Here is a 53421-nt window from a genome sequence, read left to right on the forward strand (position 1 = left end):
GCCGGGAGCACGCCGCTGGAGCGCACGCTGCACGTCAACTGGCCCGGCGACGCCGCGCAGGTGCGGGAACGCGCCGCCGTGAGCGCCCTGTCCCTGCTGCGCGCCGCCCTGGCTGGCCCGCCCGCCCCCGCCGCCACTCCAGCCGCCACTCCGGCCGACTCACGGACCAGTTCTCAGACCGATTCACAGACCAGCACCCCGGATTCCGCGCAGCGGCCCGAAGAAAGGACCGCATGAAGATCAAGAAGACCACCCGCACACCCCAACCCGCTGCCCCGCAGGACGGCCGCAGCGCCCTCCAACGCGCTCTGGCCGAAGCGCGGCAGGACAGTGCGGCGCCCAGCACCGCGCAGCGCAGCACCGAACGGGGCAGCACCGAACAGGGCAGCACCGAATCACGCAGCGCTGCACCAACGACGGCCGGGCCACGCCCCGCATCCCCCCGGGGTGCCCCGTCCGGGCAGGCGCGCGGCCCGAAACCCGACCGCGAGCCGCCCAGGGGTGACCAGCCGGACCGCCAGAAGCCGGAGCGTGCCAGACCCGCCGGGGCGAAACCCGGTGGTGAGCGGCCCCCCCGCCCTGCACAACCGGGCGCCGCGAAGCCGGGGGCCGCGAAACCGGCCAGAGCGGGCGGCACTCCTGGCCGCGAGCTGGGCGACGAGCACCAGCCTCCGGGGACGCAGCGGCTGTTCTTCGCGCTGAAGGTTCCCGCGAATCTCGCCGGGCCGATCCGGGAGGCGCAGCGTAAACTGCGCGGCAACTGGCGCAACGTGAACGCCGATCAGATGCACGTCACGCTGGCGTACCTGCCGGCCGTGCCGAACGAACGCGTGGATGAACTCAAACGCCTGGGCGTGCAGCTCATGCAGGACCTCGCGCCCATGCAGGTGCACCTGCGCGGCACCGGCTACCACCCCAACGAGGGCAGCCCGCGCGTGTGGTTCGTGAAGGTCGAGGCCGAGGGCCTGCCCGAACTGGCGCAGGCGCTACGCGACGGCATTCATGAACTGGGCCTGCGTACCGATGACCAGCCGTTCAAGGGCCACATCACGCTGGCGCGCAAGAAGGGCCCGGCGCCGCGCGTGCCGCCGCTGATCTTCACGCAGAACTGGCAGGCGGGGGGCGCGGTCCTGTACCGCAGCATTCTGCGCAAGACCGGTCCCCTCTACGAGACCGCCAGCACCTTCCGCTTCCGCGCGCCGCCCACAGAACCGACCACCCAATCCATTTCCACTGAGCCCATTCCTACTGGGCCCAGCACCCCCGGAGCCAGTACGCCCGGAGCCAGTACCGCGCCCACCACGACCTCCCCGGCCCCACAGGCCGCCCCGGACAATCAGTAAGGAGACACCATGAGCAAGGAAAAAGAAATCACTGCCGCCCCCACCGACGCCAAGGAACGCGCCAAGGCCATCGACACCGCCATGAGCCAGATCGAAAAGGCGTTCGGGAAGGGCAGCATCATGAAGCTCGGCGCGGAAAGCAAACTGGACGTGCAGACCATCAGCACCGGCAGCCTGAGCCTTGACCTGGCGCTCGGCGTGGGCGGCATCCCCAAGGGCCGCGTGACCGAGATCTACGGCCCGGAATCCGGCGGGAAGACCACCCTGGCCCTGAGCATCATCGCGCAGGCCCAGAAGGCCGGGGGAACCGCCGCGTTCATCGACGCCGAACACGCCCTGGACCCCGTGTACGCCCGCGCGCTCGGCGTGAACACCGACGAACTGCTCGTGTCGCAACCCGACAACGGTGAGCAGGCGCTGGAAATCATGGAACTGCTGGTCCGCAGCGGCGCCGTCGATATCGTCGTCGTGGACTCGGTCGCCGCCCTGACCCCCCGCGCCGAGATCGAGGGCGAGATGGGCGACAGCCTCCCGGGCTTGCAGGCGAGGTTGATGAGTCAGGCGCTGCGGAAACTGACCGGGATTCTCAGCAAGACGAACACCGCCGCCATCTTCATCAACCAGGTCCGCGAGAAGATCGGCGTGATGTACGGCAACCCGGAAACCACCACCGGCGGCCGCGCCCTGAAGTTCTACGCCTCCGTGCGCCTGGACGTCCGCAAGATCGGGCAGCCCATCAAGGTCGGCAACGACGCCGTGGCGAACACCGTGAAGGTCAAGACCGTGAAGAACAAGGTCGCCGCGCCCTTCAAGGAAGTCGAACTGGCGCTGGTGTTCGGCAAGGGCTTCGATCAACTCAGTGACCTCGTCACGCTTGCCAGCGACATGGACATCATCAAGAAGGCCGGGAGCTTCTACTCGTACGGCGATGAACGCATCGGCCAGGGCAAGGAGAAAGCCATCGCGTACATTGCCGAGCGTCCCGACCTGGAAAACGAGATCCGCGAGCGCGTCCTGAGCGCCATCCGCTCCGGCAATGCCCCGGAACTGCCCGCCAAGCCCCCTGTCATCGCTGAATGAGGTTGATGGTTGACAGGTGACGGGTGATGGTTGACGGGTGATACGGATTCCGTTTGTTTCGTTGACAACCCGGGAGGGCACCGGGTTGCCAACTCCACGTCCGGAACCCGCTTTTCTCCTACTCGCTCCGCTCGGATTGAATGGTCTTTGCAGCCCATTCAATCGGAGTCCGTATGAGGGGGAGGGGCCGGTGAGCCTCTCCCCCGTTTCATGGCCCCTGTTCGTGCCGGGCGCCTGCCATCTGGCTTACTCTGCCGTCCCTCTTTCGGCGGATGCCGCGTGCGTGCGGCGCGGCGCAGACTGGGCGCAGGCCTAGGGGTGGGGTTTCCGCGTGGGAGACATCGACAACCCACACCCAGGGTCAGAGCCCCCCACCCGGGTGAAGGTGGGGGGCTTTTTCACTGCCTGTAGCAGCTGAGCGGCAGTCGAGCTTAGCGGCGGGTGAGCTTAGCGGCAGTCAAGCTTAGCGGCGGGCGAGCTTCCAGGCGGTGGGCAGCAGCAGCGCGGCCAGCAGCAGCTTGAGGGTGTCGCCGATGATGAAGGGGGTCAGGCCGGCGGCCATGAGGGCCGAGCCTTTCAGGCCGGTGATGGCGCCCAGGACGGGCAGGCCGATGGCGTAGATGACGACGCTGCCGGCCAGCATGGCCAGGCAGGTGCCCAGGAACCGGCGGTCCAGGCCGAAGCGTTCGACCAGGAAACCGACCAGCGCGGCGGCCAGCGGGTAGCTGATGATGTACCCGATGCTGGCGCGCAGGCCGGTCCCGGCAGTGTTCATGTAGCCGCTGGCACCGCCGGCGTACACGGGCAGCCCGGCCGCGCCGGCCAGGGCGTACAGCAGCACAGCCGCAAAGGCGCGTTTCCAGCCGAGGGCCGCGCCGACCAGCAGCACGCCCAGCGTCTGAAGGGTCATGGGGACCGGCTGCAGGGGCACCTGGGCCTGGGCGAGCAGGGCGATGAAGGCCGCGCCGCCGCCGACGAGCAGCAGGTCGCGCACGAGGCTGGGGGTGGGGGCCAGCTCGCGGGCCAGGGTGGGGTGGGTCATGGTCATGGTGGTCTCTCCTTGCAGGTGGGGGCGGGGGGGGACGGACTGTCAGCGGTCTGGCCGGGACGGGGGTGCCCCGTTCAGGGAGCCGGGCCGCTGCGGCCTTCGGGCGCGTCGGGGGACGGGAGGGGGTCGTCCGGGTTGGCATCCGTGTTGGCGTCCGGGCCGAGGCTGCCGATCAGTTGCACGTCCCCGGCGCTGACGGTGCGGGGACCGGCGGGCGTGGTGACGATCAGGCTGCCCTGCGCGTCGAGGTCGGTGGCGGTGCCCTCCAGCAGGCCCGCGTGCGTCTGAATGCGTACCGGGCGGCCCAGCGTGACGTTCGCGGCCCGCCACGCGGCCAGCGTCTGGTCGGGCGTGGCGGCCAGCGCGGCTTCCAGTTCGCGCAGCAGGGTGCCGAGCAGGGCGGCGCGGGTGGGTTCCGGGGTGCCCGGGGGGTGCAGGGCGCTCAGGTGCGCGGCGTCCTGCGGGGCGGCCGTGACGTTCACGCCGATACCGATCACGACCCGGCGGGCTTCCTCGCCGCGCAGGTCGGCTTCGAGCAGGATGCCGGCCAGTTTGCGGCCTCCGGGGGCGAGCAGGTCGTTGGGCCACTTCAGGCCTCCCACCCCGGCGGCGCGGTGCAGGGCGACCCCGGCGGCCAGGGGCATCAGGGGCAGGTCGGCCAGGGTCAGGGGCGCGCCGTTCGGGCCGCTGGTCAGCAGCACACTGAACACCAGGGTGCCGTTGGTGGTGTCCCAGGTGCGGCCCCGGCGTCCGCGCCCGGCGGTCTGGCGTTCGGCGACCATGACGGCGCCGTGCGGAGCGGGATGGTCAGGGTGGTCGGCCCAGGCGCGCAGGGCGTCCTGGGTGCTGGTGACGGTGCCGTGGTAGCGCATGGCCTGCCCCAGCGTGCCGCTGCGCGCGGTGAGTTGCGGGGCGGGCGTGCCGGGTGCCAGGGCGTACCCGGCGCGGGTGACCTGCACGGGAACGCCGCTGTCGATCAGGCGGCGGGCCAGGGTGTTCACGGTGACGCGGTTCACGCCAAGGGCCTGACCGAGCGCGTCGCCGGTCTGGGCGCGTTCGGTCAGGAGGGGAAGGAGGCGTTCGGACATTCGTTCAGTGTTCTACGCGTTTTTCTGAACGAAGGCAACTGAACCCGCTTCGTCAAGTACCTTGAAGCTCACATGGCGCCATGCCGGGAAAGCACCGGAACCTCTCCATTCCCGCTCCAACGTACTTTCTTCTGCTCCGCGCTCCGCGCGGTTTATCTACAGGATAAACGCAGTGTACTTAACCAGGGCTGGCCGGGCCGGACCGGGGGTGCGGCGGGCTTTCTTGTACGCGTCATGGGCGGGTCAGGACGCATTTGCTAGACTGCCCGCATGACGATGGTGCGGCACACCAAGCAGCGGGCGGCGGTGATCGAGGTGCTTCAGGGCGCGCGGTCCCACCCGGACGCCGCCTGGATTCACGCGCAGGTGCGCGGACAACTGCCCAGCGTGAGCCTGGGCACCGTGTACCGCACCCTGGACGCCCTGGTCCGCGACGGCGTGGTCGTCACGCTGGAACGCGCCGGGCAGGCCACCCGCTACGACTACAAGCACGAGGGAGACACCCACCACCACGCGGTGTGCCGCGGCTGCGGCGCGATCTTCGACGTGGACGCCGCCGTGATTCCCACGCTGCCCGCCTCGGCCTTGCCCGCCGGGTTCCAGGTGACCGACGTGCGCCTGGAATTCCTGGGCGTGTGCCCCGCCTGCCACGCGCAGGCCGACGCCACCAGTAGCGCTGCCAGTAGCGCCGGCGGCTAAGGACGCCCGGACAGGCCGGGGGGCGGTTCGTCCCGGTGGGCGGGGGGTACTCTGCCGCGTATGACCCCCGCGCCCCCTGCTCCACCCACCCCGGAACCTCAGGAGTTCCCGACCTTCCGACTGAACTCGTTCGTTCCGGCGTTCCTGCTGGGCTGGGGGCTGGGAGTGGCGCTGACGTTCATGGTGCGGGGCGTGGGGAGCGCGCTGCTGGGCGGTCCCTGCGAGGGCCGGACCGTCGTGGCACTGCTCGTGCCGCTGCTGCTGGGGCCGGGCGGGCTGGCGTTCACGGCCGCGAACTGGCGCCGTCCGCGCCGCGCGGCGCTCGGGCTGGGGCTGGTGCTGGCCTCGCTGCTGCCGGCGCTGTACGTGGGCGCGCAGGATATCGGCGGGCTGCGCCGCACGGGCTGCGCCGGCGGGTACGTGGTCGTGTCGCGCCTGGACAGCGCCGGGCAGGCGGGCGGCAGTGTCAGCCGGGTGTCACTGGTGGCCGGCACGTCACAGGAACTCACGGCGCGGGTGGGCGGGTACACCCCGCAGACGCACCCAGGCGTGTTCACGGTGCTGGCGCAGGGCAGCGCGCCGGGCATCCACGCGACCGTCACGCCGGACCGGGTGCGCGCGGGGCAGCCCTTCCGCCTGACCGTGTCGGCGGACCCCGGCGCGCCCGTGAACACCTACACCGTGGGCGTCAGCGCCCGCACGCCGCAGGGCGAGAAGACGGCCGAAGCGGCCGGAACCATCGAGATCGACGTGCGGCCCGCGCCCCAGGCCACGCCGCCCACTCCCTGAACCCGCGTCCGGGAGGGTAGGCGGTCCGCACGCGGATGGTACGCTCGGCCGGTGAATGTGACGGAACTTTCCAGCATTGCCCTTCAGACGTTCCTGACGATGAACGTCTAGCAGGTGGTAGCCGCCCGGGCGTCGTTCACTCCGCCCTGGCCACCGTCACCTGCACCCCGTCAATGCCGTCCTGGCCGACGATGAAGCGGATTCCCCACCGCTGCAGCGCGGCCTTTCTCGTTTCCAGGGTGGTGTAGGCCTCCAGGTGCCGGCTGAACGCTGCGGCCATGGCGTTCGCGTCGGTGCCCAGCGGCGGCTGCTTGGGCGGCACGTCCTGCATGAGGCGTTCCCGTTCGGCTTTGAGTGGTTCGAGGCGTCGCAGGGCCGCCGCTTCGGGCAGGCCGAACCGGACGGCCATGTCGAGCACGTCCGCCATTTCCGCTTCGATCTGCTGGATGCGGGCGTGGTGGTCGGGCATGGGCATCTCGGGGTCGCTGGCCAGGGCTGCGGCGAGCGTCTCGGGGCTGGTGAGGATTTGCACGGCGGTCTGCCAGCCGATGGCGTCGAGTTCGGGTTGCCGGTGGCTGCGGGTGTTGGGGCACAGGGGTTGGCCGCGGGCGGCGCGGATGCTGCGCATCTGGTGGTGCCGGCAGACGTACACGGCCCAGCGGGGTTTGCCTGCGCGGTCGCGGCTGACGTGCAGGGTGAGGCTGCTGCCGCAGGCGCTGCATTCGAGGTGGCCGCCCAGAAGCGCGGGGTAAGGGCTGCGGGCGCGGCCGCGTTTGCGCCTGGAGTCGATGGCGGCCTGCACGTCGGCCCACTGGCCAGCCGTGATGAGCGCTGGGTACGTGAGGGTGGTGGTGGTGCCGTCCGGTCCGGCGTACTCGATGCGGCCGAGGTATCGGTCGTTGCGCAGGATGCGGCGGATGTGGACGCCGTTCCAGCCGGGCTCGCGCCTGGTGCTGCCGCTGCGGGGCGGGGTTATCTCCTGGCGGTTGAGTTCGGCTGCGATTGCCTCGGTGCCGTGGCCGTTCAGGCACATGTCGACCATCTGCTGGTAGATGGGGGCGTGTTCGGGGTGGGGTTGGAGCGTGGTGCTGCGGCCTCGGTCGTCGCGCAGCAGCTGGTAGCCCCAGGGCTGGCGTCCCTCGGGCCACTGGTTCTGCTGGGCCTTGGCGAACTTGCCGTTGCTGAGGTTGTAGATGATGGTGGTGTAGTCGTTCTCGGCGTCCACGGCGTCACGGAGGAATTCTTTCCAGTTGCGGCGGTCGCGGAGGTTGCCGACGCCGGCGATGTGGACGGTGGCGCCGAGGCGGTGGAGGCGGCGGGCGATGCCGACGGTGACTTCGACGTGGCGGCCGACTCGGTTGGGGTGACTCCAGACGACGTGCAGGCCTGGGTGCTGCCGGGCGAGTTGGTAGTACTGGTTTTCGAGGCCGCGTTCGTCGTCTGCGCCGCTGACGGCTTCTTCGATCCAGCTGGTGATGTTGAGGCCTGCGCGCGTAGCTTCGCGCATGATGTCGTTTCGTTGTCGTTCGGGGCCGTAGCGGTCAGCCTGGGCGACGGTGCTGACCCGGATGCCGCCGACGGCTCGAAGGTTGCTGGGCATAAGGGATGTCATGTCGCTCCGGGTTATCCCCAGCACACGCCGATCAGCTGGTGCCGACTGGGCAGTGTATGGAATGAGACGTTGGCTTCCTTGGGGAACATGCGGGCAGGTTCAGGAACTCGGTCAAGCCAGCCGAAGGGCAGGCCCCAGTTGCACTGCGCGACATGCTGGATGAAGTGGCCGTTCATGATGAAGGCGGCCCGGGCTGCCTGTGGGTCGTCGTAGATCAAGCGGCACATCGCCATGTCAGGCGGTGTGCCGCTGAGTTTCTGTAGTTCCCTGACGGCCCGCGCGGTCACTCCGTGCCGGGCTGTGACGTGGTCCACGAGGGGCTGCGGGATGCGAAGGAAAGGAATGGCATGGTTGCAGAGGTTCTCGATGACGTTCCAGCCGACCTCGTCCCCGAATTCCGCGACGATCTCAGCTTCCAGGCCACTCCACCAGAGCATGACGTGCGCCATTTCGTGCCTGAGGACGTCGCTGTTGCCGTAGTACCAGGGCTGGACGACGATGCGGGCTCCGCCAGCGGCTTCCGGGTAGGTGCGGTTGAGCAGGCCCATGCGGACGCGCATTTCCAGGACTCTGGCGAGCTTCAGGGCGTGCTGTTCGTGGCCTGCGTAGTCGAGGAGGGCGCGGACGTAACGGATGTAGTCGGATACGAGATAGGTCGTGTCGTACGTCATCAGCGCAGGTACCGCCGGGTCAGGAGGAAGTACTCGTACCAGTCCTCGACTGTTTGCGGGCCGTTGTCTGGGCCGCCGAAGTTACGGGGCGCAGCAATGATTTTCTGAACGATCGGGTCGCGGAGTTCCGGGTAGCGGTCGCCGTGTTCGTCGATCACCTGCTGCAACTCTTTGGGGATGATGACAGGGGTGTCGCGGAACGCTACGACAGGCGCGATTGGTGGGGCGCCAGGCGCCGTTTGCAACCCTTGTTCGGCTGGGTCGTGAGAGACGACGGGTACTGCCGAAGGGCTGTAAAGCCCAGTCAGTTCCTGCCACCGCTCCGGGTTGTAGCCGAGGACGGCGCGGAGGGCTTCTCTCACTTCCAGGGAGGCACGGGAAAGAGGCGCCGATCCACGTTCGAGTTTATTCAGATAGTCGGGAGTGATCTCTTGACCATACTTTTGCATCTGGGCGACGAAAGCTGGGCGGTTCAGCCCCAGATCAAGCCGGCGCTCTTTGATCAACGTGCCGTGAACCTGGGCGCGTGGATCAGATTCAGGGGCCTTAGCAGGTGGCATGAACCAGACCTGCCGTGAAGGTTCGATTCCCATTCCAGTCATACCGCCGCATACGGCGACTGTACCTAAATGGTTCCAGATTGGGCCGAAATGGGAACCAACATGGGACCATTACCAAGTTAGTATTGACACCAAATGGGCCTAGTCGTATTCTGTTCCCATGCCCGACACGCACGCCTCCGATCCCACTGCGGCAGCCGCGCGCGCTGCTATTGAGCAGCGGGGCATTTCCGCACGAAAGCTAGCCAAACGTTTGGGGATGAAGCCGCGCACTGTTCTCGACTTTCTTAATGAGCGGCGTGTAACCCGCGATAGCACGCGTATTTCCATTTGTCGCGAGTTGGGAATAGATCACGAACAAGGTGTGATGTGAACCCCTCTCTGCCCTCTCCCATGCTCGTCCAGCTCACCGTGGCCGAACTGGAGCAGCTGATCGAGCGCGAGCTCGCTGGCCACGCGGATCGCCCACTCACCAGCAGCGAGGCCGCCGAGTTCCAACAGGCGGCGCTGCTATGACACTCACGATCTCACGCCTCGGTAACAGCGAGAAGCGCCCACAAAACGTAACGGTCACCATCCGCAGCATCGTGAATTCAGAACTGGCACGCGCACAGCAGGCCGAGTTGCACCAGGTCGCCGCCACCATCCCCACTGACACCGCCCAGCAGGGCGTGCAGCAGACCCGCCGCCGCGCGGGCTGAAACACCAAACCCCTCCGGTCAAGGCTGTTACAGCAGCTCACGGAGGGGTCAGGAGACACATGAATCGTACGACACCCCCCACCCCCCTGACCACCCCCCCACTGAAGGTCACGCTGTCCACCACGGTAGACGCCTTCACCCCCCAGGCGCAGGACCTGCCCCTCACCAGCCCTCTCGGCAAGCGCCGCCTGTTCCGGCACCGCGCGTGGTACGAACGCACCACCCCGGACGGCTGGCTGCGCGTCAAGTTCACGCCCGGCTGGCTCACCACCCTCCCCAGCGGGCGCGTCACCGTCCTGCGCGAGACCGTCATCCGGGACGAACCCGGCGCCCTCACGACCGAACTCACGCGCCTGCAGGACACGTACGGCGTTCATCTGTGGCTCGCGCCGATCAACATGCCGCACAGCTGGCCGTGGGGAAACACCCTCTGGTGGGGCGAGAACGACCATGCCCGGCAACTCCGCATCGGCCGCAAGGCCGCGCTGAAGACGGCGGTGGCCGCGTAATGCGCCGCCTTCCCGACGACATTCAGGACGTGTTCCACAAGGCGGCGACCGAGTTCCTGTGCCGCAGCCACACCGTACCAGTCGTGCTGGTCCTGCTGGCCCTGCCGGGCCTGCTGTTGGCGGTGTTCGGATGAACCGCCACGACCGCGCCAACCTCGAACAGATCGCAGTGCTGACCGATGAACTGGCCGCGCAGGGCGTGACGGTCGGCAGCGGGTACCGCCCGAGCGTGTGGTGCCTGAACCCCGGCTGCCACGCGCCGCACGCGGCGGACGCCCTGCGCTGCCCCGAGTGCGGGACGCCGCACCCCCGCCTGTGTCAGTGCGGCGAGGCCCTGCGACCCGACGGGTCCGTGTTCTGCGAGTCCTGCGACTCGCGCCGCTAAAGGAGGTTCCTACCGTGCTGATCTTCGCCCTGACCGTTATCACCATCACGCTGCTGGCCGCCGCCTTCATCGACCGCACGCGCGAGGTGGCCGCATGAAACGCTTCCTCGCCCTGCTGCTCCTGACCGTCAGCGCGTACGGCCTGCTGCTGGTCCTGGCCCCCGATTTCGGGCCGGACATGCCGGGCGCGCTGCGGTTGCTGTGCGTGCTGCTGTTCCTGATCGCCTTCGTCGGGTTGTTCGCCACCTGCGCCGCCCTCTCTCACCGGGAGCGCCCATGAACCTCAGCGACATGCAGAAGCGCCTGCAAGCCCCGTTCCCCGCGCACATGGTCAGCTGGAAGCCCGCCGCCCTGACCAAGGACCGCAGCCGCGCCCTGCTGCTGGCCTACATTGACGCGCGGGCCGTGCAGGACCGCCTGGACGCCATCTGCCCGGACGGCTGGACCTTCAGCGTCGAGGTTATCCCCGGCACCCGCCAGCCCACCGTCAAGGGTGCCCTGACCGTCCTGGGCGTCACCCGCGAGGACATCGGTGAGGCCCCCGAGGGCGACCTGGGCACCCTGAAAGCCGCTGCGAGTGACGCCCTGAAGCGCTGCGGGGTTCACTTCGGGATCGGGCGGTACCTGTACGACCTGCCACGCTTCTGGGCGGACTGGGACGACGCGAAACGCCAGCCCGTCAGCACCCCGGAACTGCCGGACTGGGCACGTCCGGAGCAGGAACGCACGCCCGGCGGCGCGTACCTCGTCCAGGTCATGAATCAGTTGCGCCAAGAACTCCCTGAGGATCTCGACGTGCAGCGCGAGGTGTGGCGGCACCTGAAAGCCGCGCTGAAGTGCCTGGAGCAACCGGAAGCGGCGGCCCCAGCGCAGGACACCACCCTGACCCGCCAGGGCGCCGCGAACCTGCACCGCCAGCTCGGGCCGCTGCTGCCCGGCCTGCGGGACGCCGAAGTCAAAGCCTGGGTGGGCGAAGTGCTGGGCCGTGAGATCACCAGCTTCGAGCAGATCCGCATCGGTGAGATCCACGCGCTGAAACTCGCGGCGCGCAACCGACCGCAGGGCGACACGCCGGGACAGGTGGCGTGATGGGCCAGATCGCCCTCGTCGGGAAGCTCGGGCAGGGTCGCGTCGCCCTGGTCGATGACGCGGACCTGCCGCTGCTGTCCACGTACCGCTGGCACCTGAGCCGGCGCGGGTACCCGCGGGCGTACCTGCGCGGCACGAAGGGCCGCACCGTGAACCTGCACCAGCTGCTGCGCGCCCCAGACGGCAGCGGGTACCGGGATCACATCAGCGGCGACCCGCTCGACAACCGCCGCGTGAACCTGCGGCCCTGCACGGTCGAGGAGAACAACCGCAACCGCCGCGCGCACCGCAACAACAAGACGGGCTTCAAGGGCGTCAGCGCGTTCGGAACTGGCTTCCGGGCCGTGATTCACCAGGGCCGCCGGCAGATCTACCTGGGGACGTTCCCGCACGTCCTGCTGGCCGCCCTGGCGTACAACGCCGCCGCCACGGCGCTGCACGGCCCGTTCGCGCGGCTGAACGACGTGGACCTCGCGCCACTGCTGGGGGCGATGAATGCGGCCGACTGACACCCTGCGTCCCCTCCTCGATGAGATGTTCACCACGAGCGCGGACGCCTCGGCGGGCGTGCACCGCAAGCTGCCCGGCGGCCTGCACGTCAAGGCGGCCGTGAAGGGCGAGCGCCGCATGCTGATCGTGTGGCGCACGGCGGACCGGCTGCCCAGCGCGCGGGAGTGCGAGGTGGTCGGCGCGGCCGCCGGGATGATCACCCCGACGTTCCGCTCCTGGCAGTGCCGGGAGAGTCAGGACGCCTTCCTGATCACGGAAGGCTTCACCGGGCAGGCCTGCACGCACGACTGGAGCATGACCGCTCCGGTGGACGGTGGTCACGCCAGCACCTGCGGCCGCTGCGGCGCCACCTGGCAGCGGACACAAGCGGGCCGAGCCAAGACCGAGCGCCTGACCTACAACGGCGAGAAGGTCTCCCCCGCCCGCTTCGCGCAGTTCCTGGAACGCGGCCCGGCCGGTGAGCAGCCCACTGAGCAGGCCGCTGCGGTCGTCCACGCGGCCCAGGAACCCCTGTGGGCCGCGCCAGAGGTTCAGACCCCCGCCGCGCCGCCGCCACCCCGTCAGCAGGCTTCCAGGAAGGCGGCGCGGCCGTCCGGTCCGGAAACCCCGGCTGAACAGGCCGAGCGGGCCCGCCTGACCGGACTGCTGACCTGCATCACCTTCTGGTCCGCCTGCTGGAGTCCGTGGTTCCGGCGGTCCGTGAGCATCGACATGCGCCGCGCCACCCTGCGGGGCTCCACGCTCGACGAACTCCGGGACGAGGTCCGCAGCGCCTACGTGCGCCGCACCGTGCCGTACGTCGTGCCGTACGTCGTGCCGTACGTGCTGCTGGCCTGCCGCTGGCGGCACCTGACCCGCGCCCTGCCAGAGCACGCCACGCCCAGGCCGAAGACCCGTCAGAAGTCGGCCCGCGCGGCCCGCACGAGAAAGGCCGCCGCATGAGCTTCAGTGCACCGAGCTACACGCAGACACCCAACGAGCTGTTCGCCCTCCAGGCGGACATGAAAGAAGCCGAGTTACGCGTCACGCTCGCCATCGTCCGCGCCACCTTCGGGTGGAACGCAGGTGGCCAGCTCGCGCACCTGACGCTGGACATGCTGATGTTTGACACCGGCCTGTCGAAGCAGGGCGTCATGAACGGCGTGAACGCCGGGAAGACGCGCGGCACCCTTGTGTTTCTCAAGCAGGGCAAGGAGGTCTACTACGGCCTGTCCATCTCCCAGGACGGCGCGGCGGCGGCGGGCGCGAAAGGTCAACCTAGTAGACCCAAGTTGATCGCCCCGGATGGTCAACCTAGTAGACCCAACGAGGCCAGCAAAGGTCAACGTAGTAGACCGACCGGGGACGGCGAAAGTCAACGTAGTAGACCGAGTGAGTCAACGTACTTGACCCAAACGGTCAACCTAGTTGACTCAGATGGTCAACCTAGTGGACCTTTGACCCCTGTTTTTCCTGCGCCCAGCCGGGAAAAAACAGGTGCCCAAAGACAGCTTACAAACAGGAAAGACACTGAAAGACAAACAGCAGCGGAGGGCCTTGACCTACGGACGGCCCCGGCGGCGGCGGTCAGCGACGGTCACCTGAACGACCAGGACCAGCCCTCCGGTGCTGATCGCACCGGCACCCCTGGCGGGGCGCGGGCGGCGAACGCCACGACCGGTCACGGGATCACTCAGGCCACTGCGAACGCCGGACAGACCACCGCCACGGGCACTGAACAGGTTCCGGGCGCGCCGGGCGCGGCGCTCGCCGCCCTGGTCGCCGCGCTCGCCCCCATGGACGCCAGCACGCTGATCGCCGAGACGCCCCTGCGGTCGCACTGGACGGCCATCCCCGCCGACCAGATCCGCGAGCTGCACGGCACGCTCCGCGCCGAACGCGGCGGCCGCGCCTACCGGGGCGCGCTGATCGAAGCCCTCGACCGCGCCGCGCTCACCATCCACCGCGCCGCCAGTCCCGCCCCCACCACGACGAACGTGGGCGACCTCGTGCGCGCCCGCCTGAAAGGAACCCGATGACCCACCACGACGCCACGCCCGCCCAGGATGTGACCGACCCGGTCACCGCCGCCGAGGTCACCCCGGAAGTCCTGAGCCTCGCCCGGCTGATCAGCGCCCACCCGAACGCCGCCCGCGCCCTGCAGGCCAGCATCGCCCGGCAGCAGGCTGCCCGCGCCGCCGCGCAACGCTCCACCCCGACGGTGAGCTGCCCGCACTGCGATGCGCCCGGCATCGTGTACCTGACCCTGCCCGGCCGGGACGGCCCCCAGGAGTTCCGCCGCAAGCCCAGCGACTGCTGCCAGGAGGCCCTGCGTGATGCCGCCGAGCTCGCCCTGCACTACGCCCTGAACCCCAACAACGACCCCACCGAGCGCGTCGAGAACGCCGACCTGTACGCCGCGCTGAAGGCCAGCATCACCGACCCCGCGCTGCTGCGCGAACTGGACACGCACGAGGTCCTGCTGGCCGACATCGAGCGGCGCGTCTTCGGGCTGAACCGCCCGCAAGGCGGGGTGGACAAGTGAGCCGCCTCTCCCCCGACGTGCAGGCCGCGCTGCGCGCCGCGACGATCAGCGAGGACGGCCTGACCCTCACCCTGGCCGGGCAGCTGGACCGCAAGGTCTATCAGGCGACCGCCAAGGCCATCGAGACGCTGGGCGGCAAGTGGAACCGCAAGGCCGGGGCGCACCTGTTCCAGACGAACGCACGGGATGTACTGGCCCGCGTGCTGGACGGCGAGGCACTGCCCAAGAAGAACCCCCTGGCGTACTTCGCGACACCCGAGGAACTCGCCCGGCAGGTCGTGAACGCCGTCGTGGAACTGGACGGCGTGCGGGTCCTGGAGCCCAGCGCCGGCACTGGCGCGCTGGCCGACGTGCTGCGCGAGTACGGCGCGCACGTGGACGTGATCGAACTCGACGACACACGCCGCGCCCACCTGCAGGCCGCCGGCTACCGCGTGGTCGCGCAGGACTTCCTGACCTTTACGCCGAGCGAGCCGTACCCGGCCATCGTCATGAACCCCCCGTTCCGCAGCGAGGACGACGCCCAGGCATACATCGCCCACATCGAGCACGCCTGGACCCACTGCCTCGCGCCCGGCGGCACGCTCGTCGCCATCGCCCCATCCGGCTTCACGTTCCGCCAGGACCGCCGCGCCGCCGCGTTCCGCGAGTTCGTCGAGCAGCACGGCGAGTACGGACTGAACGACGAGCGCGCGTTCGTCGAGTCCGGTACCGGCGTCCAGACCGCCACCGTCTACGTCCGCAAGCCCGCCGAGGAGGCCGTCATGCCCGTGAAGAAAGCCACCAGCAAGAACACCGACCAGCCCGGCCACACCGCCTTCCAGCAGATGGTCAAGGAAACCCGCGAGAAGATGAACGCCCAGCCCAAGGGCGGCAAGAAAGCGAAAGTCGCACCCGCCGCCGCGCAGGAGATCAGCGCCAGCAGCGACGCGGATCTCCCCTTCCCCGTGAGCGAGGCGCAGCTGGAAGCCGCTATGGCTGAGCCGGCCCCCGCGCCCGGCCCGATCCTCAACACCGACCAGCTCAACTGGCTGCCCGTCACGGCGCTGGTGGCCAGCCCGCTCAACCCCCGCAAGAAGTTCCCGCAGGAGGCCCTGGACTCCCTGGCGAACAGCATCGCCGCGAAAGGCCTCATGCAGAACCTGGTCGGGCGCATCATGCCCGGCGCGGACACCGTGGAGGTCATCGCCGGTGGCCGACGCCTGCGCGCCCTGACGCTCCTGCACGACACCGGACGCCTGCCTGACGGGTACCTCGTGCCGGTCCGCGTGCAGGACATGACCGACCTCGACGCGCTCATGCTGGCCGTCGCGGAGAACAGCGAGCGCGCCGATGTGGAGCCGTTGGAGGAGGCCGACGCCTTCGTGGAAATGATCCGGCTGGGCGCGAGCGTCGAGGACATCGCTCTGCGGTTCAAGTGCAGCGCCCGCACCGTCGAGAAGCGCCTCGTGCTGGCCGAGGGCCTGGGCGAGGACGCCCGCACCCTTCTGGCGGACGGCAAGATCGTGATCTCCCAGGCGCAGGTGATCGCCCAGACCAGCGGGCCGCTGCGCGAGCATGTGATCACGGCCGCGAAACGTGGCGACAGCGCCCAGCGCCTGCGCGACATGATCGCCAGCTGCACGTTCCTCGTCGAGCGCGCCAAGTTCGACGTGGCCACCAGCGGACTGGAGATCATCGAGGACCTGTTCGGGGACCAGCCCGCCCGCTTCGCAGATCCGCAGGCGGCGCTCGCGCTCCAGCTCGCGTGGGTCGAGGAGCGCCGGAAGACCCTCAGCAAGAAGAAAGAGCAGCACTTCGTGGACGTGGTGAAGCTGGCCAAGCAGTACCTGCATCTCCCCCACGACGCCTACACCGCCTATGGCGCGCCCGACAACATCAAGGGCACCGTGATCATGGTCAGTACCCAGACCGGCGAGGTGAAGCAGGAACGCTGCGCCCGGGAAGCCGACATCAAGAGCGCCCGCGCGAAGGAACAGGCCGCCGATCGCGCCAAGACCGCCAGTGAGGCGACTGGCAGCGAAGGCGGGGCCATCCGCAAGAGCGGCTGGGTGGACGCCCATCAGGCCCGCGCGACGGCCCTGCGCGCCGCGCTGGTCGGGGACCACAAGCGCACCGTGGCGCTGACCATCCTCAGCCTCCTCCAGGCCACGCCTGTCAGCCTGCGCGCCAGCCTCGAGTACTCAATGCCCACCCCGATCCCCACCGGCCTCGCCCGCCTGAAAGAGATCGACGCGAAGGTCGGCGGGCAGCTCGGCGTGAACGGCCACCACCTGCCCAAGCGGCCTATCACGCACGAATTCAAGGGCTACAACCCAGAAGGCGCGGACGTCCTGCCGTACCTGGATCTGCTCATGACCCTGAGCCTGGAAGACCTGCTGGACGTGCAGAGCGTCCTGATCGCGCAGGCCGTGGGCGGCTGGAGTGAATTCAACCCCATGCACGCGCCCTACGCATTCGTCACGCGCCTCGCGGCCGACACGGGTGCCACCGTCCAGATGAAGCTCACGGACGCTCACCTGAAGGCGTACCCGCGTGACCGGCTGATCGAACTGGCCGAGGACGCCGGGATTGCCGAGGGGCACGGCGTGAAGAACGGCCACATCAGCACCCTGACCACCAACACGGAGATCCGCGCCGCGATCCTCCAGCACGCCGACGCCCTGGCCGAGCGCGGGTACGTGCCGCCCCTGGCCCGCTTCCCCGAGGTGGCCGACACCGCCCAGGCCCGCAAGTACCGCCAGGACGCGAAAGACCTCGTGGCGCGACTGGACGGTCAGCAGATCAGCAGCCTGCTTGAAGACCTCGGCATCGACCCCACCGCCGATACCGCAGCGGACGGCCTGAACGTGCTCCAGCAGGAAATCGACGACATGAGCGACGCCGAGCTGCAGGACTGGCAGGGCCTGCGCGACATGGCCCAGCCAGTGCCAGCCACCGCGACCGCTGCCGACTGACCGCCCCCAGGAGGCCGCCGAAGCGGGTGGCCTCCCCCTTCCTCCCAGGAGCCCCCCATGAAGCAAACCCTGAAAGTCCAGCTAGACGCCATCAAGCACGAACGCGACAAGGACGGGGAACTGTTCACCACCCTGCACCTGGAACTGCCCGGCGAGGGCCTGAACCTCCAGCACCTGCGCCGCGCGCACCGCATCAGCACCAAGAAGGACTCCCGCGCCATCGCCACGTTCACCCTCCGCATCTACGGCGGCGGCGACCGCCGCGCCTGGACCTGCAAGAGCAAGGGCAGCAAGACCACCGACTTCAAAGTCGTGGCCGTTGTGGAACTCCCCTTCAACGCTGCCGCCCGCTTCGAGCATTACCTGAACGCCCTGCCCGGAAAGTACGACACCGAATTCACCGTGGAGATCGAGGACGCCAGCAACACCCCCATGTTCCCGAAGGACGACGACGACCGGGACGAAGGAATCAACGCATGACCCAGCTCACCGCCGCCGACGTAATTGAACGCTTCCTCGACTGGGCGACCGACCCGAGCCTCGTCATCCTCGACACGGAAACCACCGGCTTCGACGGCGAAGTGATCGAACTGGGCCTCGTGGACGCGGATGGCCGCACACTGTTCGACGAACGCTTCCGGCCCACCTGCCCTATCGACCCGCGCGCGCAGGCCGTGCACGGCATCACGGACGCCGACCTCGCAGGCTGCCCGAGCTTCGGGGAACGCTGGCCGGACATCCGGGACTTGCTGACCGGCCGCCGCGTCGTCATCTACAACAAGCGCTTCGACCTGCCCCGGATCTGCGCGACGCTGGACACCACCCTGCCAGGCTGGTTCGAAGCGCCGGGCGGCGCGGCGGGCGGCAGCGCGGACCTCAAAACTTTCAACGCTATCAGCCGAAGTGCGGAGTGCGTGATGGACGCGTACTCGCCGCTCGCCGGTTCCTGGAACGACTACTACGGCACCTACCGCTGGGCGAAACTCGCCGACGCCTCCGCGCAGCGCGGCGTGGACGTCAGCGACCTCGCCAAGCACGCGGCCGTGAGCGACTGCGTGCAGGTCCTACGGCTCATCCGCGCCTGCGCAGCCCTGGACCCCGCCGACTTCCCCTGGATCGGGCACGAGGACCGCCTGTGAGCCCACTGCCCCCCATGCCCGAGGACCTGCACGGCATGCGCATGACGGCCACGACCGTGCAGCGCCTCCTGACGCCCGAGCAGCGCGCCCGCCTCGCGGAACTGGAGGACGCCGTTCGCGTGGGCGGGGCAGCCGCCGTCCTCGCCGGTCGGGCCCTGGCGGAGATCCGGGACTGCGGCCTGTACCTGGGCGCGTTCGCGACGTTCGAGGCGTACGCCATGGACACCTTCGGGTTCAGCCGCGCCCGCGCGTACCAGCTGATCGATTACGCAGCGGCCGCCACGGAGTTCGAAGCGCGTGGCCTGAGCCTCCCGCCGGAGCGCGTCACCCGCGCCCTGGGCGGCATCGTCCCTGACGACTACCAGCTGGTGATCGACGTGGCGCGCAGCGTGACCGGCAAGGACCGGCCCAGCAGCGCGGACGTGCAGGCCGTCGCGGACACCGTGCGGGACCTCGCGGCCGGGGCGCACGTCGAGCACCCCGACACCGGGCAGAGCGTCCCCCTGACGCAGGTGCCGCCCGAGCGACGCGTGGAGGCCGTCGCCAGGGCCGCGCAGCGGGGCGCGCAGGACCGCACCCGCTACCAGGGCGCCACGCCGCAAGGCCAGGCGGACGACGTGCGGCCCCTGGACTGGGCGGACGGCCTGCGCGCCGTCGCGGACGTCGAGCTGCGCGGCACGGGCGGCGGATGGCAACTGATCGTCACCGACCGCAGCAGCGGCGAGCGCCGCGAAGGCCCCGAGCGGCCCACCGTCTGGGACGCCATCCGCCACGCCAGAAGCGCGTGGGAAGGAGAATGACCGTGACGAACACCGACCGAGTGCTCAGCATCCTACGCGCAGATCCGGCAGCCCTTTGGACGCCCGCCGCCATGAGTCTCCAGATGCGTGTACCGCCCGCCACCGCTGGCGCTGTACTCCGCCGCCTGTACGGCAAGGGATGGATACACCGGAACGACGACGGCCTGTACTCACTTCAGGGGCCGCCCGAGCCGCCCATCGTCCAGGCCCTGCCCGCCAGGCGCCCTCAGTCGCCAGTCACCAACCTGGAATGCGAGTTGCTGACCGGCACGCTCCGCCGCCATGGCCGCCCCATGAGCGGCGCCATGCTCGCCGGACGCCTCCGCTCCAGCGGGTTCGGCCTGGAACGAACGGACCACGTGATCGAGGCCTGCCTCACCAGCGGCACGATCACGCGCCTGGACGACGGCCGAGTGAGCGCATGACCGGCCGCGAAAGAAGCGCCCTTCACGCATCCTGCACGGGCGGCGTGACCGACTGGCACGCGCCAGACAAAGCCGAGCAGCTCAGCGTTCTCCAGACGCGCACGTTCCCGTACGATCCGCGTACTCAGCGCGTGCTGGCCGGACCGCACAAGGGACAACCCGTCTGGGACGCCATTCAAGCCGAGGTTCCACGCCTGTTGAGGTCCTTCGCTCACGTCACCGTCACGCACGTCACCGTCCGCCCCTGGCAGCGCTGGTGGCAACGAACACCCGCCAAGCGCCTGATCCCTAGCTGCCCACTCTCAGGGACGACAGGCGGGCCCGGCTGAAGTTCACGGACGCCACGCTGCGCGAGTACATGCAGCGCCACCCGCGCCTGTTCCAGCAGCCGCCGCCCGCCCCCGGCCCCGCCGGGGCGGGTTTCCCGTGCGCCCCCGCCGCGCCGACCACCGTGGCGACCCTTCAGACCGGCCAGAGCCTGCGCTTCGTGCTGCCGTACCCGCCCAGCCTCAACCGGATCTGGCGGGCCATCATCACCCGCCGGGGCGGCAAGATCGTCGCCCGGATCCTGCTCAGCCTGGACGGCCGCGCGTACCGCCAGAAGGTCATCGCGCACGTCGCGGACCTCGACCTCCCCGCCCTGCCCAGCGGCGCACGCCTCGCCCTTCACCTGCACGCCTGCGCGCCCGACCGGCGCAAGCGGGACCTGTCCAACATCCCCAAGGCCCTCGAAGACGCCCTCACGCACGCCCAGCTCTGGGCAGACGACTCCCTGATCGACGACCTTCGCGTCACGCGCGGCCCCATCACCCGCCCCGGCCACGTCATCGTGACCATCACCCCCATCCCCGGAGCCCACCATGACCAGTAAAGCCGACCGCCAGGACGCCGTGCCCATGCTCACCCCCGACCAGCAACCCGACCTGTACCGCCTGCTGGCCGTCTTCAGCGGCATCGCCCGTCCCACCCTGTCCGCACTGGTGGCCGCTGGGTTCCACTCCGGTCGACGCGCCGAGCCGATCAGCGAGCAGCACCGGGCGCTGCTGCGCCTGCTCACGCAGCAGGCCCGCATCCGCTGGACCACCGAAGGCCCCGACGGTCCCGGGTACGTCCTGACCGGCCACGGCGAAATCGCCCTGGTCACGTACCAAGCGAAGTACGGCCCGGCTCACGCGCCCCGCCGCTGGCCGCCCCTGCGCGAAGTCCTGGTTTTCCGTCTCGTCGGCGGCTTCACGGCCGACACGTCCCGCACCCTCAAAGCCGCGCTGGTCGCCGCTGAAGTCATCGAGAAGCACGACGACGTCGCCAACATTTACAAGGAATTGCTGGCCACCCTCGTGCACGCCGGGTACATCGTCCGTGACGGCGACGGGTACGTCACCACCACCCTGGGTCAGATCGAACTGGAGAAGTACCAGCAGCGCTGCCCACCCGAACCCCGCTCCCGCATCAAGCCCCGCAAGGACCGCGCGTGACCATCAAGAAACCCAAGTGGCAACGCAACTTCGACGACGCCGCCGAACTGGAGCACCGTCACCGCACCCGCAAGCCGCGCCGGGTCCACACCCGCACCCTGGAAGACCTGGCGGTCGGGGAGGTGGTCTGGTATCGACCCACCGCCACCGAAGCCCCTCACGCCGGGGAGCGCGGCACCATCACTCGCCCTCCCCGCGTGGCGCCCGAGCAGCTGATGCTCACCGTGGAATTCGCGGACGGCCACCGCCAGCGCGTCACGTTCGCGCAACTCCAGATCCCCGCGCCGCAGCCGCCCTACACCGTCACGCCCGCCCTGGGCGCCACGGTGACGTACACGCCCACCAAGCCCACCGCCAACCGCGCCGGGCAAACCTGCGTCGTCAAGCGGCAGCCCACGCACACCCGGAAGTTCCACAGCGTCCGCCTGCAGTTCCGCAATGGGGACGAGGTGAACGCGCCCCTGGAGCAGATCAGCCTGATCCACGAGAGCCCCAACCCAACCGAATACCTGGACGCCGCGCGCCGCACCCGGTCCTGGGCATTCCTCATCACGCAGGCCGGTGACCCCGCCACGCAGGTCGAAGCTGAGGCGCGGGCCCGCCAACTCGCCGGGATCCTCACCCCCAAGGCCGTCGCGTCCATCCGCCCCCAGCTCACCGTGATCCTCCTCGAGGAGGCCAAGCAGGAAGCCGCGAAACTGGCCGAGCAGAAGGCCTTGCTGCGCGGCCGCCGTGGCGAAGTACGCCACCCCCACCTGCCCGTCCCGACCGACGAGGCCGCTAACCTCAAACTCGATCAGGAGCAGCGCTGGTGGATGAACAAGATCGCCGAGGCCATCCACCAACGCTGGTTCCTGAGCGACGCGGACGTGCTGGAGAAAACCACCAAGGAACGCCAGCAGGAGAAAATCACCGGCGTCCTCAGCGTGTACCTGCGCAAAGCCCAGAGCGACGCCGGCATGGTCCCCGTCAAGAGCGACGGCAACAGCAAAGGCAGCGCCGTGTTCGGCCAGCTGCACGACGCCCTGGCCGACATGTACGCCCTGGCCCTGGAAAGCTGCCAGATGGCCGCTTCCGGGAAGGGCGACCACGCCCTCACCCTTGCCCTGCAGGTGCAGGCCCGGCGACGCGAGATCGCCAGCCTGACCACGCAACTCCGGCGCGACCAGCCCCAGCACAGTGTCGGCCGGTACTTCCACGGCGACGTCCTCAGCGTGCGCGAACAGCACGAGGACGGCGGCATGACGCAGTACTACGCCCGCGTGACGTTCATCTACCACGACGACGGGCACAACCTGATCGTCGCGAACGCCCCTGAGATCGAAAGCCTCTCCGGCATGCGCGTCGGCGCGCAGGCCTGGACCAGCCTGTGCCGCTGGGTGCTCGACATGAGCGACCGCGAGGACGGCCGCCAGCAGGGCCGCCGGCAGGAGGACCGCGAGCACCTGATCTACCGCGACGACGACGGGCATCTGCGCCAGCGGGATCTCGCGAAGTACCCAAACATCATCCGCGCGCTCGAAGCCATCCGCCGCACCCTCCTGATGGACCACGACCTGAAAGGCGTGCTGGAGAGCGAAATCCCGTTGGATAAGCCGCTGCCCGGCGAGCACCCGCCCATCAGCCAAGCGGAGCCGCGCGATGGGGGGGCTTGACAAAACTCGGCAGAATTCGCCTAATCTTGATCAAGCTGCACTTCGAGTATCAACAAAAGCCCCCGCCCAGCGCGGGGGTTTGTCGTTGTGTGGAAATCCACTCGTCGAGAGGTGCCTGTTCCCCGAGGACGCCGTCATCGCGCCCAGCTCTGAAGTGACGCGCGAAACCATCCGCGCGATCAACCCCGAGGGTGGCGCGAGCATCGTCGTGGAGGAGAGAGTCACCGAGACGACCATCAGCTACGAGATTCCGGTCCTGACCCCCAGCGAGCAGGTCCGCAGCCTGCACAACGGCGCTCCGGCCGTTGCCATGACCGATCCCGATTTCGCTGGCATCAGCGTCACCCCGTTCACCCCCGGCGCGAGCATCCTGGGCCGCATGGTCGTGATCGCCAAACGCCCCGGCACGAGCGCCGACCGCATGTTCCGCGTGTTCTGGCACCCCCGCGCCGCGCTGCAGAGCAACGGCCTGGGCGAAAGCCAGGGCGAGCAGACCCTGCTGTTCAAGGCCTCGGTGCGCGCCCACACCTACACCCCCGCCGCGAGGTTCGCGGACGTCAACACGCAGATCACGCAGTACGGCGCAATTTTCGGCGTGCCCGCCAGAACACTGAACGACCTGCTGACCGCACTCGACACCGAAGCCGCGACCTGATCCACCGGCCCACCCGCGCCGCCCTTATTTTGCGCGGGTGGCCTCCGCCCATAACAGGAGAATCATGTTTCCAATCCGTCAGACCGTCACCCTCACGGGCGGCAGCGTCACCCTGCACGCCTGGGGTGCTGAGGTGGCCGACGCGCACCTGTTCGACCTGCTCACGTTCACCAGCACGTTCGCCCTGGTCCGCGAGAACTGGGAGGAGATTGACCGTCAGGATGTCCAGCCCGAGGCGTGGGGGACGTTCTGGCGGCTCGCGCACGCCAGCCTGCGCGGGCAGGAGCTGCCCCGCCCCGTCACCTGGGCGGACCGGCTGACCCTGCTCACGGCCATGTGGGACCTGAACGACCCCCCGGAGCTGGAATCAAAACTGGACGCCCTGAGCCGACGCGCGAGCAGTCGCCTGGCGCAGTTGACTCAGGGCCACCCGACGACACCCTCGACGAGTACGTGATCCGGGTCTTCGGCGTCGCCGCGTACCCGCACGTGATGCAGATGCCGCCGCGCCTCATCAGCCGGGCCGCCGAGATCCACGCCGAACGGGAGGCAGAGGCACGCCTCAACGCGCTGGACGACGCCAGCACCGCCGCCGGGCTCAAACTGGGCCAGCGGTACGTGGACCCGAAAAACCCGTCCGGGCAGGCAAAAAAAGGCGATCCCTACTACAGCCTCGACCCGTTCAACGCGCACCTCCGCACCATCGAGAAACGCGCCCGGCCCTGGCTGTACACGCCCGCCGCCATCCGCACCCGCCGTGAGCTGGAGGAGGAGCGGCGCTGGCAGCAGGTGGAGAAAACCCTGGGAGGCATGCAGGCATGATCAACCTCGACGACCGCGCCCTGACCGCCGCCCTGGCCCGCATCGAGCAGACCACCAATGACCTGCCCGCCATCGCCGAGCAGACCCGCGCCGAGACGCTCGGGCACCTGATCATCGGAGCCAACGCGAACATCTACGCCACGCAACCTGGTGCGTACCGCCGCACGGGTGAGTACCTGCGAGGCCTGAACGCCACGGCCCGCACGACCGCCCTGCGCGCCACCGTGATCGCCAGCAACGATGCCGACCATGCCCGCGACGTGGAAACGGGCGAGACAGGCAACCTCCTGCAGCTCCAGGCCCAGGCTGCCGCGCGCAGTAACCCCAGAGCCGCGTTCACCCTTGGGCGCAGCGGCATCAACTGGGCGCGGCCCGGTCCGGTGATCACCGGCGCGCAGGCCTTTGCTGCCTACCGCTTGCGGGAGCTATTCGTGCTGAAGGTTCGAGCCGTCCGCTAGTTCAGCAGCAGCGTCCGGACCCGCGCGTCATTCATGTCCGCCCCGGACACCTCGCACGTGAACGCACTCCGGATTTGTGCCCCGAACGAATTCTGCGCGTCCACGTACGACGCCCACGTCCACTGCGACCCGTTCCATGCGGGCTGGGTGGGTTCCTCGAACCGCGCGCTGCTCGGGGACTTCAATTTCTTCCGCACGCTCGTCAGGCAATACTCCCGCACCGTGTAGGGGCTCTGCCCGGAGAGCGACAGCGCCTGCGCGGCCCGCTGCGCCTCCCGGTCTGCCGCTGAGATTTTCGGCCCGGCGTCCAGGTTCGCCCGGATGATCACGAACGCCACGGGCAGCATGACGATCCCGAACACGATCAACGCGATCCGGTTCCGGCGGTCCTCTCGCGCCAGTGCTTCCGGGCTCAGGGCCGCGCGGCGCAGCACCTCCGGGTTCGGCGGGGCGGGCGTCCGGACCTTCGGTTGTGGCGTTTTCGCTGCCACTCGCGCCGCTGCCTCCGCCTCGGCCCTGGCCTGCACCCGGAATGCCTCCTCAGCCCGGATGCGCTCCTGATCCTCAGCCGACAGCACTGGTGCCCGCTGCGAGTCCCGCCCGTACCCATCGCCACTCATCCCCCCACCGTACCCGACCCGCGCCCCCAGGAGGCACCAACATGACCGGACCCGCCCTGCCCCCCCTGACCGGGAGTGCCAGCCTCGACGTGACCGCATTCCGTAAGGGCGCGCGTGACGCGCTGAACGCACTGCGCGAGGTCGTGGACTACGCCAAAAAACAGGGCACGCTGACCCTCACCGCGAAACTCAGTGGCGCCAGTACGGCCGCCATCCGGAAAACCATCACGGACGCCATGGGCACCGACACCCTCACCGTGAAACTGACGTTCAATCCTGCGAGCGTCGCCACCGCCGTCCGTGACCTGCGGACTGCTCTAAGTGCCGTGGTCGGCATCAACGTCAGCGCCCTGACCGCCTTGCAGGCGCAGATCAACACGCAGATCACGCAACTCACGGCCCTGATCGCCCAGCTGCGCGCGGCCGGTGGGGGCAGCGGCGGGAGCGGGAGCCGGGGCAGCTCGTTCAGCGCTGGGACGCAGGCGTTGCTCACGGACCTGGAGCGCCTGAACAACGAGTACAAACGCGGGGACGTGAACGCCACCGCCTACGCCGCGCGCCTCACGGGCATCCAGGCCAGCCTGCGCACCGCCGCCGCCGCTGCCACGGCCGGAAGCGCCGAATTCAGGGCTCTCGACACCGCCCTGACCCGCACCGTGCAGGGCCTCCGGAACGTCAACTCTGACGGGATCACCAAACTCCGCACCGAGCTGGCCGGAGCCCGCGCGCAGTTCGACGCCGCCGCTGCCGCTGCCACCACCCTCGCCCAGCGCCGCGCCGCCGTCGCCGCCTACGAGGCGGACCTGAACCGCATCCGCGTCAGCCTGACCGGCATGGCGGCCGCCGGGAACCTCACTGCCGAGCAGCTCGGGACCGTCAACCGCCTGCTGGCCCAGACTGCGCGCGAGGGCAACACCCTGCGGGGCGGCATCAACATCGCCGGGCTGAGCGGCAACATCAGCAACGCCCTCCAGCAACTCGCCGGGTTCGTGCCGGGACTCTCCCAGGTCACGGGCCTGTTCGGCGCGCTGCCCGCCCCGATCCTCGCTACGGTCGCCGCGCTGGGCGCGTTCACGGTCGCCATGGGCGCCTCGTTCCGCACGGCCGCGCAGTTCCAGCAGGGCATGGCGGACATCAAGGCCCTGACGCAGCCAACCGCGCAGGGCCTGCTGGACCTCCGGGAGGCCGCGCTGAACATCGGGGAACCGCTGGGCGTGGGCGCCGTCGCCGCGAGCAGAGGCATCCTCGAGCTGAACCGCGCGGGCCTGAGTGCGCAGGACGTGATCGGAGGCGGACTGGTCGGCGCGCTGAACCTCGCTGGAGCTGCCGGGATCGAGGTCGCCACCGCCGCGAAACTCGGCGCGGCCGCCATGACCGCGTTCAAGCTCAGCAGCGCGGACCTGCCGAGGATTGCTGATAACTTCGCGAACTTCAGCAACTCCACGTTCCTGGGCGCTGAGGATCTCAGCCAGGCCATCGCCTCGGTGGGTCCCGTCGCGGTCGGCGCGGGCCTGAGCATCGAGCAGTTTGGCGGCATCATGGCCACCGCCGCGCAGGGCGGTTTCAAGAACATGAGCGACGCGGGCACCAGCCTCAAGACCATGCTGCTGTCCCTCCAGTCACCCACTGAGACCGGCGCCGCCGCGCTCGAACGGATCGGCGTGAACGCCTACGACGCGGAAGGCAACTTCCGTCCGTTCCTGAGTACCGTGGACGACCTGCGCGCCGCGCTGAAGGGCATGAGCGAACAGGGCCGCAACAAGGTCCTCAAGGACGTGTTCGGGCAGGACGCCATCCGCATCGCCACCATCCTCGTCGGCCAGAACACCGACGCGATCAACAAGAACATCGCCACGCAGGGCAAACTCGGAGAGGCGGCCCGCGTGGCGAAAGAGCGCCTGGACACCTACCAGGGCAAGGTCGCGCGCCTCATCGCCGTGTTCGAACGCCTGAAAATCACCCTGGGCGAGAAGCTCCTGCCCGCCGCGACCGGCCTGATCAAGGGCCTATCAGGCGGCGTGGGCATGCTGGAACGGTTCGCCAACGGTTCGGAGAACATGCTCGGGTACGTCCTGCCGCTCGTGACCGCGTTCATCGCGCTCCGGGGGGCCGTGATTGCCGCTGCCGCTCCGGCCATCTGGGCGAGCCTCATGGCGGCCGTCACGACGTTCTTCACCACCGTCAGCACCTGGGTAGCCAGGAACCCGTTCGGGCTGATCGCCACCGCCGTGGCCGCGCTGGCCGTCATGGTGAACGAGATCATGGGTGACACGGCCGCCATCTACGATCAGGTGGACAAGGCCAATCAGGACTCGTTCGACAGCACCATGAAGCGGGTCAAGGCCCTGACCGACGAGGGCACCGAACTGTCCCGCACTCAGGCGAAGATGCTCCTCGCGCAGCAGAGCCTCCAGGCAGCCGAGCAGGGCACCGTGACCGGCGTGACGCTCTTCGGGGAACGCACGTACAGCGTGGATCCGCAGGAGGTGGAGGCCGCCCGCAAACGCCTGGAGGGCTTGCGTCTGGAGCTGGCCGCCCTGCGCAGCGAGGCGGGTCGCCGGGGCACCCTGACGACCACGCAGGTGACGAACGTGGACCCGGCGAAGGTCAAGGAACAGAGCGCCGCCGTGCGCGAGCTGCGTAAAACCCTGGACGACCGCGCGTTCCAGCTCAAGATCGGCGGGCTGGACGGCGTGGAGAAGGAAGTCGCGCAGGTTGGCAAGGCGTTCGATGAGCTACGCAAGAAGCTGAAAACCTCGTTCGGCGGCAACCTCAACAGCAACGAGCTGAAAGGCGCGCTGGCCGAGCTGGCCGAGGCTCAGGCGAAAGAGGAGCGGGCCGTCCGGGCGAAATACGCCAAGGAACAGGCCGACGAGCGCCGCAAGGAGTACCAGCAGGCCGCCGCTCAGGCCCGGCAGGGGGCGTTCGACGTGCAACGCGCCGAGATCCAGGCGATGCAGGAGGGCCGCGCCAAAACGCAGGCGGAACGCGACCTGCAGCTCGCCGAGCTGCGCGACGGCGTCGCCCGGCAGGTGGCCGAGTACGCGAAGTACCCGGACCTGAAAGCCCAGGTGGAAAGTGGCGGCCGGCGCCAGGAGGTCGCGCTGCGCCGCCAGTGGCAGCAGGAGGACCTCGCCACGGCCCGCAGCAACGCTGAGGCGGTCGCCGCTGCCGAGGGGGAGGCCCGCGCCGCCATCATCGCCGCGATGCCCGAGGGGGCCGCGCGCCGGCAGGCGGAACGGGAAGCCGAGCTGGCCGGGGTCCGGAAGGGCGTCGCGGACCGCCTCGCCGCCCTGGCCGGTTACCCGGCCGCGCAGGCCCGCATCGAGCAGGCCGGGCAGCAGCAACTCGCCGCCCTCCGGCAGGGCTGGGCGCGGCAGGATGAGGCGGACGCCCGCGAGCGGGCCAAACGCATCGTCGCCGCATTCCAGGCGGCCCAGGATGCTCAGCTCGCCGCGCAGGGGGCCGCGAGGGACGCCCAGGCGGCCCAGCTGGACCTGGGCGTGGCGCGCCGGGTCGCTCAGGCCGGGCGGAACGCTCAGGAAGTTGCCCGCATCGAACTGCAGGCCGTCCGGGACCGCGCCGCCCTGGCCGAGCGGGCCACCCGCGCGGAAGCCCAGGCTCAGCGGGAAACCCTGGCCCGCACCACGAATGAACGCCTGACCGCCGAGGGAGTCACCGCCGCCGAACAGGCCCAGATCCGCCGCGAGTATTACGCCCGCGTCGCGGAACTGGACAGCACATTCACGGCCGACCAGATCGGGCGCACGCAGGACCGCGAGCAGGCTGAACGTGACGGCCTGGAACGCATCCGGGCCGCGCAGGTGGCCGCCGCGCAGCAGCCCGTCACGGCCGCCCAGGCAGACCTGAAAGGCCTGGAGAATCAGAAGGCACTGGCGACCACGGCCGCCGAGCGTCTCGGCATCGAACAGCGGATCGTGGCCGCACAGGACCGCCTCCGGGCCGCGTACCAGGGCATCCTCGACCGCACCGCCCAGCTGCGGCTCACGGACGAGGAACGCCGCACCCTGGCGGACGGGGTCACGGAGGCCACGCAGGGGCAGGCACAGGCGACACGGGAGGTGGTAACAGTGCAACAGGAACTCGTCGATCAGTCCCGCGCGCTGCTGGAATCCCGCCTCGCCCTCGTGGATGCGGAGGGGGAACTGGCACTCCGCATGGCCCGCACCGACGCCCAGGCTGCCGCTGCCCAGCAACGCCTGCTCAGCAACGCTCAGGGCCGCCTGACCGGACTCGACACCCAGATCAGCGGGGAGACCGACGAAACCAAACGGAACGCACTCCTACAGCAGCGCCTGACCCTCACCGGGCAGATCGCTGACCTGCAGGACCGCATCACGGCCGCCCCACTGGACGGGGAACGCCGCCGCGTGACGCTGTACCAGGCGCAGGCGGAACTGCTGCTCCAGGCGGCTGGCCTCTCCGATGACCGGGTGGCCGGTGCACAGCTGGCCGTGAGGACCGCGCAGCAGGAAGTGGCACTCGCGCAGCGGGCCCTGGATCTCGCCCGGACCGAGGCGGGGCAGGACGAGGCCCGCACCACCCTCACGCAGAAACAGACGGCTCTGCTCGCCGCTCAGGCCCAGGCCGTCCAGGCCCGCAACGAATGGGACGCCCAGGCGCTCGACGTGGCAGAGGCGAGATTGCGGGCAGAGGCGCGCATCACCGGCATGTCCGAGGATGCCGTGGCCGCCGCACAACTGGACCTGGATCTCACCCGCCAGCGCCTCGCGGCCACCCGGCAGGCGCAGGCCGCCCCGGACCAGACCGGCACCCGCCGCGCCGAACTGGCGAAACAGGAGCTGGAGCTGACCGCCCAGCAGGCCGAACAGGAACGCAAACTCACGGCCGTCCAGCGGGACCGGCGCACCCTGGCTGACAGCCTCACTGTCAGCCAGGGAGCCCTGACCCGCGCCCTGACTGGAGGAACAGCGGAGGCGCAGAAGACCGCGCAGATCCAGGCGGACCTGCTCACCACCCGCCGCGCCCTGACCACCGCCGAGCGTGAGTACAACAGCGCGGCCAGCAGCGGCGACCCCACCCGCCAGAAGGCCGCGACCGACGCACTCACGCAGGCGATCACCGCCCAGCGCGGCGCCGTGCGGGCCCTGGCCGACGGGTACGCCGGGATGCTGACCAACATGGACAACGTGCGGGAGGCCGCCGCGCGCCTGAACACCGCCGCCTACGGAGAGCAGGGGCGCGCGCTGAGTGCGGCCACCACGCAGCGGGAGCTGGCGAGACTCCAGGCCATCGAGACCCGCCGAAACGCCGCACGCGAGCAGCTGGCCGAGGCGCTCGGGGGCAGCGACGCCGACCTGATCGCCAGGGCCGCCAACGAGTTCGCTACGCAGGAGGAACGCTACCGCAAGCAGGCCGACGCGCTGGACAAGGCCGGAGCCAAATTCACCCGGACGGGGCAAAAGGAAGCGCAGGGCCTCGCGGATCAGGTGGACGCCCTCGGCATCCAGTACGACCGTGAGAGCGTGATCGTGCAGGAACGCATCCGGGCAGCGAACAAAGAAGCGGAAGCAGCGCGGCTGTTCAGTGACGCTGTGGACCGCTTCAGCAAATCTGCGGTCGCGCGCGCCCCCGCACCCGTAACCTATTCGTACCAGGGGAAATCGTTCGAGAGCATGGCGGCGGTCAACTCATACGCGGACCAGGAACGCCGCGAGCAGAACCGTCAGACTCTCGCGCAGGCGGCAGCGGCCCTGAAATCCGCGCAGGTCAGCGCATCGTCCGCTCGCGTGTACAACGCGAGTGGGGAGTTGATCTATGACGCAGCGCAGGTATTCGACGCGGGCGGACAGGCATTGATCAAAACTCTAAAAACAACCCTGCCGGAAGCGGCGCGCTCCGCGTCACCCGCGCCCGCCACCGTTCCCGCCCCGAACCACACCACCAACTGGGACGTGGAGGTCACGGTAAACGGCGCAGGCCTGAACCCTGACCAGGTGGCAGACCGAGTCATCGGGAAACTGGAGGACCGCGCCCGCCGGTCCGGGAGGAACTGCTGATGGCCCGATACACCCTGATCATCGCCGGGGTCACCATGAACCCCAGCGTGCCCCCGGACGCCGTGAGACGCGCCGGGGGGGGCCGGGCCGTCCGGGACCGCGTGAGTGTCACCGGGGTCAACCTGCGCTCCCTCGGGCCGGTCACGCCCACCCGCGTGGCCATCGTCAGCCCCGGCCCGGAGTGGGTGCTGACCGAGTCGCAGATCGCGCACCTGAGTACCCTGGAGCGCTCCGGCGCCCCGTTCAGCGTGACGCTGGGCGAGGGCTACGAGGTCAGCGGCACGTTCAACAGTTGCCGCCTCGACGGTGACGCCGTGTTCCGGCCCGCCCGCGCGCCCGGCTGGGCCAACTACTCATTCACCCTGCACCTCGGCTAGGAGCCACGATGAAACAACTCACCCTGCAGGGCCCGACCGGGGCCACCATCACCGCCTGGGATTTCGGGGAGGTCGCCACCGGGCAGCAGTCCGCATCCCTGACCATCACCCTCCGCAATACCGGCGACGAACCTCTGACCAGCATCACCGCCAGCATCAGCCAGGGCAGCAGCGCCGACGGGGAGCTGCGCGTCACGCTCGCCGGGATCGCCCTGACCGGCACGCCTGCCGCTCTCCCCAACCTCGTCCCCGGCGCCGGGCACGCTGGCACCGCCATGTTCATCGGCCCGAACATCCCCGTCGACTCGGGCACGCTGCGCTGGACCGCCAGCTGAGGAGGTGACCCATGCCGCTCATTCTCCAGTTCAGTGATGGCGCACCCCCGTCCGGCCTCTCTGGCGAGGTGGTATTCAGCGCCCGCACTCCCCCGAGCGTGCGCGGCAGCGTCACCCTGACTGCGCGCCGCCCCATTCCGATCAGCGGGGAGGCCTCTTTCAGCGCGTCCATGCCCACCCCGGGCGTCGGCAGCAGCCGGGACATCGAGTACGTCACCGACCTCACCGGACTGCCCGGCCAGGTCACCACGGCCGAGTACCGCCACGCCGGCCAATATGAGGAGCTGACCGTGACGGTGGACGGCCTGCACCCCCTGGCCACCCCGACCGCGCAGATCAGGCTCCAGGCGCGGAACGGGACCGGCGCGCTGCTGGGCGAGTTGCCGACCCGCGTGTTCAGCGCGGCCACGCAGGAACCCCAGCTCGACACGGGGGAGGGCCAGACGACGTTCGTGTTCCGCAACTCCTTCGACCACCTCCTGCGCGGGGTGCGCCTCCCCGAACTGATCGCCTGGAAACTCAACCCCAGCCCCGACCTGTGCACGGGCGGCCGCCAGGAGCGGAACGTCAGCGAACTGGTGCGCGCCGTCATGCAGGCGCACGTGGACGGCGCGTTCCGCCTCGACGACGACCCGCTCCGGAGCAGCAGCTGGGTGGAGGGCCGCACCGACTACAGCACCCTCGGGAAAACCCCGCAGCAGGTGTGGGACGACACGTACGGCCTGCTGGGCATGGCGTTGTGGGTCGCGCCGCTCGACACGGGCATCCGGCTGGTCGGCACGTGGCCGCAACCCACCGCGCCGGGCACCGGCCCCAGCATCAGCGCGGACTGGCGCCTGACCGACCTGCCGCAGCGGCAGTGGTTTCAGACGCCCAGACGCCTGACCCTGCGCGGCGCCGAGCGCGCCACACCCCTGACGCCGGGCCTGCTGCTGGACCTGATCGGCCCCGACCCGGCCCGCACGGAACTGGAGCGCGAGTTGCTCCCGAACGCGGAGTGGTTCGAGCCTGCCGAGAGCAGCGGCACGAGCACCGTGCAGCGCGGGTACCGGAAGCTGGGTGGGCAGCTGGTGTCTCAGGTGGAAGTGACCACCGGGGACGTGAGTGTCACCGAGACCGTGGACGGGCAGCCCAGGGTGCGCCTGCTGTACGGGGTGGCCACCGGGTACAAACGCACCGAGACCACCTACGACCCGGTCTGCCACGGGCGGCCGGTCTCACAGCGCACCGAGACGCGCGGCTGGGGGTACGACCTGAAGACCCCGCTCGGCACGTTCAGCGTCCCCGGCCCCGGCCTGAACATCAACCTGCAAACCGGGGACCTCGTGGCGAACGAGACCACCCTCACGACCTACCGCTACAGCTCCCAGGGGCACCAGACCAGCGAGACCACCACCACCCGCAGGCTCGCGAGCATGGAGCAGGCGGGCGCGGACGGGGACCTCGCGGACCGGGGGCCGCTGACCGAACGCGAGTACGTCACGCAGACCATCACGCAGACCTGGGCGCCGATGGGCGCGGGGCGCTGGCGCTACAGCAGTGGCGTGAGCGGGCAGACCCTGGTCCCGGTGTACGACGCAGGGACCCGGGAGGCGGTACGTACCGTCGCCCTGACCCGCAGCACCCCGGATGCGCCGCGCGTGACCGATCAGGCCCCCCCGAGCTACGATTGCCGGCCGTACTGTGAGGTGATCCGCGAACTGCTGGACCCCACCGGCGTCGTGCTGAACGCCGGGGACGCCGGGCTGGCCGAGGAGCGTGAAATCAACGTACCCATGCTCCGCGCCGCCGACCTGAGCGGCGTGGCGCGGCGCGTCCTGAGCGCCGACTGGCACCGCGAGGTCCGGACGTTCAGCGTGCCGTTCCCGGTCGGCTACCACCCGGGCAGCTGGCTGGCAGACGGCCGGGTGCAGGGTCTCACCATCCGCCTGGGCGGGCCGGACGATGTGGTGTCCGAGATCACCTGCGCCCGCCTTGACGCCACCCTGATGGGGCCGGGCAGCGCGGCCGTCGAACCCCTGCGCGCCGACCCGAACGCCGGGCGGGCGCTGATGCTCGCCGGGGCACCGGGTGGCGCGCGAGTCCGGCTCGTGACCGGCTGGGACCCCGGGGTGAACGAGGCAATCGTCGAGGACGCCCTGGTGGTGTTCCGCTCCGGGTACCCGCCCCGTCCGGGGGATGAGATCGAGTGGCAGCTGGTCAGAGGCCAGAGGGAGGCGACGAATGCCCGACGATGACCTGCTGACCCTCCTGCTGGGGTGCGGGTGCCGGAAACGCTGCTGCTGCGGCGCACCTGACCCTGCGCCTGCACAGGCGGCTACCCCGCTGTTCGGGCAGGCCCCCCGGACCGTCCCGCCCCCACGCCTGCCGGACGAGACACCCTTCATCCCGCCGCCGCCCTGGTACGCGACCGGGCAGCGGCCCAGCGACTTCGGGAACCAGCACGTGCCGCGCAACGCGTCGGACGGACGGCCCCTGTCGCGGGCAGGCGGCGACGATACCCAGCGGGCCTTCACGCTGGATGACGGGAGGCTGCGCAGCCTGACCGACTCGTACACCGTGGATCACGAGGCGCGCGTGATCCGGCCCAACGATGAGATCACTGGCATCGAGGAGACCCAGACCACCGCGCCGGGCGAGTATTTCGTGACCGGCACGCGCGTCTGGACGTTCATCTCCGGGCCCGGGTGGAGGGTCCCCGAGCCGTCCACCACCATGTCCAGCACGTTCTCGCGGACGTACACCATCAGCACGAACCGGGTGATTCCGTACGCGACCGGAGTGGAGACCAGCAGCACCCGCACGGTCAAGCACACCAACCAGGCCAAGTTGATCGATTTCACGTACCAGGATCAGGAGATGATCAGTAACAGCGTTGCTCCCGTCCGGCCGACCGAACTGCGCTTCGAGGTGTTCAAGGACTCGACAGGCGAGGTGTTGTTCAAACTGGTGGGGCTCGTGAACCGTGGCCTGGGCACGCCGAACGAGGAGCACCCGATGGGCCTGGGGAGCTGGCTCATCCCCATTCCGACCGGCCGGTTTTCGGGCGGCCCCGATGACGCGAGGACCGCCTACCCGTTCACCCCGAACCAGATCTATAACCTACCCATCGGGGAGCGCACCCGCAGCGTTCCCATCCAGCTCGTCTGGGCGCCACTGGAAACCGGACCCCGGCCGGAGTTGCGGTCCCGCGGGGAACGCTGGCGCGGCCCGGGGGGCGCCGTGACGGTGCAGGGCTACCCCACCAGCGATCACGCGGCGCTGGTGGGCACGGACATCCTGACCTGCCCGGCCGGATCGTGGAGCGGCCCGGGCAGTTGGGCCGCGTACCGACGCGCGGCGGGCGGGACGGTGCTGCTGATCGAGCACGCCGATCAGGTGACGCGCGTCGACCTGCCCCCCGGACCTGACCCTCCCACCGCGCAGTCCGTGCCACTGGCCGTGTTCCTCGCGGGCCTGGGCATCACGGAGTGGCGGGGCTTCGGCCGCGCCGGGCCGCTGCATAACACCTGGCCGCCGCACGAGGCGACCACGCGCGACTCGGGGAGCTCTGCTAACTGATGGCCGTCACGATCAGAGATAACGACCCCTGGACGCACGCTCACCCGGACGAGTGGCGCGCGGCTCGGCTGGCGCGGCAGAAACGACCACCCCAACCGGACAACCGGGTGCCGCCCCCGCCGCCGCTGGGCGTGCGGGTCACGGATTCCCTGGGGGCCCCCCTGCGCGACGAGGCGCTGCCAAGAGGGCACGCCCCGTGGCTGTGCCCAGAGCGGGTAGAGGTCTGGAACGGCGCGGCGTGGCTGGAGAGTGCTGCTGCCCTGAAGGCACTCGCCAAGCGCAGCCTGTACCTGCCCGCCGCGTGGCCGGACGAGACCGACGACCGGACCGGCGTGACCGGGCGGCTGCGGGTCACGTTCCCGCCCGGACCCGCGACCCTGAGCACGCCCGTCCGGCGGGTCCTGACGGCCCGCGCGACGGTCGGCGTGTGGCTGGTGGACGCGCAGACCGCCGCGTGGCTGGTGGACGGGCAGGCCACCACCGCGTACCCGCTCGGGCCGCACGCGCCCGGGGGCAAGCGCCCCCCGCGCGGCGTCCACCCCTGGGCGATCAGGACCGCCCTCGTGGCCCCCCCCAGCGACCCCCTCATCCTCGAACTCGACACGCGCGGCAGCCGCTTCTCGCAGCTGCTGCTCGCCTTATCAGGAGCGCCATGAACATCAGCACCCAGATCATGCTCGTCCAGGCCACCCCGCCAGGCGGGATCATTCTGCACGTCCGCAACCAGCCGGGCAGCCTGTACGGCGCGACCATCATGGGCATCGACGGACCGAACGTCGTGCTGGAGTTCAGCCCCAGCGGGACGGGCAATTGGATCACCTTCCCTCTGCCCGTCGCACTGAACTCCGAGTTGTACCTGCGCCTCACCCGCAGGGACAACAGCGACACGGTCAGCACCATCCGCCTGACCGCCCCCGCCCCCCTGAGTAGCACCCTGGACGGCGACGGGTACCTGTCGATCGAAGGCGGCCCGCTCGTGGCCACAAAGCCGCAGCACGCCGCGCTGTCCGGCCGCGTGACGACCCTGGAGGCAGGCGGCGGCGGGAGCGGCGGAGGAGGTGGCGGGGCTGGCGGTGGCGGCGGCAGTGGTGGCCCCATCGTGCTCAGCCAGGGGGCCGGCGCCGACAACCTCGACCGGATCAGCGGAGCAGGCACCAACATCCCCGTCCGGCGGCTCAGCATCCGGGCAGACACCATCCCGCTCCAGGTGATTGACCAGATCCTGATCAACGCCGTGCAGGCCCCCCCTGGCTCGCTCCAGACCATCGGCCTGTATGACCTGAACGGCACCCCGATCTATGAGGGGAGTCCGCTGGGGATGACCACCAATTTCCTCGGCACGACCGTGCAGATCCCACCGCTGCTATACGGCAACCCGTACGACACGCTCGTACTGCTGTTCAACACAGACGTGTCCATCCCCTCCTATGCGGTTTCGCAGGTTGGCGCGAGCATCAACGTGAGGGCAAAGGATCAGTACAACAACTCCCTGAACGGCATGGTCGGCGTGCAACTCCAGGCTGCCGCTGCTGGCGCCCTGAACGGTCCGGTCACGCACTACAGCCTGCCCATCGTCCGCACGCCGACCGTGGACCCGCCGCGCGGCGGGTACTGGGAGTTCGTGGACCCCGCCAGCGGCCCCCAGAAAATCCGCTACAGCAACGGCCAGAACTGGTTCAGCACCACGCTCACCCAGGAGTAAACCCGCCCCCTTCCCTCCCCCCGCGTGCCCGGCGCTGGGGGATTTACTCTGCCGGGCCATAGGAGAACATCATGGCGAGTGACGGTAAACGAGAATCTGGCGCGCTGTTCAAATACAACGCCGCTGCGCTGGCCGCTGATGACGGGACCGGACGGGCCTACATGGTCGGCCAGAACAACCCCCTGCCCGTCACGCTGATCGGAGGCGCAGGCGCGGGCGCGGGCGCAGGCGCGGGCGCGGGCAACCCGGACGCCGCGCGTGAGGCCACGCTACAGCAGGTGCGGGACGGCATCACGGCCCTGGCCGCCCTGCTGGGCGGCACCGACAACCTCGAGGGCACCGGCGTGCACGTCCAGCGTCCCACCGTGACTGACGTCTACCCCTCAGAGATGCTGTACGACTGCAATGAGCAGGCGCTGACGGTCCCGGAGGGTGCCAACCGGGCGCTGCTGATCGTCGTAGCGGGGAAGGCGCAGTTCGGACTGCTGAACGCCCAGCTGACGAACCTCGTGGACGAGGGCGGCGGCATGGACGGCCTGCGTGACGCGCAACTCACGGCCATGCGCGTCACGGCCGATGCGTCCAGCGTGGTCCGCGTGGACTACTGGCGGGAAGCATGAGGCCCATCGCGCCCCCGGCCCGCCAGGCGATTACCACCTGGCCGACCATGATCGCGCGTTTGGGTAGCGGCAGCGGAACGGAAGTGGCGCAGACCGTTCCCGCACGGACGTTTGCACGCCTGCACGTCATTGCTGCGTACGACTCCCACGCTGCCTTCAACAATGCCACCAGCATCTACACAACCCCGCAGAAGGGCCTTTACCGCCTGGGGGGCAAGGTCCGAGTGGTGGACGGGGGAATGCCGCAGGGAAGTGGGCTCGGCCTGGGCATTGACTTCCAAGAAAGAGACGGCCACTCCTTCTTTTGGGGGGTCGCCAATGCGAACCGGCAGGGGGTCATCAATCAGCGGGTAGTGGGCCTCAGTGAGGGCACCATCCTCCGATTATTCATTTACGCGGATCACCCGGTCGCGGCGACCGTGGACATCGCCAGCGCGGAGTTCACGGTGGAACGGATCAGGTGATCAGGGGGGTGACGATGACTCACCAGGAACGACTGACCACGCTGCTGTAGCCGTACCCCACCGTGCGCGTCCCCGCTTCCCTTTCAACCGACCGCCAGTGCTCCGGCCCACTGGCGGTTTCTCACGCTCCGGCTGATCTGTACCTGGTGCCTCATGGAAAAACACGGCCCCCCTCTCTGGCTCCTCGCCACCCTCGCCGCCGTGCTGGGCCTGGTCGCGCAACTCGGCACCAGCCTCGCCATGGATATGGCCCGCGACAAGGGCAAACTCTACGGCTTCCTGCTGCTGTCCCTGGTGTTCAGTGCCAGCAGCACCATCCTGCTCGTGCAACTCACCTCCCTGGACGATTACGTGTGCGCCACGTTCGGCACGCTCGCCGGGGCCATTCCGCCCCTGTGGACGCTGCGGGCCGCCGTGAAACTCCTCGGCCAAAAATACGGTGTTGAGATTGCGGAACTCGCTCCCGCTACTCCCACGAAAGAAGGTGAAAGCGCGTGATCATCCACGGTTACTGGCTCAATCTGATGTGGGCAGTCCTGGCAGGCGGGTGGTTCATCAGCGCCCTGATCCGCTTGATTCTCGTGTCGCCCACCTGGACGGACCGGCGGGGGCGGCGGCTGTTCGCCGTGATCGTGCACACGGTCGTGGGCGTGTTCTTCGTGTGGCGGCACAACGCAGGCCCCCTGCCGCTGCTCATCCCGATTGAGGAAACGTACCGGAACCTCGCGGCGGTGCTGCTGGTCACGTGGGTGATTCTGGACGGCATCTGGGCCATCCAGAGAACAGCTGAGCGCCCCCGTCTCGCCCGCCCGGAGATACCCCATGATCACGCCTGAACTCATCCGCGCCCTGAATCCCCGCCACCCCCGCCCGGACGTGGCCGCCCAGAAGCTCCAGGCGGCCGCGCTTCAGTTCGGGATCACGTCGCCCCGACAGGTGGCGATGCTGACCGCGCAGCTGGCGCACGAGTCGGGCCTGATCCCCCAGGAGGAGAACCTGAACTACCGCGCGACCCGCATCCGGCAGGTGTGGCCGTCGCGCTTCCCGACCGTGGCGAGCGCGGAGCCGTTCGCGTTCAACCCGCTGGCCCTGGGGGACCGGGTGTACTCCGGCCGGATGGGCAACGGCCCCGGCGAGGGCTTCCTGTACCGGGGGCGCGGGCAACTCCAACTGACCGGCAAGAGCAACTACGTCACGTACGGCCGCCTGATCGGCTTCGATCTGGTCGCCAATCCGGACCTGTTGTTGCAGTACGGGGTGAGCAGCCTCGCCGCCTGCGCCTTCTGGACCGCTCACGGGTTGAACCCAGCGGCAGACCGTGGCGACGTGGTTACGGTGACCCGCGCCATCAACGGCGGGACCATCGGCCTCGACGACCGGGAGCGGCTGTACCAGCGGGCGCTCACGAACGTGCCCCGGTACGGCCTGCTGGCCAGTGACGCGCCGCTCGACGTGGCCCGTGACGCGGCCGCCGATCTGGAAACGCGACACGAGGCCTTCACGCGGACCCTGAACCTGCTGAGCAACTGACGACCGCCCTCTCACCGGCCCTCGCAGACAGCGGGGGCCGTCCCATTTAGGAGTGACCATGCTGAAATCCCAGATCCTGACCGCCCTCCTGGCCCTGTCCGTCACCGCCCGCAGCGGCGCGCCCCTGACGGCCGACACCGTGACGCCCTGGGTCGAGCAGCACGTATCGCTCCTGACCCGTAAGGCGGCCGCGCTTCGTGACGGCGCCACCTGGACCGAGGTGACCGACCTGATCGACGCGACGGTGCGGGCCGCGCAGGACCTGAAGGGCGCAGTGGCTGGTGTGCCGCGCGCCCGGATCGTGCGGACGGTCCTGCAACTCCTGGTGCGGGAGTTCGCGCCACCGTCCGCCGGGTGGCTGCTAATGCTGCTCGACAATGCCTTGGCGGAAGCCCTGATCGAGATGGCCTTCAAACGCCTTTTCGACTGACGGACAACTTGCGCCGTTTTTGCCCCCTGCCCGCGCCCCTGGCGTGAGGCGGGGGGCCTTTTTTCGTTAGGGGAGTTCGGTGGGCGGATCGGCCGGAATGAGGTACGAAAGAGGGTACTTCTCTGCGCGCCACGTTTCCGCGTCGCGGGACCAGGTAAGCAGTTGACCTGCTTGCTCGCCGGCGGCGGTTCGTGCGGCGGCGGCGGTGTCGTAGGGACCGAGTTGGCGGACGACCTCTCCGGTTTCGACATGCGTGACGGTGACGTACACACCGGGCTGCGTGGGTTCGTTCATGCGGTCTCCCCTGCTGCGGGCCGGAGCAGGCGCGGGAGGTAGATCAGCACCCCGGTCCCCCAGACCACCCCGAAGACCAGAAGATGCCATTCCGGGCCGCGTGTTCCCGATTGTGTGACCATCTGCCACAGCAAGTACAGGCAGGTAACCACGCTCGCCAGGCAGATCAGCAGCAGGTACAGCAGCGCTCCGACGTACATGGGCGACCCTCGCATGGCCCGTAGAGATCTGGTCGCTGTCATCACTCAGCGTCACTCCCAATACGTGCGGGACAACTGTTGAGCTATCCCATTTCACTAGAACAGTGGGCCACCCTTATGGAGCGCTTGCAGCTCAGCGAGCGATTCGGGTTGCAAGCTCTTGAATTGCTTCTGTGGGACCTTGAGGTAACGCCAGGGTGTTCCCGTCAGCGCTGTGGCGTGCTCGCACCACTGGGTAGCAGCGCGGTCTTTGAACTGCACTTCCTCGGTTTCCGCTCCCTTGGTTTCGATAATCCAGTGGACGCCCGTGGTGTCGATGGCAACGAAGTCCGGGTGGTAGTAGCGGAGGCTGGTATAGCCATCCACGTACGCGATGCTGAAAGGGAACTGCTCATGCAGCTTGCCGAAAGCACGCACGTCATCCGCCATGTCGAGGAACTTCGCGAACTCACGCTCGAAACCGTTTCCGCAGGGTGCAAGGTTCCAGGGCGTCTTGTCCGCTTCATAGACCGGGCGCGTCCATGGGAAGGGTTTGATGTCGGACAGGCGCACCGGCTCGGCAATGACTTCGGGTTCCTGTCCCTCGATGCTGAAAGCCCGCAGCGCCTTGGTGAACAGGTCACGGCACACGTAGGCCGCCACGTTGGAACTCATGGCCTGGATGACGGCTCCGTCGTCGAGGCTGACGGTTTCGCCGAACGCACGGTGTTCGAACCATTCGCGGATCTTGGGGGCGACGACGTTGAACTGGCTGGGAAGTTTGACGTCCTGAGCGATCAGTTTGGCGTAGAAGCTGATGACCTCTCCGGCGGTCTGTGGCGTCTGGATTTCATAGTCCTTGCTGACCAGTGTTTCAAGCGTGAGGATGTCTTTGCCCTCGTAGCGGAAGGTCTGCGCTTTCTTGCTGCCTTTTTTAAGGGGCAGGGGCTGGTGCTGAAAAGCCATGACATCGAGGGCGGCCACTTCATCGGCAATGCTGCGCTTACGGATCAGAGAGGCGCTTAGCATCGGCAGGGCAATGTCATACTCGGCTTTTTCGGGTACGAAGTGAATCTGCGGAATGAGGATGGGCTTGCCGCCCTCCAGGTCCTCAGCGTCCAGCTTGATCTGCTCGAGCTTCTCCAGTTCCTCTACGAAGCTCATGAAGTTCTTGTTTCCGATGATGTCCACGCGCTCGGTGTAGCCGTTGCCCTGGCCTCGGAACATCAGGCGCAGACCACGTCCGATGGCCTGTTCAGGCAGGATGTTGGCCTTGGCGGTATAGGGGCGGAGGCCCACCACGACGGTCACGTTCTGCACGTCCCACCCCTCGCGCAACATCATCACGGATACCACTGCGTTCGTGGGACTGTCGTCCTCATCGATGGTGCTGGCAGCGCGGCGAGCAGTCTCCAGATCTTTCTTACTGACCTCGCCCGTCTTATCGGTGTGGATGACCAGCGTCCCTTCACCGCCGAAGTCCTCGGGGTACTTGGTGCGCAGCCAGTCGGCCACGTCGTCGGCCTCGGCCGTCGTGTTCATCATGACGAAGAGCGCGGGTTTCTTCCCGAAGGGCTGCAGGGCTTCCCGGTACTCACGCCAGCGGTTCACTCCAGCTGTCAGGAAGGCCTGGTAGCGCACGCTGGCAATGTCGGATTGAATCTCAGCAGCCTTGGTGATGCCCTTGACGGGGCGTTTCACGATGGCGTCCAGGATGGCCTGCTTCAGGGGGTAGTCGTATACCACCCAGGGGAACAGGCCGCCCTTCTGGAAGCGGGGCGTGGCCGTCACGTCCAGTTGGAGGCTCAGGGGGACCTTCTGGGCCAGATCGCGGATGACGCCGTTCCATGCGCTGTTCTCGTCGTGGGTGTGGTGAGCTTCGTCGTTCAGGACCATGACCGGCTGGCCGCGCTTGACGATGCGGTCAGTGAACGGCACCGTGGGGGTCAGGGTGGTCGGCGGTCGGCTGCCCAGCATCGCGGCCAGGGGATTGGCCGCCTCCGGCTCCGCGACCGGGTAGAGCTGCTGGATGTTCGTGAGGTACAGGACTCCTTCGGCGCTACTGACCGTGCTGCCGCCCTCGCCGCGGGCGACGACTTCCACATCCCAGAAGGCCTTCAGGGCGGGCGGGATGACCGGGTCAGTCTGGAAGATTCGCCCGCCCGTGAAGTCCTGCGCGAGGCGTTCCAGCACGATGATGTTTGGCGCGATGACCAGGAAGGATTTGGCGTAAGCGGACGCCACCGCAGGGCCACGCTCACGGATGGCGTTGAAGTACTGCCACGCGACCGCCAGACTCATCACCTTGGTCTTGCCGCTGCCAGTCGCCATTTTCAGCGCCAGTCGGGACAGACCGTCATTTCCGGGGAGCTGCTGACCCTGCAGGAGTTCTTTGATGGCGAACGCCTCCAGCAGGTCCAGACGGGTACGGACGCCCGCTACTTCCCAGGTGTAGATCAACGTTTCGAGCGCGCCCCGCTGCGCGGCGTGGTAGGTGAACATCCGCCCGTTGGGCAGGCGGTGTTCCGTGTGGAACCAGTGACGCAGCAGCAACTGCGTCGTGCCCGTCACACCCTTGTATCCGCCCTCTCGCCATGCCTGCACCGCTTCACGCAGCTTGGGTACACAGACGGCGGTCGCCATGTACTCCGAAATGTCGAAGAGGGTTCCGTCAGCGGACTGAGCCTTCTTGCGGGGCGCCATTATTGCTGCCCGTGAAGCCGGCGAGAATGGTCGAGATGCATTGATCCAGTGTAGAAATCAATCGTCCAGCTCGTTGCCCAATGTGCCTCAGGCCTGCGGACGGGGAATCAGGTCATGAGAGCGGAGATCATGAGCGATCTTGCTGGCCTCAGTCAGAGCGTCACGCACGTCAAGGACTTCAATGGATTCTTCTTCGAGCAGACCGAGCAGATCCTCGCGCAACTCACTGTCACCACGGTGGTTCGTGAAGACGGCGAAGTGCCCCTGTGCGAGTAGCGGATCGTCAGCGCGGCGCGCATCCGTTACGGTCTGCCGGAAAGCATTGACCTGACTGGACGCCTTGCGTCGATCGACGTCGAACGCGACGGCCTGATAGCAGTGCCACACACCGTTCTGGTAGGCCAGATCCACCACCGGCTCGGAGCGAACGGGCAGGATGTAGTCCTCTTTGAGACCCAACCTGAACAGGCCTCTCTGATTGAAGACGGACCTCACTTCGTCACGGATGACGGTGCGGCCACGCTGGGGCACCGTCCGCTCAGCCCTGACGTCCTCCACCAACTGGGTGAAGAGCATCTGGAGGAGCCCGGCAGCGTCCGACACGGCTGCAGGCCTGGGCGCCGTCAACTGCAGGTTATTGGCGGCGTAGGCCACGGTGAAGTCCCGGAAGCGCTCTTCTGTCCACTCGTACTCGCTGTAGCGCGTGAGTGCTCCGCCCAGCGCCTTCACGGCATGCCTCACGAATGCGCCGTCCCCTCCGGGCAGCAGCTTGACGCGCGAGCCCTCGCCAAAGGAGGACAGCGCCCGGAGGCCGTGCCAATTCTGACCAGGGCTGACCACGAGGACGCCCACGTTCACGAACTCTTCACGCAGAATGTTGGGCACATACCGGATGACTGAGTACAGCGTCCGCCCCTGCGTCACTGTCTTGCAATCATTGTCAGTCTGCTTGTTCATTCCCACCACTCCTGTCCTGGACGCTGAAACCGTGCCTCAAAGTAATCGGGGAGGGCCTGGGCACGGGTGAGCAAGTAGTTTACCAACGCAGTGTGTTCCTCAACCGTAACCCCCCACTCCCGGGGTAGGCCATCTATTACAGACTGAACGATTGCCTCTGTCATACCACTGACAGCGTCGAGATACGGCGCAAAGTCGGCCGGCCGCACCGCCCTGAATAGATCGGCCGGTGACATGCTGTACGGCAGAGGCGCTGCGGCGTCCGGCAACGTGGGATCAAGGAGATCACCCAGACCCCAGATGGCGCTGCGAAAGGCCATTCCCATGTCCATCAGGTACAGGCTGGACCGCCCACTGCGCCGGACCAGCAGAATATTCGGGTTCAGGGGCTTACGGTCACGCTGATCCAGCCAGGCGTCCAGGACAGCCACTCCGGCCAGCATGCCGATGTCGGCCATCATGCTTCCCAGTGTCAGGTCCTCAGGTTTCAGATCGTCGGCGGGCTCTAACCACTGGGAATAGAAGTGCAGGCCGGGCAGCAACCTGACCTCGTCACCGTCATCGTCCGTGATGCGGATGCAACCACCATGAGGCAGCGCAGCGGCCGGGACATCGACCAGGCCATAAGCAGCGTGCCGGATGCCCAACTGCGCGGCCAGCCCATGCCCGATCCACTCGTTGACGAGCATGCGGGGACCCTGGGGGTTCTGCTGAAACTTCACCGCGCACAGCCCCAACTGATCGCTCAGCAGGAACTTCTGCGGCTGGGAATTCCCACGCCCGACCGGCCCGAAATACAGTTGCGCCTGCGGGATACGCTGCCCAGGGCCGGTCAAGCGCTAAATCACCTCCACCGTGAGGGTCTTAGTGGTGTCGTTCCCCAGAATGTCGATAACTTTGACAAGCACTGTGTACGTGCCGCGCGCCTCGTAATCGTGCCGGGCCACTTGCTCCAGCTTGCTCTGCTTGCGGGTACGGTACGCCTGCCACTGGTTATGGAAGGTATCGCCCTTGAAATCCCAGTCGATGGCCCAGTAATCCACGAGCTGCGACCAGTGCGTGATGCTCTTCTGCACGTCCTGGGGAATGTCGTCCTGCGGCATGAGGAAGTCCTTGAGCGTCAGGGTCAGGCGGCGGCCCTTGATCTCGGTCCCGACCTCCGCTGCGCCCAGCTCGTAGAAGCGGATATCACCCTGATCCACGGCTTTCTTCTCGAGCACTTCGCGGGGGATCTTCTTGAATTTGATCTCCACGCCCGCCTTTTTGGCCATGTTCAGGCCGGTCTCGTTCAGTTCAAAGGCGAAGTCCCAACCCAGTACGTCCGCGCTGGCGGTGGCTCCCTCAGCTCCGGCGCGTTGCCAGACCTCGCGCACGATGGCTTTCAGGTCACCTTCCGTCACGGGGGCGTCGACGGCGCCCACATGTACCAGCCGCCCCGCTTTCAGGCCGTGCGTCCAGGTGCCGCCGGGCAGTTCCTCAGCGCCGTAGAGCTGGAGGATGAACTGCCGGTACGCCACTTCGCGGGCGCGGGCCGTTTCCAGGTCGTCCCATTCGGCGGCCTGCCACGCCTGACGCTCGTACTTACCCAGGTTCTGCACCACAAAGGGCTTGACTCCTTCAATGCTGAGCAGCCGCTTGCGTGCCGTGTGAATAGCGAAGCGCCCCAGGTCACAGGTGATCCAGCGCCGCCCTAACTTCTCGGCCACGGCTGCCGTGGTACCAGATCCACAGAAGCAGTCAAGTACGAGGTCGCCAGGGTTGGAAGACGCTTTGATGATGCGTTCCAAAAGTGCTTCGGGTTTCTGGGTTGGGTAATTAAGCCTCTCATCGCTGGTATTGCCCACTCTTTGAATGTCATTCCAAAGATCCGTAGCGCGTTTACCTTCTCTCTCATCAAGAAATATTTTGAGCCCGTCAAGCCGAGGGCTACCGTCAGACTTTGTTAATATTAACCCCTGATCCCATAGCTTCTCTCTTTCTTCAAGAGAGAGAGCCCATGCTCTTCCAGCTCCCGGCTGGGTACCTCGCCAAACATCACGCCTGGATGCAGAAGAACTCTTAATAGTGAGGTCCTGGCCCGTGTACATACGGCCAGATTTATCAGCTTTGTATCTAGCAAGCTGCTCCGCAGAATACTCCGTACGCTGGGCGCTCCAAGAGTAGTCGCCCCGAGAGTAATATAAGATTCTATCCTGCACTCGAAGATAATACTTCGGATTAATATTATGAGAATTTGTTCTCTGCCATGTAATATCATTTCTGAATGCCTCTATGCCAAATATCTCGTCCATGAGAATTTTTCCATAATGGGCCATATGATCGTCAAGCTGCACATATATACTCCCGTTCTCACTCAACAGATCTTTGAGCAATAAGAGAGTTTCAGACAACCAGCCAACAAATCCGTCTAATCCCTTGCCCCACGTATCGTTATACGCTTTCTGCTCCAAGACATTTGGTTGCTTAGTAAAGCTGACGTTATTACCACCGCCATCAGGATCTTCCGGAAGGCTTGCAGTAAAACTAAAATTAGATCCAGTTGCGAATGGCGGGTCAATGTAGATGAGATCAACTTTTCCCCGGAATTCCTCGAGGAGACTGGGCAGCACGTACTTCTTGTCACCCCAGATCAGACGGTTGCGCCACTCTGCATCCTTGCCGCTGCTGAACATGTCCAGCGTCTGCATGCGCTGCTGGTTGCTCTCGTTGATGGTTTCGATGGTCTGGAACGGCAGGGCCAGGCGTACTGGTTGCACGCGCTTGCCGTGCTGGTCATATTTTCCATCCCAGATGAGTTCGACGGGCATACGGAGCAGTGTAACGGGTGCATTTCGCGAATTCAGGGCAAGTGAGGTCAGGTCCAGGAACATTTCTATCCTGCATGCGGAGCGGCAGGCACCACTCCGGCAATCGCTCAACCACCGAGGCTGACCCCCTCCACAGTCGGCCAGCCTGATCCGTCATTCTTGCCACCCCTCCCCTGTTCAGCCGAACCGAACGAGGCCGTCGCAGACGGTCTTTTTTCGTTTCATCCGACTTTACTTCGGACCGTCCGACGTTCAGACTACAGACATCCGAGGAACGGGAAAACACCGTCCCAGACGATAAGGAGACGATTATGACCAAAGCAATGACGGCCGCCCAGAAAGACCAGCTGCTCGCCGAAGCGAAGGCCGTGGGCCTGTACGTGACCCGCACCAGCACCGACTTCCACCTGACCACCAACGACGGCAAGACCCGCGTGACGCCCGGCGAGCTGCGCCGCCTGATCGCCCAGGCCGAGGAGATGGGCCGGGATGAGGCGTTCGAGGCGGCCGCCGAGATCCGCGCCGAGCTGACCGCGAACGCGGAACAGGGCGAGCCGGACACCCTGGAGGATGCCCTGGGAACGGCCCTGGAAGGCCCGGCGATACCTGCCGCCGAGGTTGAACCTGTGGCGACCGCGGCGACCCCCGTGGAGGCCGAGCAGACGGCCGCAGCCGCCGCGCCGGTCAGCGAGGAGAAACCCGCCAAGGCCAAGCGCACCGCGACACCGAAGGCCGACAAGCCCGCCCGCGCGGTGATCAAGTACGGCCCGCCCTGCGGCGGTGACGTCAGCGGCCTGGCCGTGGCCACGAGCGAGGAGGCCCGCAACCCCCTGATGCACCTGACCGCGAAGCCCCAGGCCGTGTACGCGAGCAAGGAGCTGGCCGCCGCCACTGGGCGCGCACTGGGCGAGGGGGCGGCGTGGCTGGCGTTCCTGGCGGCCGCGCCGGACGGCGAGACCTTCTGGACGCTGGTGACGGTCGAGGGTGGCCAGCTGCTGCTGGACGGGCAGGCGGTCACGGTGAACCTGCTGGATGGCGAGGCGGCGGACGACGCGCGCGCGCGAGTCGTGCAGGCCCGCCTGAAGGCCAAGGCGCAGTGGCAGGTGAGCCGCGCGGCGTGACCGACCAGACCAGCAGCGGGGGGCTCAGGCCTCCCGCTCTTTTTTTGTTCAGCCGAACCGAACGCGATCGTCTGGGACGGCGTTTTCGGTCAAATCCGACTTGACCTCCCAGGGTCCGACCTTCAGACTGAAGACAGCTAAAAACACCGTCCCAGACGATCAGGAGCGTACTTTATGACCGAATCCAGCACCCCCGCAATCCGCCCCGCCGCCCGTAGCTTCGACCTCGTTCACTGAGGCGTTCTGGACTCGTTCAAGCGCGTGCAGGTCAGCGGTCCCCACAGCCTCATCAACGAGCTGGTCAAGGCGTACCCGCACCTGACCTACGGGCAGGCGCAGGAGCTGGCTCAGAGCGCCTGGGACGGCGAGCAGCCCTGCGTCGCGGACGTGACCGCCGAGGTCAGCTGGGGCTGACAGATCGCCGCTGGCGGCGGCCGGTGGCCCTTGTCCCGCCGCCGCGATCAACGCGGAACTGACCTCCGAGAACGCCGCGTGGCGACCCTGCCCATCAGCGCGTGCCTACCGTGGTGGGCAGCAATCCAGGAAACCGGGCCGTCCGGCGAGACCAGGGGTTGCCCCTACGCAAGTGCGGCCTCACAGTGACCGGTAGTTCAGTAGACTCCGGGAGAGGAGTTCCTATGACCAATGCCTCCCCGGTGCGCCGCCCGTCCGTCAAAGACACGACCCAGTCCACGGTCACGCCCACCATACCCAATCGCACTTCCACCCCAGGCCCCGCTGCCCCGACCGGCAACGCGGTCCTGAAAGCCGCCCTGGCGTACGCGCGCGAGCACAAGGACGTCCTCGCCCACGCCCTGCAAAGCGGCGTCCTCCTGTCCCGCGAATCCCGGCCACGCCCCATCGCGATCATCAAGCTCAAACCCCTGCTCGACAGCATGGACCGCGCGGAACTCCTCACCGTCCGCACGCTCATGCAGAGAAACGGCGGGCTGGAGTTCTACGCGGCGCTGGCAAAACATTACGGCGGTAACTACGCCCTTGCCATCCAGAAGAAAATCGGCACGTCCACTGACCTGAACAAGGAGCAGCTCAGCCTGCACGCCTTCATTGAACAGCTGACGATCCGCGCCGTGTACATGAATGACTCGGACCTGAATACCCTGAAAGAAGACCTGGACCTTCAGGACGCCGACCGCGACAAGAATGCCATCGAGAAGGAAAGCAACCTGCAACCCCAGCGGCTCCTGGCCTTCTTCGGGTACCACGCCGGGCCTCTCGTGACCGGCCTGTGGGGCTTTCAGATGCGGGCGTTCCTACCCATTCCACTGAACGAGATCAAGGATCCGGCCGTTCGCGCCAGGCGCACCGTGTTCAACGATCCGATCCTGGTCTTCCGCGGTACGGACGGCGTGCAGGTCACGAACCGCGAGGGCGGCGTGGATTCCATCTTCGCGAACTTCGCCAAGGACAGCGTCGGCGTCAATCAGGTGAACGCCAACTGGGAACTCATTACCGTGACCCTCTCGCAGGTGAAGCAGGCGATCTTCGCCGGTCACAGCCTCGGCGGGGGCCTCGCGCAGGTCGTAGCGGCCCGGAGGCCGGAGAAAGTCACTCAGGTCGTGACCTTCCAGGCCCCTGGCGTGACGGACGAAATGGCGGCCAGGTTCACGGAGAAGACCGACGCACGCAGCACGCACTACCGCATGGCTGGTGACATCGTGCCGCTGAGCGGTGACACGCACCTGCCCGGTCAGATCGAGTACCTGACGCGCTTCACGCGCGCGCGGGGCAACCCGAACTTCAGACCGGCGGTCGACATGACGAACAGTCACAAGGCGTTCCCGCTGACCACAGCACTTCAGGGAATGAACCCAGCTGAGCTCACACCGGAGCAGAAGGCCATCCTGCAGTACGGCGCCCATGACATCCAGGAAGCGGGCGGCACGCAGGTGCGCGTGACACCAAGCGGCGGCGTGAGCACCACACAAGATCCCCGCCTGAAAGCGGAATCGGGACGCGAAAGTATTCTCCCGTCCCTCATGCGGGGCATGAACTACGCCGACGAGATGGTCGAGGCGAACATCGGGTACAACGCTCTCCTCGAGGCCACGCAGCAGAAGCTCAAGAAGGTCGAAACGTATGCGGCGTTCAAAGCCGTCTGGAAGTGGGTGGAGGAGGTCAAGACCGTGCCCCTGAGCGAAGGGCAGCGCGCTGTCATCAAGTCCCTGGGGATCGGCCCGACCAAGAACTTGACCGTCCCCATCCCGATCCCTGGGCGAGGAACCGGCGTCCTGGATACGTTCAACCTGCCGATCCCCCAACTCATGACGCCGAGTACCCTTCCGAGCGTGCTCACCAAGATTGCCGCGAGGGGAAATCAGGTAACCATTCGCGACCCGGACCGGAGTGCGGTCCTGCAGCAATTCGTCAGCCACTGGATGAGCTGGCACCCTGGACGCGATGACGCGAATGGCTGGATCGCCCGGCTCCAGAAGGAAGGTGTCCAGTGAGGATGTTCTACGCCGCTGTGCTGATGTGTATGGTCAGCGGGTGCATGGAAGGACGGTCAATGAAAGAGTGGACTCGGGAAGAATTGATGGCGTACGCCGTCGCCGCCGTGAAAGAGCACGCGCCCGTGAAGGAGATCCCATGCGCGCGTCCTCCCGCCGACTCGTTAAAAACCTGCTTCAGTGTCGACGGCCCGTCCGGCAGCGTCACGACTGTCCTGTCAGAAGTGCTGAGCAAGGACCTGAAGCCCCTGGGGGACTGGCGGTTCACCGGGGGGAGCGCCGCTGCGACGTTCAGGACGGGGGGCAGCAGGCCTCTTGATCTGGACCTGCTGTACGGCGCGGATGATGGCGTGACGGTCATCCTGGAAGACCTGCCGGAGGGAGCGCAGGGCGTCCTGTCTGTGTTCGTGCAGGAGAGCCCCTACTGACGCGCGGTGCCTGACCGAAGCGAGTGCCGTCTGGAACTTCTCCCAGCGGCACTCGCTTCGGTCGGGTGGTGGCACACGTTACGGTTTCTGAACCTCGTGAGGCGGCGCGGCCCACTCCCAGCCTCTGGTGGGGCCTTCCAGCTGGCGGATCTTGAGGTTCACGCGCCCGACGCTCAGCACCTGGCACTTGCCGTACCGCTTGTGCACCACGACGTCGCCCTTCTGGTAGGCGGTCAGGGGCGCGAACGGCTCGGGGTTCAGGCTGGCCAGCCTCCCCTCCTCGAACGCGATCCGCAGGGTGAGGTGTTCATGCCAGTGCAGGTCCGGCGCGGGGTACGCGCGTCGATGCCCTCGAACGCGATCCGCAGGGTGAGGTGTTCATGCCAGCGCCGGGCGTACCGGTTGTCCGGGGCCTGGGCGAGGGTGCGCTCATGGATACGCAGCTGCTCCTGCAGGCGACCGATCCGGCGGCGCACGACGCCAGGGTCGGACTTCTGCCGGGCGCGGCGCTCGGCCCCCAGTGCGCGGCCGCGCCAGTAGTCGGCCAGCTTGTCCTCTAGGGCGGCCTTGCGCATGTTCTGGTCGCTGCGCTCGATGGCGCGGCGGTGACGCTTCTCGCTGTGGTGCCCGATCTTGATGGGCTCCCCGTCGGGCGGGAGGCCCTGCAGGGCGGCCGTGACGCGCTGCTCAGACCGGCTGACGGCCGCCGCCGCGTGACCGGCGAAGCGCTGCACGCGGGCCTGCGGGTCATCCGGGTCCGCTTCGTGCGTGATCTCCCCTACGCGGGCGAGCAGGTGGTCCTCGCGGCTGGGCGTCCAGACGGCCACCCAGGCCCCGGTGCGGCCCCACCACTTGAACCCGGCGGCCTTGACCAGGGCGTACTCGTTGGCGTCCAGGCGGTTTTCCGGAGTCCAGCGGAGCGTATCGTCGTCCACCGAATAAATGGCACGGCCATTCATAGGTGACTCCAGTTCTTCCGGGCGATGATTTTAGCCACGCTGTTGCGGTCTATTCCATACTTTCGGGCCAGAGCAGAGACTCGCGCCCCAGCGGCAGCCTTAGCACGAAGCTCAAGGACTTGCGCCTCGGTGAGTTTCGCTTTCGGCGCGCGTTCGCCGCGCACCTGACGGCCTTTGGCCTTTTTGTCAGCCATGTTGTCGGCGTGGGTGCCGAGGAACAGGTGCTCTACATCAACACACCGCGGGTTGTCACACTTGTGCATCACGAGAAGGCCGTCAGGAATCGGGCCGTGCACCAACTCCCAGGCATATCTATGGGCAGCAACACTTCCTTCTGCCTTCCGGCCTCGACTGAAACGGCCGTATCCAGTCTTGAGGATTGTCCCAGTCCACACGAGGCACTCTCCAGAACGCTCCGTCTGCGCGAAGAAGCGTTCAACAGGCGAGCGCACCTCCCGGTGAATCTTCCGTCCTTTGTTTGGGTGACTGGTCGCCGTGCCGTTCGTGACCGGGCCGGTCACCGCTCCACCGCCACGGCCGCGAGCAGCAGCCCGCCCTCGCGGTCCACGGTGACGTTGATGCGGTGGCCCATGATCGACTGGAGGCTCACGGCCTCCCCGATCTGCAGGTCGGTGCCCTCAGCGGCCACCAGTTCCAGGACCTCGCCTTCGCGCGTGGTGACGGTGACTCCCCAGATCGGGGTCACGTTGGCGGGCGTGGCGAGCTGCACGTCGAGCAACTCCTCGCTGTCCCCCGTGTCACGCGGGAGCTGCCGCCGGAGCACGACGACCAACCCCGCCGCGTCGAGCGCAGCGAGGGTGTCGTCAC

Annotated in this window: 61 protein-coding genes and 2 pseudogenes (1 of these 63 only partly in view); 47 read left to right on the plus strand and 16 right to left on the minus strand. The window is 67.9% G+C overall.

The window, feature by feature from the left end; translation table 11 throughout:
- The 3 genes from QZ271_RS01855 to recA form a co-directional block, all read left to right on the plus strand.
- A partial coding sequence (locus tag QZ271_RS01855) for a hypothetical protein (protein WP_291428452.1) occupies positions 1-237 on the plus strand: 237 nt, incomplete at its 5' end.
- Positions 234-1343 carry an RNA 2',3'-cyclic phosphodiesterase gene (gene thpR / locus QZ271_RS14490; RefSeq protein ID WP_367114288.1) on the plus strand — a complete coding sequence of 370 codons (1110 nt, stop codon included), beginning with the start codon at positions 234-236 and terminating at the stop codon, positions 1341-1343. The genes QZ271_RS01855 and thpR, both read left to right, overlap by 4 nt.
- Before the next feature lie 9 nt (positions 1344-1352).
- Positions 1353-2423, plus strand: a complete 1071-nt coding sequence (gene recA / locus QZ271_RS01865; RefSeq protein WP_291428454.1) for a recombinase RecA — start codon at positions 1353-1355, stop codon at positions 2421-2423.
- Positions 2424-2886: 463 nt separating this feature from the next.
- On the opposite strand, the gene QZ271_RS01870 is transcribed toward recA, so the two are convergent.
- The gene (locus QZ271_RS01870) at positions 2887-3471 is read right to left on the minus strand and encodes a biotin transporter BioY (RefSeq protein ID WP_291428456.1); all 585 of its coding nucleotides are present in this window, start codon (positions 3469-3471) and stop codon (positions 2887-2889) included.
- A gap of 74 nt (positions 3472-3545) precedes the next feature.
- The gene (locus tag QZ271_RS01875) at positions 3546-4559 is read right to left on the minus strand and encodes a biotin--[acetyl-CoA-carboxylase] ligase (protein WP_291428457.1); all 1014 of its coding nucleotides are present in this window, start codon (positions 4557-4559) and stop codon (positions 3546-3548) included.
- Positions 4560-4829: 270 nt separating this feature from the next.
- Between QZ271_RS01875 and QZ271_RS01880 the strand changes: the two genes are divergently transcribed.
- Both QZ271_RS01880 and QZ271_RS01885 read left to right on the plus strand, forming a co-directional pair.
- Entirely contained in the window at positions 4830-5258 is a 429-nt protein-coding gene (locus tag QZ271_RS01880) for a Fur family transcriptional regulator (RefSeq protein WP_291428458.1), read from the plus strand.
- Between the two features lie 60 nt (positions 5259-5318).
- Entirely contained in the window at positions 5319-6047 is a 729-nt protein-coding gene (locus tag QZ271_RS01885) for a hypothetical protein (RefSeq protein ID WP_291428461.1), read from the plus strand.
- A gap of 136 nt (positions 6048-6183) precedes the next feature.
- Here the strand turns inward: QZ271_RS01885 and QZ271_RS01890 are convergent, their stop codons facing one another.
- The 3 genes from QZ271_RS01890 to QZ271_RS01900 are packed head-to-tail and all read right to left on the minus strand — an operon-like array spanning position 6184 to position 8932.
- Complete coding sequence (locus tag QZ271_RS01890; RefSeq protein WP_291428463.1) at positions 6184-7659, minus strand: recombinase family protein; 1476 nt, start codon at positions 7657-7659, stop codon at positions 6184-6186.
- An 11-nt stretch (positions 7660-7670) separates the two neighbouring features.
- Complete coding sequence (locus QZ271_RS01895; RefSeq protein ID WP_291428464.1) at positions 7671-8330, minus strand: hypothetical protein; 660 nt, start codon at positions 8328-8330, stop codon at positions 7671-7673.
- Positions 8330-8932: a hypothetical protein gene (locus QZ271_RS01900; protein ID WP_291428465.1), complete on the minus strand. Its 603-nt coding sequence runs from the start codon at positions 8930-8932 to the stop codon at positions 8330-8332. Before QZ271_RS01900 ends, QZ271_RS01895 begins: the two co-directional genes overlap by 1 nt.
- 118 nt (positions 8933-9050) lie before the next feature.
- Between QZ271_RS01900 and QZ271_RS01905 the strand changes: the two genes are divergently transcribed.
- The 25 genes and pseudogenes from QZ271_RS01905 (at position 9051) to QZ271_RS02025 (ending at position 24994) form a co-directional block, all read left to right on the plus strand.
- Positions 9051-9263, plus strand: a complete 213-nt coding sequence (locus QZ271_RS01905; RefSeq protein ID WP_291428466.1) for a helix-turn-helix transcriptional regulator — start codon at positions 9051-9053, stop codon at positions 9261-9263.
- The gene (locus QZ271_RS01910; RefSeq protein WP_291428468.1) at positions 9260-9406 is read left to right on the plus strand and encodes a hypothetical protein; all 147 of its coding nucleotides are present in this window, start codon (positions 9260-9262) and stop codon (positions 9404-9406) included. Before QZ271_RS01905 ends, QZ271_RS01910 begins: the two co-directional genes overlap by 4 nt.
- Positions 9403-9591, plus strand: coding sequence for a hypothetical protein (locus QZ271_RS01915; protein WP_291428470.1), 189 nt, complete (start codon positions 9403-9405; stop codon positions 9589-9591). Before QZ271_RS01910 ends, QZ271_RS01915 begins: the two co-directional genes overlap by 4 nt.
- A gap of 59 nt (positions 9592-9650) precedes the next feature.
- Positions 9651-10100, plus strand: a complete 450-nt coding sequence (locus QZ271_RS01920) for a hypothetical protein (protein ID WP_291428472.1) — start codon at positions 9651-9653, stop codon at positions 10098-10100.
- Positions 10100-10234, plus strand: a complete 135-nt coding sequence (locus QZ271_RS01925) for a hypothetical protein (protein WP_291428473.1) — start codon at positions 10100-10102, stop codon at positions 10232-10234. Before QZ271_RS01920 ends, QZ271_RS01925 begins: the two co-directional genes overlap by 1 nt.
- On the plus strand, positions 10231-10485 hold the full coding sequence (locus tag QZ271_RS01930; protein ID WP_291428475.1) for a hypothetical protein: 255 nt from the start codon (positions 10231-10233) through the stop codon (positions 10483-10485). The genes QZ271_RS01925 and QZ271_RS01930 overlap by 4 nt, the downstream gene beginning before the upstream one ends.
- A gap of 94 nt (positions 10486-10579) precedes the next feature.
- Entirely contained in the window at positions 10580-10765 is a 186-nt protein-coding gene (locus tag QZ271_RS01935; RefSeq protein ID WP_291428476.1) for a hypothetical protein, read from the plus strand.
- Positions 10762-11319: pseudogene (locus QZ271_RS01940) on the plus strand (Rad52/Rad22 family DNA repair protein); the annotation flags it as partial. The gene QZ271_RS01935 and the pseudogene QZ271_RS01940, both read left to right, overlap by 4 nt.
- Before the next feature lie 254 nt (positions 11320-11573).
- Positions 11574-12083: a hypothetical protein gene (locus tag QZ271_RS01945; RefSeq protein WP_291428478.1), complete on the plus strand. Its 510-nt coding sequence runs from the start codon at positions 11574-11576 to the stop codon at positions 12081-12083.
- Positions 12070-13026 carry a hypothetical protein gene (locus tag QZ271_RS01950; RefSeq protein WP_291428480.1) on the plus strand — a complete coding sequence of 319 codons (957 nt, stop codon included), beginning with the start codon at positions 12070-12072 and terminating at the stop codon, positions 13024-13026. The genes QZ271_RS01945 and QZ271_RS01950 overlap by 14 nt, the downstream gene beginning before the upstream one ends.
- On the plus strand, positions 13023-14102 hold the full coding sequence (locus QZ271_RS01955; RefSeq protein WP_291428482.1) for a hypothetical protein: 1080 nt from the start codon (positions 13023-13025) through the stop codon (positions 14100-14102). The genes QZ271_RS01950 and QZ271_RS01955 overlap by 4 nt, the downstream gene beginning before the upstream one ends.
- Positions 14099-14608, plus strand: coding sequence for a hypothetical protein (locus QZ271_RS01960; protein WP_291428484.1), 510 nt, complete (start codon positions 14099-14101; stop codon positions 14606-14608). Before QZ271_RS01955 ends, QZ271_RS01960 begins: the two co-directional genes overlap by 4 nt.
- Positions 14605-17565: a ParB/RepB/Spo0J family partition protein gene (locus tag QZ271_RS01965; RefSeq protein WP_291428485.1), complete on the plus strand. Its 2961-nt coding sequence runs from the start codon at positions 14605-14607 to the stop codon at positions 17563-17565. The genes QZ271_RS01960 and QZ271_RS01965 overlap by 4 nt, the downstream gene beginning before the upstream one ends.
- A 57-nt stretch (positions 17566-17622) precedes the next feature.
- Positions 17623-18045 carry a hypothetical protein gene (locus QZ271_RS01970; protein WP_291428487.1) on the plus strand — a complete coding sequence of 141 codons (423 nt, stop codon included), beginning with the start codon at positions 17623-17625 and terminating at the stop codon, positions 18043-18045.
- Entirely contained in the window at positions 18042-18704 is a 663-nt protein-coding gene (locus QZ271_RS01975) for a 3'-5' exonuclease (protein ID WP_291428489.1), read from the plus strand. The genes QZ271_RS01970 and QZ271_RS01975 overlap by 4 nt, the downstream gene beginning before the upstream one ends.
- Positions 18701-19504, plus strand: a complete 804-nt coding sequence (locus QZ271_RS01980; RefSeq protein WP_291428491.1) for a hypothetical protein — start codon at positions 18701-18703, stop codon at positions 19502-19504. The genes QZ271_RS01975 and QZ271_RS01980 overlap by 4 nt, the downstream gene beginning before the upstream one ends.
- Positions 19505-19506: 2 nt before the next feature.
- Positions 19507-19929: a hypothetical protein gene (locus tag QZ271_RS01985; protein WP_291428492.1), complete on the plus strand. Its 423-nt coding sequence runs from the start codon at positions 19507-19509 to the stop codon at positions 19927-19929.
- Positions 19930-19973: 44 nt separating this feature from the next.
- On the plus strand, positions 19974-20258 hold the full coding sequence (locus QZ271_RS01990; protein WP_291428494.1) for a hypothetical protein: 285 nt from the start codon (positions 19974-19976) through the stop codon (positions 20256-20258).
- A gap of 29 nt (positions 20259-20287) precedes the next feature.
- A pseudogene (locus tag QZ271_RS01995) lies at positions 20288-20755 on the plus strand (RusA family crossover junction endodeoxyribonuclease); the annotation flags it as partial.
- Between the two features lie 34 nt (positions 20756-20789).
- The gene (locus QZ271_RS02000; protein ID WP_291428498.1) at positions 20790-21404 is read left to right on the plus strand and encodes a hypothetical protein; all 615 of its coding nucleotides are present in this window, start codon (positions 20790-20792) and stop codon (positions 21402-21404) included.
- Positions 21401-23059 carry a hypothetical protein gene (locus tag QZ271_RS02005; protein ID WP_291428500.1) on the plus strand — a complete coding sequence of 553 codons (1659 nt, stop codon included), beginning with the start codon at positions 21401-21403 and terminating at the stop codon, positions 23057-23059. Before QZ271_RS02000 ends, QZ271_RS02005 begins: the two co-directional genes overlap by 4 nt.
- An 85-nt stretch (positions 23060-23144) precedes the next feature.
- Entirely contained in the window at positions 23145-23714 is a 570-nt protein-coding gene (locus tag QZ271_RS02010; protein ID WP_291428502.1) for a hypothetical protein, read from the plus strand.
- 64 nt (positions 23715-23778) lie between these two features.
- A complete protein-coding gene (locus QZ271_RS02015) occupies positions 23779-24171 on the plus strand; it encodes a hypothetical protein (RefSeq protein ID WP_291428504.1) in 393 nt (130 codons plus the stop codon).
- The gene (locus QZ271_RS02020; protein ID WP_291428506.1) at positions 24168-24536 is read left to right on the plus strand and encodes a hypothetical protein; all 369 of its coding nucleotides are present in this window, start codon (positions 24168-24170) and stop codon (positions 24534-24536) included. The genes QZ271_RS02015 and QZ271_RS02020 overlap by 4 nt, the downstream gene beginning before the upstream one ends.
- On the plus strand, positions 24533-24994 hold the full coding sequence (locus QZ271_RS02025) for a hypothetical protein (protein WP_291428508.1): 462 nt from the start codon (positions 24533-24535) through the stop codon (positions 24992-24994). Before QZ271_RS02020 ends, QZ271_RS02025 begins: the two co-directional genes overlap by 4 nt.
- On the opposite strand, the gene QZ271_RS02030 is transcribed toward QZ271_RS02025, so the two are convergent.
- Positions 24991-25614 (minus strand): hypothetical protein, encoded by a 624-nt coding sequence (locus tag QZ271_RS02030; protein ID WP_291428510.1) that lies wholly within the window; start codon positions 25612-25614, stop codon positions 24991-24993. The two genes, QZ271_RS02025 and QZ271_RS02030, sit on opposite strands and share 4 nt — an antisense overlap.
- Positions 25615-25655: 41 nt before the next feature.
- Between QZ271_RS02030 and QZ271_RS02035 the strand changes: the two genes are divergently transcribed.
- The 13 genes from QZ271_RS02035 to QZ271_RS02095 all read left to right on the plus strand — a co-directional run bounded on the left by QZ271_RS02035 (position 25656) and on the right by QZ271_RS02095 (position 40674).
- On the plus strand, positions 25656-31655 hold the full coding sequence (locus QZ271_RS02035; protein WP_291428512.1) for a phage tail tape measure protein: 6000 nt from the start codon (positions 25656-25658) through the stop codon (positions 31653-31655).
- Positions 31655-32032 (plus strand): hypothetical protein, encoded by a 378-nt coding sequence (locus QZ271_RS02040; RefSeq protein WP_291428514.1) that lies wholly within the window; start codon positions 31655-31657, stop codon positions 32030-32032. Before QZ271_RS02035 ends, QZ271_RS02040 begins: the two co-directional genes overlap by 1 nt.
- Before the next feature lie 8 nt (positions 32033-32040).
- Entirely contained in the window at positions 32041-32367 is a 327-nt protein-coding gene (locus QZ271_RS02045) for a hypothetical protein (RefSeq protein ID WP_291428516.1), read from the plus strand.
- 11 nt (positions 32368-32378) lie between these two features.
- Positions 32379-34604, plus strand: coding sequence for a hypothetical protein (locus tag QZ271_RS02050; RefSeq protein ID WP_291428517.1), 2226 nt, complete (start codon positions 32379-32381; stop codon positions 34602-34604).
- Positions 34591-35928, plus strand: a complete 1338-nt coding sequence (locus tag QZ271_RS02055) for a hypothetical protein (protein ID WP_291428518.1) — start codon at positions 34591-34593, stop codon at positions 35926-35928. The genes QZ271_RS02050 and QZ271_RS02055 overlap by 14 nt, the downstream gene beginning before the upstream one ends.
- Positions 35928-36584 carry a hypothetical protein gene (locus QZ271_RS02060; RefSeq protein ID WP_291428520.1) on the plus strand — a complete coding sequence of 219 codons (657 nt, stop codon included), beginning with the start codon at positions 35928-35930 and terminating at the stop codon, positions 36582-36584. Before QZ271_RS02055 ends, QZ271_RS02060 begins: the two co-directional genes overlap by 1 nt.
- Positions 36581-37630, plus strand: coding sequence for a hypothetical protein (locus QZ271_RS02065; protein WP_291428521.1), 1050 nt, complete (start codon positions 36581-36583; stop codon positions 37628-37630). Before QZ271_RS02060 ends, QZ271_RS02065 begins: the two co-directional genes overlap by 4 nt.
- A 71-nt stretch (positions 37631-37701) precedes the next feature.
- Positions 37702-38250: a hypothetical protein gene (locus QZ271_RS02070; protein WP_291428522.1), complete on the plus strand. Its 549-nt coding sequence runs from the start codon at positions 37702-37704 to the stop codon at positions 38248-38250.
- Positions 38247-38714, plus strand: coding sequence for a hypothetical protein (locus tag QZ271_RS02075; RefSeq protein WP_291428524.1), 468 nt, complete (start codon positions 38247-38249; stop codon positions 38712-38714). The genes QZ271_RS02070 and QZ271_RS02075 overlap by 4 nt, the downstream gene beginning before the upstream one ends.
- Before the next feature lie 153 nt (positions 38715-38867).
- Positions 38868-39212 (plus strand): hypothetical protein, encoded by a 345-nt coding sequence (locus tag QZ271_RS02080; RefSeq protein WP_291428526.1) that lies wholly within the window; start codon positions 38868-38870, stop codon positions 39210-39212.
- Positions 39209-39550: a hypothetical protein gene (locus QZ271_RS02085; RefSeq protein ID WP_291428528.1), complete on the plus strand. Its 342-nt coding sequence runs from the start codon at positions 39209-39211 to the stop codon at positions 39548-39550. Before QZ271_RS02080 ends, QZ271_RS02085 begins: the two co-directional genes overlap by 4 nt.
- Entirely contained in the window at positions 39537-40244 is a 708-nt protein-coding gene (locus tag QZ271_RS02090; RefSeq protein ID WP_291428530.1) for a glycoside hydrolase family 19 protein, read from the plus strand. Before QZ271_RS02085 ends, QZ271_RS02090 begins: the two co-directional genes overlap by 14 nt.
- Positions 40245-40302: 58 nt before the next feature.
- Complete coding sequence (locus QZ271_RS02095; RefSeq protein WP_291428531.1) at positions 40303-40674, plus strand: hypothetical protein; 372 nt, start codon at positions 40303-40305, stop codon at positions 40672-40674.
- A gap of 66 nt (positions 40675-40740) precedes the next feature.
- Here QZ271_RS02095 and QZ271_RS02100 read toward each other — a convergent pair whose 3' ends face one another.
- From QZ271_RS02100 to QZ271_RS02125, 6 genes are all read right to left on the minus strand, one after another.
- Positions 40741-40968 carry a hypothetical protein gene (locus QZ271_RS02100; RefSeq protein ID WP_291428533.1) on the minus strand — a complete coding sequence of 76 codons (228 nt, stop codon included), beginning with the start codon at positions 40966-40968 and terminating at the stop codon, positions 40741-40743.
- Positions 40965-41168 carry a hypothetical protein gene (locus QZ271_RS02105; RefSeq protein WP_291428535.1) on the minus strand — a complete coding sequence of 68 codons (204 nt, stop codon included), beginning with the start codon at positions 41166-41168 and terminating at the stop codon, positions 40965-40967. Before QZ271_RS02105 ends, QZ271_RS02100 begins: the two co-directional genes overlap by 4 nt.
- A gap of 96 nt (positions 41169-41264) precedes the next feature.
- Positions 41265-43790: a DEAD/DEAH box helicase family protein gene (locus QZ271_RS02110; RefSeq protein WP_291428537.1), complete on the minus strand. Its 2526-nt coding sequence runs from the start codon at positions 43788-43790 to the stop codon at positions 41265-41267.
- A gap of 147 nt (positions 43791-43937) precedes the next feature.
- Positions 43938-44807 carry a DUF3037 domain-containing protein gene (locus QZ271_RS02115; RefSeq protein ID WP_291428538.1) on the minus strand — a complete coding sequence of 290 codons (870 nt, stop codon included), beginning with the start codon at positions 44805-44807 and terminating at the stop codon, positions 43938-43940.
- Entirely contained in the window at positions 44804-45643 is an 840-nt protein-coding gene (locus QZ271_RS02120) for a HipA family kinase (RefSeq protein WP_291428539.1), read from the minus strand. Before QZ271_RS02120 ends, QZ271_RS02115 begins: the two co-directional genes overlap by 4 nt.
- Positions 45644-45646: 3 nt before the next feature.
- Positions 45647-47614, minus strand: a complete 1968-nt coding sequence (locus tag QZ271_RS02125; protein WP_291428541.1) for a DNA methyltransferase — start codon at positions 47612-47614, stop codon at positions 45647-45649.
- A 311-nt stretch (positions 47615-47925) separates the two neighbouring features.
- Here QZ271_RS02125 and QZ271_RS02130 point away from each other — a divergent pair, with 311 nt between their 5' ends.
- The 4 genes from QZ271_RS02130 to QZ271_RS02145 all read left to right on the plus strand — a co-directional run bounded on the left by QZ271_RS02130 (position 47926) and on the right by QZ271_RS02145 (position 51634).
- Positions 47926-48735, plus strand: a complete 810-nt coding sequence (locus tag QZ271_RS02130; protein WP_291428543.1) for a hypothetical protein — start codon at positions 47926-47928, stop codon at positions 48733-48735.
- Between the two features lie 261 nt (positions 48736-48996).
- On the plus strand, positions 48997-49149 hold the full coding sequence (locus QZ271_RS02135) for a hypothetical protein (protein ID WP_291428545.1): 153 nt from the start codon (positions 48997-48999) through the stop codon (positions 49147-49149).
- A 224-nt stretch (positions 49150-49373) separates the two neighbouring features.
- A complete protein-coding gene (locus tag QZ271_RS02140; RefSeq protein WP_291428547.1) occupies positions 49374-51206 on the plus strand; it encodes a hypothetical protein in 1833 nt (610 codons plus the stop codon).
- 59 nt (positions 51207-51265) lie between these two features.
- The gene (locus QZ271_RS02145; protein WP_291428548.1) at positions 51266-51634 is read left to right on the plus strand and encodes a hypothetical protein; all 369 of its coding nucleotides are present in this window, start codon (positions 51266-51268) and stop codon (positions 51632-51634) included.
- Positions 51635-51712: 78 nt separating this feature from the next.
- Here the strand turns inward: QZ271_RS02145 and QZ271_RS02150 are convergent, their stop codons facing one another.
- The 4 genes in view from QZ271_RS02150 to QZ271_RS02165 are tightly spaced (at most 47 nt apart) and all read right to left on the minus strand, a layout consistent with a single transcriptional unit that may run on beyond the window.
- On the minus strand, positions 51713-51844 hold the full coding sequence (locus tag QZ271_RS02150; protein WP_291428550.1) for a hypothetical protein: 132 nt from the start codon (positions 51842-51844) through the stop codon (positions 51713-51715).
- A gap of 47 nt (positions 51845-51891) precedes the next feature.
- Positions 51892-52593, minus strand: coding sequence for a DUF3560 domain-containing protein (locus QZ271_RS02155; RefSeq protein WP_291428551.1), 702 nt, complete (start codon positions 52591-52593; stop codon positions 51892-51894).
- Positions 52590-53114 (minus strand): HNH endonuclease, encoded by a 525-nt coding sequence (locus QZ271_RS02160; RefSeq protein ID WP_291428552.1) that lies wholly within the window; start codon positions 53112-53114, stop codon positions 52590-52592. Before QZ271_RS02160 ends, QZ271_RS02155 begins: the two co-directional genes overlap by 4 nt.
- On the minus strand, positions 53111-53421 hold the 3' portion of the coding sequence (locus tag QZ271_RS02165; RefSeq protein WP_291428554.1) for a hypothetical protein. Its footprint extends 58 nt past the window's final position; 311 of the gene's 369 nt are visible here — the last part of the coding sequence; the start codon falls outside the window, past its right edge — the gene reads right to left on this strand; its stop codon occupies positions 53111-53113. The genes QZ271_RS02160 and QZ271_RS02165 overlap by 4 nt, the downstream gene beginning before the upstream one ends.

The sequence above is a fragment of the Deinococcus sp. genome (genome assembly GCF_018260555.1).
Classification (GTDB): Bacteria; Deinococcota; Deinococci; order Deinococcales; family Deinococcaceae; genus Deinococcus.

Excerpts from the sequence above, each read along its gene's own strand:
- thpR (WP_367114288.1), top strand. The coding sequence starts at position 234 with ATGAAGATCAAGAAGACCACCCGCACACCCCAACCCGCTGCCCCGCAG.
- recA (WP_291428454.1), top strand. The coding sequence starts at position 1,353 with ATGAGCAAGGAAAAAGAAATCACTGCCGCCCCCACCGACGCCAAGGAA.
- QZ271_RS01870 (WP_291428456.1), bottom strand. The coding sequence starts at position 3,471 with ATGACCATGACCCACCCCACCCTGGCCCGCGAGCTGGCCCCCACCCCC.
- QZ271_RS01875 (WP_291428457.1), bottom strand. The coding sequence starts at position 4,559 with ATGTCCGAACGCCTCCTTCCCCTCCTGACCGAACGCGCCCAGACCGGC.
- QZ271_RS01880 (WP_291428458.1), top strand. The coding sequence starts at position 4,830 with ATGACGATGGTGCGGCACACCAAGCAGCGGGCGGCGGTGATCGAGGTG.
- QZ271_RS01885 (WP_291428461.1), top strand. The coding sequence starts at position 5,319 with ATGACCCCCGCGCCCCCTGCTCCACCCACCCCGGAACCTCAGGAGTTC.
- QZ271_RS01890 (WP_291428463.1), bottom strand. The coding sequence starts at position 7,659 with ATGACATCCCTTATGCCCAGCAACCTTCGAGCCGTCGGCGGCATCCGG.
- QZ271_RS01895 (WP_291428464.1), bottom strand. The coding sequence starts at position 8,330 with ATGACGTACGACACGACCTATCTCGTATCCGACTACATCCGTTACGTC.
- QZ271_RS01900 (WP_291428465.1), bottom strand. The coding sequence starts at position 8,932 with ATGACTGGAATGGGAATCGAACCTTCACGGCAGGTCTGGTTCATGCCA.
- QZ271_RS01905 (WP_291428466.1), top strand. The coding sequence starts at position 9,051 with ATGCCCGACACGCACGCCTCCGATCCCACTGCGGCAGCCGCGCGCGCT.
- QZ271_RS01915 (WP_291428470.1), top strand. The coding sequence starts at position 9,403 with ATGACACTCACGATCTCACGCCTCGGTAACAGCGAGAAGCGCCCACAA.
- QZ271_RS01920 (WP_291428472.1), top strand. The coding sequence starts at position 9,651 with ATGAATCGTACGACACCCCCCACCCCCCTGACCACCCCCCCACTGAAG.
- QZ271_RS01925 (WP_291428473.1), top strand. The coding sequence starts at position 10,100 with ATGCGCCGCCTTCCCGACGACATTCAGGACGTGTTCCACAAGGCGGCG.
- QZ271_RS01930 (WP_291428475.1), top strand. The coding sequence starts at position 10,231 with ATGAACCGCCACGACCGCGCCAACCTCGAACAGATCGCAGTGCTGACC.
- QZ271_RS01935 (WP_291428476.1), top strand. The coding sequence starts at position 10,580 with ATGAAACGCTTCCTCGCCCTGCTGCTCCTGACCGTCAGCGCGTACGGC.
- QZ271_RS01945 (WP_291428478.1), top strand. The coding sequence starts at position 11,574 with ATGGGCCAGATCGCCCTCGTCGGGAAGCTCGGGCAGGGTCGCGTCGCC.
- QZ271_RS01950 (WP_291428480.1), top strand. The coding sequence starts at position 12,070 with ATGCGGCCGACTGACACCCTGCGTCCCCTCCTCGATGAGATGTTCACC.
- QZ271_RS01955 (WP_291428482.1), top strand. The coding sequence starts at position 13,023 with ATGAGCTTCAGTGCACCGAGCTACACGCAGACACCCAACGAGCTGTTC.
- QZ271_RS01960 (WP_291428484.1), top strand. The coding sequence starts at position 14,099 with ATGACCCACCACGACGCCACGCCCGCCCAGGATGTGACCGACCCGGTC.
- QZ271_RS01970 (WP_291428487.1), top strand. The coding sequence starts at position 17,623 with ATGAAGCAAACCCTGAAAGTCCAGCTAGACGCCATCAAGCACGAACGC.
- QZ271_RS01975 (WP_291428489.1), top strand. The coding sequence starts at position 18,042 with ATGACCCAGCTCACCGCCGCCGACGTAATTGAACGCTTCCTCGACTGG.
- QZ271_RS02000 (WP_291428498.1), top strand. The coding sequence starts at position 20,790 with ATGACCAGTAAAGCCGACCGCCAGGACGCCGTGCCCATGCTCACCCCC.
- QZ271_RS02015 (WP_291428504.1), top strand. The coding sequence starts at position 23,779 with ATGTTTCCAATCCGTCAGACCGTCACCCTCACGGGCGGCAGCGTCACC.
- QZ271_RS02025 (WP_291428508.1), top strand. The coding sequence starts at position 24,533 with ATGATCAACCTCGACGACCGCGCCCTGACCGCCGCCCTGGCCCGCATC.
- QZ271_RS02030 (WP_291428510.1), bottom strand. The coding sequence starts at position 25,614 with ATGAGTGGCGATGGGTACGGGCGGGACTCGCAGCGGGCACCAGTGCTG.
- QZ271_RS02035 (WP_291428512.1), top strand. The coding sequence starts at position 25,656 with ATGACCGGACCCGCCCTGCCCCCCCTGACCGGGAGTGCCAGCCTCGAC.
- QZ271_RS02040 (WP_291428514.1), top strand. The coding sequence starts at position 31,655 with ATGGCCCGATACACCCTGATCATCGCCGGGGTCACCATGAACCCCAGC.
- QZ271_RS02045 (WP_291428516.1), top strand. The coding sequence starts at position 32,041 with ATGAAACAACTCACCCTGCAGGGCCCGACCGGGGCCACCATCACCGCC.
- QZ271_RS02050 (WP_291428517.1), top strand. The coding sequence starts at position 32,379 with ATGCCGCTCATTCTCCAGTTCAGTGATGGCGCACCCCCGTCCGGCCTC.
- QZ271_RS02055 (WP_291428518.1), top strand. The coding sequence starts at position 34,591 with ATGCCCGACGATGACCTGCTGACCCTCCTGCTGGGGTGCGGGTGCCGG.
- QZ271_RS02060 (WP_291428520.1), top strand. The coding sequence starts at position 35,928 with ATGGCCGTCACGATCAGAGATAACGACCCCTGGACGCACGCTCACCCG.
- QZ271_RS02065 (WP_291428521.1), top strand. The coding sequence starts at position 36,581 with ATGAACATCAGCACCCAGATCATGCTCGTCCAGGCCACCCCGCCAGGC.
- QZ271_RS02070 (WP_291428522.1), top strand. The coding sequence starts at position 37,702 with ATGGCGAGTGACGGTAAACGAGAATCTGGCGCGCTGTTCAAATACAAC.
- QZ271_RS02075 (WP_291428524.1), top strand. The coding sequence starts at position 38,247 with ATGAGGCCCATCGCGCCCCCGGCCCGCCAGGCGATTACCACCTGGCCG.
- QZ271_RS02080 (WP_291428526.1), top strand. The coding sequence starts at position 38,868 with ATGGAAAAACACGGCCCCCCTCTCTGGCTCCTCGCCACCCTCGCCGCC.
- QZ271_RS02090 (WP_291428530.1), top strand. The coding sequence starts at position 39,537 with ATGATCACGCCTGAACTCATCCGCGCCCTGAATCCCCGCCACCCCCGC.
- QZ271_RS02095 (WP_291428531.1), top strand. The coding sequence starts at position 40,303 with ATGCTGAAATCCCAGATCCTGACCGCCCTCCTGGCCCTGTCCGTCACC.
- QZ271_RS02100 (WP_291428533.1), bottom strand. The coding sequence starts at position 40,968 with ATGAACGAACCCACGCAGCCCGGTGTGTACGTCACCGTCACGCATGTC.
- QZ271_RS02105 (WP_291428535.1), bottom strand. The coding sequence starts at position 41,168 with ATGTACGTCGGAGCGCTGCTGTACCTGCTGCTGATCTGCCTGGCGAGC.
- QZ271_RS02110 (WP_291428537.1), bottom strand. The coding sequence starts at position 43,790 with ATGGCGACCGCCGTCTGTGTACCCAAGCTGCGTGAAGCGGTGCAGGCA.
- QZ271_RS02115 (WP_291428538.1), bottom strand. The coding sequence starts at position 44,807 with ATGAACAAGCAGACTGACAATGATTGCAAGACAGTGACGCAGGGGCGG.
- QZ271_RS02125 (WP_291428541.1), bottom strand. The coding sequence starts at position 47,614 with ATGCCCGTCGAACTCATCTGGGATGGAAAATATGACCAGCACGGCAAG.
- QZ271_RS02130 (WP_291428543.1), top strand. The coding sequence starts at position 47,926 with ATGACCAAAGCAATGACGGCCGCCCAGAAAGACCAGCTGCTCGCCGAA.
- QZ271_RS02140 (WP_291428547.1), top strand. The coding sequence starts at position 49,374 with ATGACCAATGCCTCCCCGGTGCGCCGCCCGTCCGTCAAAGACACGACC.
- QZ271_RS02145 (WP_291428548.1), top strand. The coding sequence starts at position 51,266 with ATGAAAGAGTGGACTCGGGAAGAATTGATGGCGTACGCCGTCGCCGCC.
- QZ271_RS02155 (WP_291428551.1), bottom strand. The coding sequence starts at position 52,593 with ATGAATGGCCGTGCCATTTATTCGGTGGACGACGATACGCTCCGCTGG.